The sequence below is a fragment of the Streptomyces sp. NBC_01381 genome (assembly GCF_026340305.1).
Lineage (GTDB): Bacteria > Actinomycetota > Actinomycetes > Streptomycetales > Streptomycetaceae > Streptomyces.
Window position 1 is genome coordinate 2,963,661 of record NZ_JAPEPI010000001.1, and the last position, 55,617, is coordinate 3,019,277.

The 55,617-nt window shown below is 71.4% G+C and carries 56 protein-coding genes and 2 riboswitches (2 of these 58 running past the window's edge); of the genes, 30 read left to right on the plus strand and 26 right to left on the minus strand.

Annotated elements, in window-relative coordinates:
• Together trpD and OG453_RS13950 are read left to right on the plus strand one after the other, a co-directional pair.
• Positions 1–1,060: the 3' portion of an anthranilate phosphoribosyltransferase gene (trpD, locus tag OG453_RS13945; protein ID WP_266867863.1), read on the plus strand. The gene continues 5 nt to the left of window position 1, outside the view; only the last 1,060 of its 1,065 coding nucleotides appear in the window; the start codon falls outside the window, past its left edge; its stop codon occupies positions 1,058–1,060.
• Positions 1,061–1,146: 86 nt separating this feature from the next.
• Positions 1,147–1,263: riboswitch (SAM riboswitch) on the plus strand.
• A gap of 176 nt (positions 1,264–1,439) precedes the next feature.
• Complete coding sequence (locus tag OG453_RS13950; protein ID WP_266867865.1) at positions 1,440–2,810, plus strand: aminotransferase class V-fold PLP-dependent enzyme; 1,371 nt, start codon at positions 1,440–1,442, stop codon at positions 2,808–2,810.
• On the opposite strand, the gene OG453_RS13955 is transcribed toward OG453_RS13950, so the two are convergent.
• The 7 genes from OG453_RS13955 to OG453_RS13985 all read right to left on the minus strand — a co-directional run bounded on the left by OG453_RS13955 (position 2,762) and on the right by OG453_RS13985 (position 9,099).
• Positions 2,762–3,967: a glycerate kinase gene (locus tag OG453_RS13955; RefSeq protein WP_266867867.1), complete on the minus strand. Its 1,206-nt coding sequence runs from the start codon at positions 3,965–3,967 to the stop codon at positions 2,762–2,764. The two genes, OG453_RS13950 and OG453_RS13955, sit on opposite strands and share 49 nt — an antisense overlap.
• Before the next feature lie 113 nt (positions 3,968–4,080).
• Complete coding sequence (locus OG453_RS13960) at positions 4,081–5,493, minus strand: SLC13 family permease (protein WP_266867869.1); 1,413 nt, start codon at positions 5,491–5,493, stop codon at positions 4,081–4,083.
• 97 nt (positions 5,494–5,590) lie between these two features.
• Positions 5,591–6,253 carry a response regulator transcription factor gene (locus tag OG453_RS13965; RefSeq protein WP_266867871.1) on the minus strand — a complete coding sequence of 221 codons (663 nt, stop codon included), beginning with the start codon at positions 6,251–6,253 and terminating at the stop codon, positions 5,591–5,593.
• Positions 6,250–7,629: an ATP-binding protein gene (locus OG453_RS13970; RefSeq protein WP_266869853.1), complete on the minus strand. Its 1,380-nt coding sequence runs from the start codon at positions 7,627–7,629 to the stop codon at positions 6,250–6,252. Before OG453_RS13970 ends, OG453_RS13965 begins: the two co-directional genes overlap by 4 nt.
• Before the next feature lie 58 nt (positions 7,630–7,687).
• Positions 7,688–8,008 (minus strand): small secreted hydrophilic protein, encoded by a 321-nt coding sequence (locus tag OG453_RS13975; protein ID WP_266867873.1) that lies wholly within the window; start codon positions 8,006–8,008, stop codon positions 7,688–7,690.
• A gap of 81 nt (positions 8,009–8,089) precedes the next feature.
• Positions 8,090–8,371, minus strand: coding sequence for an Lrp/AsnC family transcriptional regulator (locus OG453_RS13980; protein ID WP_266867875.1), 282 nt, complete (start codon positions 8,369–8,371; stop codon positions 8,090–8,092).
• On the minus strand, positions 8,368–9,099 hold the full coding sequence (locus OG453_RS13985) for a rhomboid family intramembrane serine protease (RefSeq protein WP_266867877.1): 732 nt from the start codon (positions 9,097–9,099) through the stop codon (positions 8,368–8,370). Before OG453_RS13985 ends, OG453_RS13980 begins: the two co-directional genes overlap by 4 nt.
• A 138-nt stretch (positions 9,100–9,237) precedes the next feature.
• Between OG453_RS13985 and OG453_RS13990 the strand changes: the two genes are divergently transcribed.
• From OG453_RS13990 to OG453_RS14010, 5 genes are all read left to right on the plus strand, one after another.
• Entirely contained in the window at positions 9,238–9,477 is a 240-nt protein-coding gene (locus OG453_RS13990) for a hypothetical protein (protein WP_135328915.1), read from the plus strand.
• Between the two features lie 34 nt (positions 9,478–9,511).
• On the plus strand, positions 9,512–10,861 hold the full coding sequence (locus tag OG453_RS13995) for an NYN domain-containing protein (RefSeq protein ID WP_266867879.1): 1,350 nt from the start codon (positions 9,512–9,514) through the stop codon (positions 10,859–10,861).
• 294 nt (positions 10,862–11,155) lie between these two features.
• Complete coding sequence (locus tag OG453_RS14000; protein WP_266867881.1) at positions 11,156–12,187, plus strand: C40 family peptidase; 1,032 nt, start codon at positions 11,156–11,158, stop codon at positions 12,185–12,187.
• Positions 12,188–12,412: 225 nt separating this feature from the next.
• A complete protein-coding gene (locus OG453_RS14005) occupies positions 12,413–13,450 on the plus strand; it encodes an NlpC/P60 family protein (protein WP_266867883.1) in 1,038 nt (345 codons plus the stop codon).
• Between the two features lie 38 nt (positions 13,451–13,488).
• Positions 13,489–14,676 (plus strand): hypothetical protein, encoded by a 1,188-nt coding sequence (locus tag OG453_RS14010; protein WP_266867885.1) that lies wholly within the window; start codon positions 13,489–13,491, stop codon positions 14,674–14,676.
• On the opposite strand, the gene OG453_RS14015 is transcribed toward OG453_RS14010, so the two are convergent.
• Positions 14,633–15,865: a glycosyltransferase family 87 protein gene (locus OG453_RS14015; protein ID WP_266867887.1), complete on the minus strand. Its 1,233-nt coding sequence runs from the start codon at positions 15,863–15,865 to the stop codon at positions 14,633–14,635. The genes OG453_RS14010 and OG453_RS14015 overlap by 44 nt on opposite strands.
• A gap of 127 nt (positions 15,866–15,992) precedes the next feature.
• On the opposite strand from OG453_RS14015, the gene OG453_RS14020 reads away from it, so the two are divergent.
• Positions 15,993–17,135 (plus strand): glycosyltransferase family 4 protein, encoded by a 1,143-nt coding sequence (locus OG453_RS14020; protein WP_266867889.1) that lies wholly within the window; start codon positions 15,993–15,995, stop codon positions 17,133–17,135.
• Between the two features lie 162 nt (positions 17,136–17,297).
• On the opposite strand, the gene OG453_RS14025 is transcribed toward OG453_RS14020, so the two are convergent.
• The gene (locus tag OG453_RS14025) at positions 17,298–19,094 is read right to left on the minus strand and encodes a long-chain fatty acid--CoA ligase (protein WP_266867891.1); all 1,797 of its coding nucleotides are present in this window, start codon (positions 19,092–19,094) and stop codon (positions 17,298–17,300) included.
• Between the two features lie 300 nt (positions 19,095–19,394).
• Between OG453_RS14025 and OG453_RS14030 the strand changes: the two genes are divergently transcribed.
• The 6 genes from OG453_RS14030 to OG453_RS14055 all read left to right on the plus strand — a co-directional run bounded on the left by OG453_RS14030 (position 19,395) and on the right by OG453_RS14055 (position 24,427).
• Positions 19,395–20,165, plus strand: coding sequence for a metallophosphoesterase (locus OG453_RS14030; RefSeq protein ID WP_266867893.1), 771 nt, complete (start codon positions 19,395–19,397; stop codon positions 20,163–20,165).
• A 92-nt stretch (positions 20,166–20,257) separates the two neighbouring features.
• Positions 20,258–20,695: an SRPBCC family protein gene (locus OG453_RS14035; protein WP_266867895.1), complete on the plus strand. Its 438-nt coding sequence runs from the start codon at positions 20,258–20,260 to the stop codon at positions 20,693–20,695.
• A 53-nt stretch (positions 20,696–20,748) separates the two neighbouring features.
• Positions 20,749–21,891, plus strand: coding sequence for an ArsA family ATPase (locus OG453_RS14040; protein WP_266867897.1), 1,143 nt, complete (start codon positions 20,749–20,751; stop codon positions 21,889–21,891).
• A 109-nt stretch (positions 21,892–22,000) separates the two neighbouring features.
• Entirely contained in the window at positions 22,001–22,471 is a 471-nt protein-coding gene (locus OG453_RS14045) for a DUF5304 domain-containing protein (protein ID WP_266867899.1), read from the plus strand.
• A gap of 54 nt (positions 22,472–22,525) precedes the next feature.
• A complete protein-coding gene (locus OG453_RS14050) occupies positions 22,526–23,467 on the plus strand; it encodes an ROK family glucokinase (protein WP_266867900.1) in 942 nt (313 codons plus the stop codon).
• 198 nt (positions 23,468–23,665) lie between these two features.
• Positions 23,666–24,427, plus strand: coding sequence for an endonuclease/exonuclease/phosphatase family protein (locus OG453_RS14055; RefSeq protein ID WP_266867901.1), 762 nt, complete (start codon positions 23,666–23,668; stop codon positions 24,425–24,427).
• Positions 24,428–24,434: 7 nt separating this feature from the next.
• Here the strand turns inward: OG453_RS14055 and OG453_RS14060 are convergent, their stop codons facing one another.
• Complete coding sequence (locus OG453_RS14060; RefSeq protein WP_266867902.1) at positions 24,435–25,055, minus strand: hypothetical protein; 621 nt, start codon at positions 25,053–25,055, stop codon at positions 24,435–24,437.
• Positions 25,048–25,827, minus strand: a complete 780-nt coding sequence (locus tag OG453_RS14065) for a carboxylesterase (RefSeq protein WP_266867903.1) — start codon at positions 25,825–25,827, stop codon at positions 25,048–25,050. The genes OG453_RS14060 and OG453_RS14065 overlap by 8 nt, the downstream gene beginning before the upstream one ends.
• Positions 25,828–25,987: 160 nt before the next feature.
• Here OG453_RS14065 and OG453_RS14070 point away from each other — a divergent pair, with 160 nt between their 5' ends.
• The 5 genes from OG453_RS14070 to OG453_RS14090 all read left to right on the plus strand — a co-directional run bounded on the left by OG453_RS14070 (position 25,988) and on the right by OG453_RS14090 (position 31,018).
• Positions 25,988–26,734 carry a 1-acyl-sn-glycerol-3-phosphate acyltransferase gene (locus OG453_RS14070; protein ID WP_266869854.1) on the plus strand — a complete coding sequence of 249 codons (747 nt, stop codon included), beginning with the start codon at positions 25,988–25,990 and terminating at the stop codon, positions 26,732–26,734.
• Between the two features lie 51 nt (positions 26,735–26,785).
• Positions 26,786–28,033 carry a MacS family sensor histidine kinase gene (locus OG453_RS14075; protein WP_266867904.1) on the plus strand — a complete coding sequence of 416 codons (1,248 nt, stop codon included), beginning with the start codon at positions 26,786–26,788 and terminating at the stop codon, positions 28,031–28,033.
• Positions 28,030–28,728 (plus strand): response regulator transcription factor, encoded by a 699-nt coding sequence (locus OG453_RS14080; RefSeq protein WP_266867905.1) that lies wholly within the window; start codon positions 28,030–28,032, stop codon positions 28,726–28,728. Before OG453_RS14075 ends, OG453_RS14080 begins: the two co-directional genes overlap by 4 nt.
• A gap of 132 nt (positions 28,729–28,860) precedes the next feature.
• Positions 28,861–29,898, plus strand: a complete 1,038-nt coding sequence (locus OG453_RS14085) for a 6-phosphofructokinase (RefSeq protein ID WP_266867906.1) — start codon at positions 28,861–28,863, stop codon at positions 29,896–29,898.
• A 112-nt stretch (positions 29,899–30,010) separates the two neighbouring features.
• On the plus strand, positions 30,011–31,018 hold the full coding sequence (locus tag OG453_RS14090) for a 2-hydroxyacid dehydrogenase (protein WP_266867907.1): 1,008 nt from the start codon (positions 30,011–30,013) through the stop codon (positions 31,016–31,018).
• Here OG453_RS14090 and OG453_RS14095 read toward each other — a convergent pair.
• From OG453_RS14095 to OG453_RS14100, 3 genes are all read right to left on the minus strand, one after another.
• Positions 31,015–32,865 (minus strand): anthranilate synthase family protein, encoded by a 1,851-nt coding sequence (locus tag OG453_RS14095; protein ID WP_266867908.1) that lies wholly within the window; start codon positions 32,863–32,865, stop codon positions 31,015–31,017. The genes OG453_RS14090 and OG453_RS14095 overlap by 4 nt on opposite strands.
• A gap of 112 nt (positions 32,866–32,977) precedes the next feature.
• Positions 32,978–33,034: a trp operon leader peptide gene (locus OG453_RS45360; RefSeq protein ID WP_353962302.1), complete on the minus strand. Its 57-nt coding sequence runs from the start codon at positions 33,032–33,034 to the stop codon at positions 32,978–32,980.
• Positions 33,035–33,044: 10 nt separating this feature from the next.
• Positions 33,045–33,632: a TetR/AcrR family transcriptional regulator gene (locus tag OG453_RS14100; protein WP_266867909.1), complete on the minus strand. Its 588-nt coding sequence runs from the start codon at positions 33,630–33,632 to the stop codon at positions 33,045–33,047.
• Between the two features lie 51 nt (positions 33,633–33,683).
• On the opposite strand from OG453_RS14100, the gene OG453_RS14105 reads away from it, so the two are divergent.
• From OG453_RS14105 to OG453_RS14115, 3 genes are all read left to right on the plus strand, one after another.
• A complete protein-coding gene (locus tag OG453_RS14105) occupies positions 33,684–34,613 on the plus strand; it encodes a DUF2867 domain-containing protein (protein WP_266867910.1) in 930 nt (309 codons plus the stop codon).
• Between the two features lie 35 nt (positions 34,614–34,648).
• Positions 34,649–36,001 carry a class II 3-deoxy-7-phosphoheptulonate synthase gene (locus OG453_RS14110; protein ID WP_266867911.1) on the plus strand — a complete coding sequence of 451 codons (1,353 nt, stop codon included), beginning with the start codon at positions 34,649–34,651 and terminating at the stop codon, positions 35,999–36,001.
• Positions 36,002–36,186: 185 nt separating this feature from the next.
• A complete protein-coding gene (locus OG453_RS14115; RefSeq protein ID WP_266867912.1) occupies positions 36,187–36,426 on the plus strand; it encodes a bacterioferritin-associated ferredoxin in 240 nt (79 codons plus the stop codon).
• 14 nt (positions 36,427–36,440) lie between these two features.
• On the opposite strand, the gene bfr is transcribed toward OG453_RS14115, so the two are convergent.
• The gene (gene bfr, locus OG453_RS14120) at positions 36,441–36,920 is read right to left on the minus strand and encodes a bacterioferritin (protein WP_266867913.1); all 480 of its coding nucleotides are present in this window, start codon (positions 36,918–36,920) and stop codon (positions 36,441–36,443) included.
• 167 nt (positions 36,921–37,087) lie between these two features.
• On the opposite strand from bfr, the gene OG453_RS14125 reads away from it, so the two are divergent.
• Complete coding sequence (locus tag OG453_RS14125; RefSeq protein ID WP_266867914.1) at positions 37,088–37,720, plus strand: sulfite oxidase-like oxidoreductase; 633 nt, start codon at positions 37,088–37,090, stop codon at positions 37,718–37,720.
• A gap of 27 nt (positions 37,721–37,747) precedes the next feature.
• Here OG453_RS14125 and OG453_RS14130 read toward each other — a convergent pair whose 3' ends face one another.
• The 6 genes from OG453_RS14130 to thiO form a co-directional block, all read right to left on the minus strand.
• The gene (locus OG453_RS14130; protein ID WP_266867915.1) at positions 37,748–38,212 is read right to left on the minus strand and encodes a DUF4396 domain-containing protein; all 465 of its coding nucleotides are present in this window, start codon (positions 38,210–38,212) and stop codon (positions 37,748–37,750) included.
• Between the two features lie 9 nt (positions 38,213–38,221).
• Positions 38,222–39,106, minus strand: coding sequence for a deoxyribonuclease IV (locus OG453_RS14135; protein WP_266867917.1), 885 nt, complete (start codon positions 39,104–39,106; stop codon positions 38,222–38,224).
• 146 nt (positions 39,107–39,252) lie between these two features.
• A complete protein-coding gene (gene pknB, locus OG453_RS14140) occupies positions 39,253–41,205 on the minus strand; it encodes a Stk1 family PASTA domain-containing Ser/Thr kinase (protein ID WP_266867919.1) in 1,953 nt (650 codons plus the stop codon).
• Between the two features lie 90 nt (positions 41,206–41,295).
• The gene (locus tag OG453_RS14145) at positions 41,296–42,090 is read right to left on the minus strand and encodes a thiazole synthase (RefSeq protein WP_266867921.1); all 795 of its coding nucleotides are present in this window, start codon (positions 42,088–42,090) and stop codon (positions 41,296–41,298) included.
• Between the two features lie 6 nt (positions 42,091–42,096).
• Complete coding sequence (gene thiS / locus OG453_RS14150; RefSeq protein ID WP_266867923.1) at positions 42,097–42,306, minus strand: sulfur carrier protein ThiS; 210 nt, start codon at positions 42,304–42,306, stop codon at positions 42,097–42,099.
• Positions 42,303–43,508: a glycine oxidase ThiO gene (gene thiO, locus OG453_RS14155; protein WP_266867924.1), complete on the minus strand. Its 1,206-nt coding sequence runs from the start codon at positions 43,506–43,508 to the stop codon at positions 42,303–42,305. Before thiO ends, thiS begins: the two co-directional genes overlap by 4 nt.
• Positions 43,506–43,619: riboswitch (TPP riboswitch) on the minus strand. It overlaps the preceding gene by 3 nt.
• A gap of 131 nt (positions 43,620–43,750) precedes the next feature.
• On the opposite strand from thiO, the gene OG453_RS14160 reads away from it, so the two are divergent.
• The 5 genes from OG453_RS14160 (at position 43,751) to OG453_RS14180 (ending at position 48,038) form a co-directional block, all read left to right on the plus strand.
• On the plus strand, positions 43,751–44,971 hold the full coding sequence (locus tag OG453_RS14160) for an NAD(P)/FAD-dependent oxidoreductase (RefSeq protein ID WP_266867926.1): 1,221 nt from the start codon (positions 43,751–43,753) through the stop codon (positions 44,969–44,971).
• Positions 44,972–45,022: 51 nt separating this feature from the next.
• Complete coding sequence (locus OG453_RS14165) at positions 45,023–45,388, plus strand: Rv2175c family DNA-binding protein (protein ID WP_266867927.1); 366 nt, start codon at positions 45,023–45,025, stop codon at positions 45,386–45,388.
• An 87-nt stretch (positions 45,389–45,475) separates the two neighbouring features.
• Positions 45,476–46,126 carry a thiamine phosphate synthase gene (thiE, locus tag OG453_RS14170; RefSeq protein WP_266867929.1) on the plus strand — a complete coding sequence of 217 codons (651 nt, stop codon included), beginning with the start codon at positions 45,476–45,478 and terminating at the stop codon, positions 46,124–46,126.
• An 88-nt stretch (positions 46,127–46,214) separates the two neighbouring features.
• Positions 46,215–47,135, plus strand: a complete 921-nt coding sequence (gene metF, locus OG453_RS14175; protein WP_135328946.1) for a methylenetetrahydrofolate reductase [NAD(P)H] — start codon at positions 46,215–46,217, stop codon at positions 47,133–47,135.
• A 45-nt stretch (positions 47,136–47,180) separates the two neighbouring features.
• Positions 47,181–48,038 (plus strand): hypothetical protein, encoded by an 858-nt coding sequence (locus OG453_RS14180; RefSeq protein WP_266867931.1) that lies wholly within the window; start codon positions 47,181–47,183, stop codon positions 48,036–48,038.
• Between the two features lie 9 nt (positions 48,039–48,047).
• On the opposite strand, the gene OG453_RS14185 is transcribed toward OG453_RS14180, so the two are convergent.
• The 5 genes from OG453_RS14185 to OG453_RS14205 all read right to left on the minus strand — a co-directional run bounded on the left by OG453_RS14185 (position 48,048) and on the right by OG453_RS14205 (position 54,139).
• Positions 48,048–49,574, minus strand: coding sequence for an NAD(P)/FAD-dependent oxidoreductase (locus OG453_RS14185; protein ID WP_266867933.1), 1,527 nt, complete (start codon positions 49,572–49,574; stop codon positions 48,048–48,050).
• Between the two features lie 45 nt (positions 49,575–49,619).
• Complete coding sequence (locus OG453_RS14190; RefSeq protein ID WP_266867935.1) at positions 49,620–50,234, minus strand: DUF4126 domain-containing protein; 615 nt, start codon at positions 50,232–50,234, stop codon at positions 49,620–49,622.
• A gap of 389 nt (positions 50,235–50,623) precedes the next feature.
• A complete protein-coding gene (locus OG453_RS14195; RefSeq protein ID WP_266867937.1) occupies positions 50,624–51,241 on the minus strand; it encodes a TetR/AcrR family transcriptional regulator in 618 nt (205 codons plus the stop codon).
• 29 nt (positions 51,242–51,270) lie between these two features.
• On the minus strand, positions 51,271–53,355 hold the full coding sequence (locus tag OG453_RS14200) for a YhgE/Pip domain-containing protein (protein ID WP_266867939.1): 2,085 nt from the start codon (positions 53,353–53,355) through the stop codon (positions 51,271–51,273).
• Entirely contained in the window at positions 53,342–54,139 is a 798-nt protein-coding gene (locus OG453_RS14205) for an ATP-binding cassette domain-containing protein (RefSeq protein ID WP_266867941.1), read from the minus strand. The genes OG453_RS14200 and OG453_RS14205 overlap by 14 nt, the downstream gene beginning before the upstream one ends.
• Positions 54,140–54,300: 161 nt before the next feature.
• Here OG453_RS14205 and OG453_RS14210 point away from each other — a divergent pair, with 161 nt between their 5' ends.
• Positions 54,301–54,828, plus strand: a complete 528-nt coding sequence (locus OG453_RS14210) for an SAV_6107 family HEPN domain-containing protein (RefSeq protein WP_266867942.1) — start codon at positions 54,301–54,303, stop codon at positions 54,826–54,828.
• Positions 54,829–54,959: 131 nt separating this feature from the next.
• Positions 54,960–55,617 carry the 5' portion of a methyltransferase gene (locus OG453_RS14215; RefSeq protein WP_266867943.1) on the plus strand. The gene runs 113 nt beyond the window's last position, so only the first 658 of its 771 coding nucleotides appear in the window; it begins with the start codon at positions 54,960–54,962; its stop codon lies beyond the right edge, outside the window.

Genomic DNA, 55,617 nt, shown 5'->3' on the forward strand with positions numbered 1-55,617 from the left:
CGCTGTGACCCCCGCAGGAGGCAATACCGCGGCGGGCCGTTCCTGGCCCGACGTACTGAACGGTCTGCTCGACGGGCGCGACCAGAGCGCCGACGACACCGCCTGGGCCATGGACCGCATCATGCGCGGCGAGGCCACCGACGCGCAGATCGCCGGCTTCGTGGTGGCGCTGCGCGCCAAGGGCGAGACGGTCGAGGAGATCTCCGGTCTCGTACGCGCCATGTATGAGCACGCCAATGTGATCAAGGTGCCCGGCGAGACCGTCGACATCGTCGGCACCGGTGGCGACGGCGCCAAGACCGTCAACATCTCCACGATGTCCGCGATCGTCATCGCCGGCGCGGGCGCGAAGGTCGTCAAGCACGGCAACCGCGCCGCGTCGTCGGCCAGCGGCGCCTCCGACGTGCTCGAGAAGCTCGGCGTGAACCTGGAGCTCACGCCGCAGCGGGTCGTCGAGGTCGTGGAGGAGGCGGGCATCACCTTCTGCTTCGCGGTGAAGTTCCACCCGGCGCTGCGGTACGCGGGCGCCGCGCGCGGCCAGCTGGGCATCCGGACCGTGTTCAACCTGCTCGGTCCGCTCACCAACCCGGCCAGGGTGCGGGCCCAGGCGGTCGGCGTCGCCGACCCGCGGATGGCGCCCGTGGTGGCCGGTGTCTTCGCCGAGCGCGGGCATTCCTCGCTCGTCTTCCGCGGCGACGACGGGCTCGACGAGCTGACGACGACGTCGACCTCCCGGGTCTGGGTGGTGCGTGACGGAGCCGTGCGCGAGGAGGCCTTCGACCCGCGCGACGTCGGGATCGACCTGGTGCCCATCGAGGCGCTGCGGGGTGCCGACGCCTCGTACAACGCGGAGGTCGCGCGGCGGCTGCTCGACGGGGAGACCGGGCCCGTGCGGGACGCGGTGCTGCTCAACTCGGCGGCGGCGCTCGTGGCCCTCTCGCCGGGCGAGGGGAGCCTCGTGGAGGAGATCCGGGCCGGCATGGTCAGGGCGGCCGAGTCCATCGACTCCGGGGCCGCGAAGAAGGCCCTGGAGCGCTGGGTGGCGGCCAGCAACCGCTGACGCGGGCCCCGAATGTGACCCAAGGCGCAGTCCGGATTCTGGACTGCGCCTTGCGCGTCGAAGATCATGTGGCAAGATGCTCAACAGGTCATGAGTGACAGCGATTAGGCCCCGGCTTGCTGTCCGGCAACCCTCCGTCCGTGGCGGGGTGCCCCGGGTGAAGACCAGGCCGTACGCAGCAAGGCGTATGGCAAGCGCGGACCCCTCGCGATCACCAGGGGTCCTGGTCCTCGAGGGAGCAGTCTCGTGAGCAAGCGAATGCGATAGGGCTTTCCGGCCCCTTTTCCGCACCCCCCTTTTCTTTTCATCACTGCACCGCCCTGCGTGTCGCACGGGCGTCGCTGCAGTGAACTCGCCTGCCTTCCCACGGGAGTTCGCCATGTCTGTTTCCGCCGTCGCCGCCGACTCGTCCGTCTGTGCCCCCCTCGCCGTCCTCGGCCGGGACGTCACCGTGCCGCTCGTCACCGGTGGCGAGGTGACCTACGCCGCGCTCGACTACGCGGCGAGCGCGCCCGCGCTGCAGCGGGTGTGGGACGACGTGGCCGCGTACGCGCCGTACTACGGCAGCGTGCACCGCGGGGCCGGGTATCTGTCGCAGCTCTCCACCGACCTGTTCGAGAACAGCCGGGTCACCGTCGCCGAGTTCCTCGACTGCCGTGAGGGCGACCAGGTCGTCTTCACGCGGTCGACCACCGACTCGCTCAACCTGCTCGCCGCCGCGCTGCCCGCCGACTGCCAGGTCTTCGTCTTCGAGACCGAGCACCACGCCTCGCTGCTGCCCTGGCGCGACGCCCGCGTGACGTACCTGAACGCGCCGCGCACCGCCGACCAGGCCGTCGCCACCCTGGAGCGCGCTCTCGCCGACCGCGACCCCTACGGGCCCGCCCTGGTCTGCGTGACCGGCGCGTCGAATGTCACCGGTGAGCTGTGGCCGGTGAAGGAGCTGGCCGCCGCCGCCCACGCGCACGGCGCCCGCATCGTCCTGGACGCCGCGCAGCTCGCACCCCATCACCCCGTCTCCGTACGTGAGTTGGACGTCGACTGGGTCGCGTTCTCCGGTCACAAGCTGTACGCGCCCTTCGGCTCGGGCGTCCTCGCGGGCCGCTCCGACTGGCTTCAGGAGGCCGAGCCCTACCTCGCCGGCGGCGGCGCATCGCGGAAGGTCGCGCGGCGCACGGACGGCGGCGTGGACGTCGAGTGGCACGACACCGCCGCCCGGCACGAGGCCGGTTCGCCGAACGTCATCGGCGTGTACTCGATCGCCGCCGCCTGCAAGGCGCTGACCGAGGCGGGCTTCGACGAGCTCGTCGCCCGCGAGAACCACCTCATCGCCAAGGTCCGCGAGGGCCTCGCCGAGGTGCCCGCGGTGAAGGTGCTCTCGCTCTTCGGCGACGACGCCCCGCGCGTCGGCGTCATCTCGTTCGTCGTCGAGGGCTGGAACAGCTCGCACTTCGCCGCGGCGCTCTCCGCCGAGTACGGCATCGGCGTACGCGACGGTCTCTTCTGCGCCCACCCGCTGGTGCGCACCCTGCTCGGCAGCGACCCGCAGACCCAGGGCGAGTGCGGTGCCCCCGAGGCCGCGCCCGGCGAGAAGTCGCTGAACGCGATCCGGGTGAGCTTCGGCGCCGGAACCCCGGACGAGCACGTCGAGCGTTTCGTGCGCGCCGTCAAGGAGCTGGTGGCGGACGGCGCGCGGTGGAACTACCGCACCGAGGACGGGCGTTGCGTGCCGGACACCACCGGGGCCTGAGTCTTTGAGGACGGCAGCCGGGTGCCGATCTGGATCATCCGCAGGGCTCGCTCGGTCGCGTCGGTGAGGAACTCGCCGCCCCGGCCGAGCGCCTCCGTGAGCGAGACCGGGGCGGGCAGGATCGCGCTGTAGGCGTCCACGCCCGCCGCCCGCACATGGTGCGCGCCCTGGCCGATGGTGCCCGCGAGGACGAGCACCGGACGGCCCGACCGCTTGGCGCGCCTTGCCACCTCGGCGGGGATCTTGCCGCGCGGCGTCTGGTGGTCGAGGGCGCCCTCGGCGGTGACGACGAGGTCGGCGCGGGCAAGCCGGGCGTCCAGGTCCAGGTGGTCGAGCAGGACGTCGAAGCGGGGGAGCAGCCGGGCGCCCAGCGCGGCGAGGCCGGCGCCGAGACCGCCGGATGCGCCCGTGCCGGGGCCGAGGGCGAGGTCCGCCGTGGCGTGCAGGTCGCGGGTGAGGATGTGCGCCCAGTGCTCAAGGGCGGCCGCGAGCACCTCGACCTGGGCGGGTGTGGCGCCCTTCTGGGGGCCGAAGACGCGGGCGACGCCGCGCTCGCCGGTCAGGACGTTGAAGGGGTTGCAGGCGACCCGGATCTCGGTGCCCTTCAGACGGGGGTCGAGGCCCGACGGGTCGATGCGGCTCAGGCGGGTCAACTCACGGCCGCCGTGCGGGAGTTCCCAGCCGTCCGCGTCCAGGAGCCGGGCGCCGAGCGCCTGCAGGGCGCCCGCGCCGCCGTCCGACGTTCCGGAGTCGCCGCAGCCCACCAGGATGCGGCGGGCCCCCGCGTCCAGGGCGGCGCCGATCAGCTCGCCGACGCCGTACGTCGTCGTGGCGCCCGGGTCGCGCAGATCGCGCGGGACCAGCGAGAGCCCGGCCACCGCCGCCATCTCGACGACCGCCGTGCCGTCGGGCAGTAGCGCGAAGTGCGTGCCGATCCGCTGGCCGACGGGCCCGGTGGCGGGCAGTGCGACCAGGCGGCCGCCGCCGGTGGCGGCCAGGGCGCGCGCGGTGCCCTCACCGCCGTCCACCAGGGGGATCAGATCGGTCACCGCGTGCGGGACGACACGGCGTACCCCTTCGGCGATGGCCTCGGCCGCGGAGTGCGCGGACAGGGACTCCTTGAAGCCGCTGGGGGCGATGGCGAAACGGGTCAGCATGAGGGTCTCCATGGCAGAGGGAACTGATGGGCGCGGGGCTGCGACATTGGCGGCTCCGCCGCGCGGGCTCGACCAGCCCCCACCGGCCCGCAGATGACGTTCCAGCACAGCGCTCAGCGAACGGGCACGCCGAGCAGCGGCCACAGCGCGATGGCGAAGAGCAGCACGAGCGCGGCCGTCAGCGGTGCCAGGACCGCGGAGAGGCGGAGCAGGTCGCGCGGGGTGTAGGTGGGGGTGCCGGGGATGTCGGCGAAGAGCGTGACGGGCTTCGCGGACGCGGGCAGCGTGTGGCAGAAGCCCGCCGCCGCGGTGGAGGCCAGGGCGGCCGCGACGGGGTTGACGCCCGCGCCGACGGCCGCCGCGACGACCAGCGGGACCAGGACCGAAGAACGCGCCGAGCGGGACTGCAGGACGAGGTGCGCGGTCGTGCTGACCCCGACGACCACGGTCAGGAACAGCCAGGGCGGCACATCCAGCGGAACGCCGCCCACCAGCCACTTCGCCGCCCCCGAGTCGGCGAGCGCGACGCCCATCGCCATCGTCGCCGCCATGAAGAGCAGCAGCGACCAGGGCACCGTCTTCAGGGCGTCCTTCAGACGTACGGTGCCGAGTGCGGGGGAGGATGCGACGACCGCGCCGATCAACGCGACCACGGCGGGCGGCACTTGGTGCAGCGGCTCGCTGCACCAGAGCGTGACGACCGTGGCGAGCAGCAGGGCGCAGCGGGTCTCGGCGGGCTCCCAGGGTCCGGTGACCGGCTGCTCGCTGTGCTCCTGGAGCTGCTCGACGGTGATGTGCACGGGACCCTTGCGGTCCGCGCGCCGCGTCGTCGTCAACAGGACGGCCTCCGCCGCCAGATGGGACGAGGCCATGGCGAGCGGCAGGCCGAGCAGCAGCCACTGCGTGAAGCCGATCCGCTCCCCGGTCGCCTCCCACAGGACCGACACCGTGATCAGATGTGCTCCCGCGCCGATCAGGGTCGCGACAGCGGAGAGCAGGATCACGGTCGGAAAGAGCAGGGCGAGCATCACGACCAGGCGCTTCCGGTCGGCGAGGACCTTGGCGAGGGCGAGGAAGACGGGCAGCGCGAGCGCTGCGCGGCCCGACGTGGCCGGCACCGCGAAGGCCGTCACGACGAGCGCCGCCGTCGTCAGATGCGTCAACTGCCGTACGCTGCGCGCCCCGCTGACCAGAAAGGCCGCCGCCCGTCCCGCCAGACCGCTGCGGGCCACGGCCGCCGCGAGCACGAAGGCACAGATCAGCAGCCAGACGGTCTCGTCGCCGAGGGTGCCGAAGAGCGTGTCGCTGCTGATCACCCCGGTCGCGGTGAGCGCGAGGCCGGCGCCGAGCGCGATGTACGTGTCGTCGATCGGCGTGCCGATCCACGCACAGGTCGCCAGGGCGAACACGGCGAGAGTGAGGCGGGCGTCGCCGCTCAGGCCGGGGAAGTTGCCGGGAACCACGAGCAGCGCGCACAGACTCAGCGCGACGCACAGCGTGATGGCTTGGCGGGGATTCAGGGTCACACAGGAAGCCTCGGGCCCCGCCGTGAGCCCTCAATGAGCCTGAGATGAAAGGAACTTCACGGGGTGATTTGGGCGCTCACCCCGGCAGGCCGGGCGCTCACCCCGGCAGCCGGTACCCCATCCCGCGCACCGTCTCCACCCGCTCGGCGCCCAGCTTCTTGCGCAGCGCTCGTACGTACACGTCCACGATGTTGGACCCGGGGTCGAAGTCGTAGCCCCACACATGGGAGAGGATCTGCTCCCGCGAGAGCACCTGCCCCGGATGGCGCAGGAACAGTTCGAGCAGCACGAACTCACGTGCCGTCAGGTCCACCGTCCGCTCGCCCGAACGCGCCCTGCGGGTGCGCAGATCCAGCGTCAGATCCCCGCCGCGCAGCACCGTCACCTCCGGGGCGCCCGCCGCCGTGCGCAGCCTCAGGCGCACCCGCGCGAGCAGCTCCTCGAAACGGAACGGCTTGGTCATCCAGTCGTCGGCGCCGCCCTCGAGGCCCGCCACCGTGTCCCGGACCGAGTCGCGGGCGGTCAGCACGATCACCGGGGTCGTCACCCGGGCCTCGCGCAGCTGCCGCAGGACCGTGAAGCCGTCCTTGCCGGGCAGCCCGATGTCCAGGACGACCAGGTCGAAGCCGCCGGTCAGGGCGTAGTCGTAGGCCGCTTCGCCGTCGCCGACGACGCTGGTGGTGAAGCCGTTGGCCCGCAGGCCCTTCTCGACGAAGGAGGCGATGCGCTCCTCGTCCTCGACGATGAGAATCCGGTTCATGGCAGTCCTGGTTCCTGTTCTCGCAGTACGAGTACGAAGGTGGCGCCGCCGGAGCCCGACGCCGTGGGCCGCAGCTCGACCCGGCCGCCGTGCCCTTCGGCGATCGCGCGCACGATGGCGAGGCCGAGCCCGGCGCCGGTGGCGCGGGCGCCGCGGCGTGCGGTGCCGCGCCGGAACCGCTCGAAGATCACCGCCGCGTCCTGCGCCTGGACGCCGGGCCCGCTGTCGGCGACGTACAGCTCGATCCGGCCCGCCGTGCTGCGTGAGCCGATGCCGATGCGCTGGCCGGGGACGGTGTGCTGGACGGCGTTCTGGGCGAGCTGCACCATCGCCTGGGTGATGCGCTGCGGGTCGAGACCGGTCTCGCCGTCGGCCACTTCGGCCAGCCGCCAGTCGCGGTCGCCGAGCGCCCGCGCCTTGACGAAGACGTCCGCGGTCAGCTCGGCGAGCTGCACCGGCTCGGGGGTGACGAAGTCGGGGCGCTCGGCCTTGGCGAGGAGGAGGAGGTCCTCGACGATGCGGCTCATCCGGTCGAGCTCCTCCATCACGATCCGGACGGTCTCCTCGCGCTCGCCCGGATCGTCGCCCATCAGCTCCAGATGGCCGCGCACGATGGTGATGGGCGTGCGCAGCTCGTGCCCGGCGTCGTCGACGAACTCGCGCTGCGCGGCGAACGCGCGCTCCAGTCGGTCGAGCATGCCGTTGAACGTCTCGGCGAGCGCCGCGATGTCGTCCCTGCCCTGCACCGGGATGCGCCGGGTCAGATCCTGTTCGGTGAGCTGCGCGGCGGTCGTACGCACCAGACGTACGGGCTTGAGGATGCGGCCCGCGACCGCCCAGCCGATGCCGGTGGTCATCAGGAGCGCGACCCCGGAGATGGCGAGCAGCATCGTGAACACGTCGCCCGCCTTGGCCTGTTCGCCCGCCGGGTGGAAGGCGACGACGAACGCCGCCGCCGGATGGCCCGCGCTCGCCGCGATCTCCACCTTCGCCCAGCGGACCTCGCCGCCCTCGCGGTGCAGCGTGCCGGTCGCGTCGGGGGACTCGAAGACCGTTCGCAGGGCGGCGGTGTCCTCGGCGAGCGGATGGTCGATCCGTGGCTCGCGCGACTGCTCCTTCTTCGCGGGTGCCTTGCCGGGGCGGCCGACCAGGCCGAGGAGCTCCTCGTCGGGGTCGGCGTACTGCCGGGACAGGAAGAGCCGCAGGAGGGGGTCGGGAGCGCTGAACTTCTCGCCCGTGTGCGGATCGACTCCTTCGCGGGCGAGGTTGGTGAACTCCGCGGTCTCCTGGGCGAGCAGCCGGTCGATGCGGTGGTCCACGTCGCGCAGCAGGACGGAGCGGGTGGTGGCCGCGACCGCGGTGAGCGCGACGGTCATCACCACGAGCAGCCAGAGCAGGATGCGGACACGGGCGGATATCCAGCGGTGCGGGCGCTCAGCCGTCGTCACCGGGACCGTCGTCGTCGTTGTCGCCCCGGCCGCTGCCTTCGTTGCCGTCGTCGTCGTTGTCATCGCCCGGGGAATTCTCGCTGACCGGCGGTGGGGACACGGTCTCGTCGCTCGGCGTCGGCCGGGGGGTGGCGGGCTTCGAGGGCGGAGATGACGGCTTCGAGGACGGCGAGCCGCTCTCCAGCTCCACCTTGGGCGGGGCCTTGGGAGGCTCGGGGCTGTCGGTCAGGACGTAGCTGGTCGTGGCGATGCCGAGGGGGATCGCCACGACGGCGGCCAGGGCGGCCATGCGGTGGGAGAAGACCATGACAGCGAGGGTGCGGGGCGCAGTGCGCCAGCAGCATGAGCCGCAGATGAAGAAACCCTCATCCGACGGCCGTGCGGATGCCTAGGAGTCGAGGCCGATCGCGAACGCCGCCTCCAGGTCGTGCTGCGAGTACGTACGGAACGCGACATGCGTGTCCGTCGCCTCCACGCCCGGGATCTTGCTGATCTTGCCGGGGATGACATCGGCCAGGTCGTCGTGGCGGCCGACGCGCACCATGGCGATCAGGTCGTAGGTGCCGGTCACGGAGAAGACCTCGCTGACACAGTCGAGGGCGGAGATCGACTCGGCGATCTCGGGGATCCGGTCCACGCTGGTCTTGATGAGCACGATCGCGGTGATCACGGCTGACTGTCTCCCTCGGTAGCCGGTGCTGGCCTCTTCACTCTATCCGTCCGGCCATACCGCACCCACGCGTAGAGAAAGCCCAGCGAGAAGCCCACCAGGTGGGCCAGATAGGCGACTCCGGGACCCTGACCGCCCTGCAGTGCGGCGAGCCACTGCAGCGTCACCCAGAACGGCAGCACCACCCAGGCGGGAAAGCGCAGCGGAAGGAAGAAGAGGAACGGGAAGAGGCTGGTGACCCGTGCCTTGGGGAAGAGTCGCAGGAAGGCGCCGAGCACCGCCGAGATCGCCCCCGACGCGCCCACCAGGGTCTGGTCGGAGCCGGCGTGCGCGGCCGCGTAGGCGAGCAGGGCGAGATAGCCGCAGCCGACGTAGAAGAGCGCGAACTGGAGGTGCCCCATCCGTTCCTCGACCATCGCCCCGAAGACGTACAGGAAGAGCATGTTGCCGAGCAGATGCAGCCAGCTGCCGTGCACGAACAGCGCGGTGAGGGGGCCGAGCGCGGCCCGCGGCACCCCGCTGATCAGCTCCGATGGGACCACCCCCCACCGCGCGAAGTAGTCCTGCTGCGCGGCGAGCAGCTGGTCGCCGATGCCGTAGACGGGGTTGAGCCCGGACACGGGGGAGATCACGAAGACCAGACAGCAGGCGACGATCAGGCTGTACGTCACCGGGGCCGACTGGCCCCTGATCAGCCGGACCGCCGTCGCACCCCATGTGTTGATCATGAACAGAGCATGACGTAAGGGGCGCTACCCGTACAGACCGCCTCGCCGCTGTGGAGGCCGCCGCATGGAGACCCTTACAGGCCTTAGGGTTACGGGCACCACGCACCATGGAATCCCGAAGGAAAGCGAACAGCCACGATGACGGTTCCTCTGCCGACCGACACCACCCGGTGGCGCTGCACGCTCTGCGGCAACCTCACGCGGTTCGACGTGACCCGCTCTTCGAAGGTCGTCGAATATGTGCACCTCGACCTGGCCGGTGAGTCGAACGTCGAGGAACGTGAGGTGGTCAGTGAGACCATCGAGTCGGTCCGCTGCCGCTGGTGCAACGCGGTGGACAAGGTGGAACTCGTGGACAGGCCGGGTGCCGGCTCCTGAGGGAGCGGGCCCCGCACAGCTAGTGGGGTGAGCGATGGTGGAGAGCGCGAGCGGGGAGCCGGACGACGGCGCCGCTGAGGTGCTCGACCGCCCGCTGCCCGACGGAGTGCGCCGACGGGTCGTCCAGATCGTCTCGGACGGCTTCGGTGGTCTCACGGTGAGCGAACTGCCCGCACAGCTGCGGCAGTACGCCCGTTTCACGCCGACCCGGCGCACCAAGTTCGCCGGCAACGCGATGGCGGCCGCCCTGGAGGGCGACCCGCTCTTCCGGCAGCGCATCGGCGAACGTCTCAGAGAGGTGCAGCCCGAGCTCACCGGTGCCCTGGACGCGGGCTCCCCGCCCCCGGCCGCGGACCCGCTCGACGTGGCGGCCGCGGCCTATGTGTTGCGCCCCACGGGCTGGGTGAAGCTGGTGACCGCCGCGGGCGAGGAGGCCCAGCGGGCGGACGCCGAGCGCGTCGACGACGAGACCCGGGCCGAGCTGGAGCGGCTGCGCGAGGAGCTCGCGGCGGCCCGCGGCCAGACGAAGGCCGAGACGGAGCGGCTGCGCACGGAGCTGGAGTCGGCGAAGAAGGAAGCCGAATCGATGCATCGCAAGCTGCGCGGCGCACTCAGCGACGTCAAGCGCGGGGAGGCGGCCCTGCGCAAGGCGGCGGCCGAAGCCGACGCCGTGCGTGCCGAGGGTCAGGCGCAGGTGTCCGCCGCGGAGAGCGAGACCCGGCGGCTCAAGGCCAGGCTCAGCGAGACCGAGGCGGCGCTCGAAGCCAGCCGCAGGGCGGCGCGCGAGGGCCGCAGCGTCGAGGACATGCGGGTGCGGCTGCTCCTGGACACGGTCCTCGAGGCCACCCAGGGGCTGCGCCGCGAACTCGCCCTGCCGCCCGTGTCGGTGCGGCCCGCCGAGACCGTGGACGCCGTCGAGCCGGGGCGGATGACGCCGAAGGACATCGCGGCCCGCGCGCTCTCCGAGAACGATCCGGCCATCCTCGACCAACTGCTCGCGCTGCCGCAGGCGCACCTGGTCGTGGACGGCTACAACGTCACCAAGACCGGCTATCCCACGATGCCCCTGGAGAAGCAGCGCCTTCGGCTGCTCGGCTCGCTCTCGCAGCTCGCCGCCCAGACCGGCGCCGAGGTCACCTGCGTCTTCGACGGGGCCGAACTCGCCGCGCCCGTCCTGCTCGCGCCGCCGCGCGGGGTGCGCGTCCTTTTCTCCAAGCCGGGCGTCACGGCGGACGAACTGATCCGCCAGCTGGTGCGCGCCGAGCCTCCCGGGCGCCCCGTGGTCGTCGTCTCCACCGACCGCGAAGTGGCCGACGGGATCGCGAAGGCGGGGGCGCGGCCCGTCGCTTCCGTCGTGCTCCTGAAGCGGCTTTCGCGCGGCTGACGTACGCCCGACTCTGTGCGGCTAAGGGTGCCTGAGTAACTCCTGTTCCCTATGCCCGAATTGGGGCGACGCTTACGCAACGTAGCGTCAAGTGCCCGTCACTGCCTGTGCGTCAACGGTAAAGAATGCGCCCGACCGGCGACTTTTTGCTGATCAGGATTTGAACTGATCACAAGAACATCACTAGGGTCTCGCCTCGAACCTCCGCTCGGTGGATCGCTCATCCGGGGCGACAGCGGTGGTACCCGCCCACCGGGTTTCGGTAGGCGGCTGGAGGAAGAAGGAGCCGCCTTCGTGGCGTCCCACCGTCGACCCAAGCAGCCGAGCCGCGCCCGTGTGACCGTGCTCACCGCAACCGCCGCCGCTGCCGTGGCACTCACCTCGCAGGCCGCCAACGCCTCGCCGAGCGAGAAGCCGAGCAAGGACGAGGTCAAGTCCAAGGTCGACAAGCTCTACGAGGACGCGGGCCGGGCCACCGACCGGTACAACGGCGCCAAGGAGAAGCAGGAGAAGCTCGAGAAGGAGATCGGCGAGCTTCAGGACAAAGTCGCGCGCGGCCAGGAGGACCTCAACGACCTGCGCAGCGGCCTCGGTTCGATGGCCAGCGCGCAGTACCGCTCCGGCGGCATCGACCCCTCCGTCCAGCTCTTCCTCTCGGCCGACCCGGACGACTACCTCGACAAGGCGTCCACCATGGACCAGTTGAGCAGTCAGCAGGTCGAGGCGCTCAAGAAGGTCCAGGACAAGCAGCGGACCCTCGCGCAGGAGCGCAAGGAGGCGTCCGACAAGCTCAGCGACCTCGCGGAGACGCGCAAGGAACTGGGCAAGAAGAAGAAGGAAGTCCAGAGCAAGCTCGGCGCCGCCCAGAAGCTGCTCAACACGCTGACCGCCAAGGAGAAGGCCGAGCTCGCCGCCAAGGAGCAGCGCGCGAGCCGCACCGCCGACGACCGCGTGGACCTCGGCAAGGAGGCCCCCGCCTCGCAGCGCGGCCAGGCCGCCCTGAGCGCCGCCGCCACCCAGCTCGGCAAGCCGTACGTCTCCGGCGGCAGCGGCCCCAACTCCTACGACTGCTCCGGCCTCACGCAGTGGGGTTACAACCAGGCCGGTGTGCAGATCACCCGCACCACCTACACCCAGCAGAACGACGGCACGAAGATCGGCCGCTCCGAGCTGAAGCCGGGCGACCTGGTGTTCTTCAACAGCCTCGCGCACGTCGGCTTCTACGCGGGCAACGGCCAGGTCCTTCACGCCCCGAAGCCGGGCGCCGTGGTGCGCTACGAGTCGATGTCCACCATCGGCTCCTTCCAGTTCGGCGTCCGCATCTGATTTCCGCTCGGCGGTCCGCATCTGAAACGACCGGCGTGCCGTCCGAACGGGCGAATTCCGCCAACTCCTGCTGACCCCACGCCCCGTCGGTGACCTGCGTCTCCGGCGGGGCGTCACGTTGTGTGCACGGCCAGGTCTTTGGCCGTGACGTGATCCCACGGCTACTGTCGCGCGCACTCCCCCGACGGATCGGGGGGTTCGCCAGCGGAGGGAGAGCGGCTTCCCGTGGGGTCCCATCGTCGTCCCGCACAGTCCGGCCTTGACCGGAGCGCGCGCGTGACCGTCTTCTCGGCAGCGGCGGCCACTGCGGCCACCGCCGCCGCCGCACTCGGCGCCGCACCGGCGGGCGCAGCGCCGCAGGACACTCCGTCCGACACCAAGGCCAAGGTGGACCGCCTCTACGAACAGGCCGAGCAGGCCACCGAGTCGTACAACAAGGCCGATGAGCGCGCGGACACGCTGCGCGAGCAGGTCCGTCTCGCCAAGGACAGCGTCGCCCGTGGGCAGGAGCGCATCAACATGATGCGCCGCGCCCTCGGCGCGCTCGCCGGGGCCCAGTACCGCTCCGGCGGCATCGACCCCTCGCTCGCCCTGATGCTCTCCTCCGACCCCGAGGGCTATCTCGACAAGGCGGCGGCGCTCGACCGCATCGGCGCCCGGCAGGCCGACGAACTGACCGATCTGCAGAAGGCCCAGCGCGCCCTCTCCCAGGAGCGCACGGAGGCCACCCGCAAGCTCGTCGACCTCGAGGAGAGCCGCAAGGCGGTGGCCCGCCACAAGCGCACCGTCGAGCACAAGCTCGCCAAGGCGCGGCGGCTGCTCAACTCGCTGTCCTCCGACGAGCGCGACGCGTACGACAAGGCGTCGCGCTCGGGACGCGGCGGACTGCCCGATCTCGGCGGCGCGGTGCCCGCATCGTCGCGGGCCGCCGCCGCGATCGCCGCGGTGAGCTCGGCGGTCGGCAAGCCGTACGTGTGGGGCGCCAACGGCCCCTCCGGCTTCGACTGTTCGGGCCTCACCCAGTGGGCGTACGCACAGGCGGGCGTCGGCCTGCCGCGCACCTCGCAGGCGCAGCGCTACGCCGGGCGCCAGGTGCCGCTCGGGCAGGCACAGCCCGGCGACCTCGTCACCTACCGCGACGACGCGAGCCACATCGGGATGTACATGGGCAACGGCCAGGTCGTGCACGCGCCCTACCCCGGAGCGCCCGTGCGCTACGACCCGGTGGGCATGATGCCGGTGTCGTCGGTGACGCGGATCTGACCGGCGGCGGGCCGCCCGCTGCCCGTACGATCTGAATCATGGCTGGTCGCGGGCGTGGGTCGGGAGTCCTTGCACTCTGCGTCGCGCTGCTCGTCGGATGCGGCGGTCCTTCGGCGCCCGACGCGGCGCCCGGCGACGTGCGCAGGCTCCTGGACCGGCGCGCGGAAGCGGTGCTCGACCGGGACGCCGCCGCGTACCGCGCGACGGGCCGGCCCGCCGAGGCCTACGGCAACCTCCGTGATCTCCCGCTCGCGTCGTGGGGGTACCGCCTGACCGCCTTCGACCGGGACGGCGCGCGGGCCACGGCGACCGCCGAGCTCCGGTACCGGATCAAGGGCTACGACAGGGAGCCGCTGAGCACGACGCGCACGCTCTCGCTCCGGGAGCGCGACGGACAGTGGTACGTCGCCGCCGAGCGCCCCGCGAAGAAGGCCACCGAGCAGCTCTGGGACCAGGGGCCCGTCACGTCCGTGCGGGGCGACCACAGCCTCGTCCTGGGCGTCGGGCGCGGGGACCGGGCCACCGCGGAGCTGCGCGCGTACGCGGATCTCGCCGACCGCGCGGTGCCGTCGGTGCGGGACGCCTGGCGCGGGAAGTGGCCCGGGCAGGTCGTCGTCCTCGTGCCCAAGTCCCTGGACGGCATGGCGGGGCTGCTGGGGGCGCCCGCCTCCGGCTATCAGGGGATCGCGGCGGTGACCACGGGGGAGGCCGGCGGCTCCGGGCAGGCGCCCGCCGACCGGATCATCGTCAACCCGGAGGCGTACGGCGTGCTCGGTGCCTTCGGCAAGCAGGTCGTCATCACCCACGAGACGACCCACGTCGCGACCCGCGCGCACACCTCGCGGGCCACCCCGCTCTGGCTCTCCGAGGGCTTCGCCGACTGGGTGGGCTACCGCGGCACGGGCCGGACCGCGGCACAGGCCGCGCCCGAACTGCGGCGCGCCGTCCAGGAGGAGCGGCTGCCCGCGGCGCTGCCCGAGGACGGCGACTTCGGCTTCAGCGGGGACTCGGGGAAGCTGGCGCAGGCGTACGAAGGGGCGTGGCTGGCCTGCCGGATGATCGCCGACCAGTGGGGCGAGGAACGTCTTACGGCGTTCTACGAAGCGGTCGGCGACCACAAGAAGAGGCCCGGCGCGGTGGAGGACGCCCTGCGGGATGTCCTCGACCTCAGCCCGGAGGAGTTCACGGCGCGCTGGCGTACGTATCTGCGCGCTGAGTTCGGCTGACCCCGGCGGGCTCCGGACCGTGTCCCCGGGGCTCGGACACCGTCCGCCGCCACAGGTTCCGGCAGGCGAGCAGCGCCGCCGCGACGAGCAGACCATTGCGTACGAAGAGCAGCGCGATGCCCAGCGGATCACTGGCCACCACGTGCGAGAACCAGACGGGGAACTCCAGGAACGTGACGAACGTGGCCGCCAGGACGAGCCGGGCGGGCAGCACCATCCGGCTCGTACGGAACGCCAGGCACACGGCGGCGATCCCCACCAGCCAGACCATGTACTGCGGGCTGATCACCCGGCTCGTCACGGTGAACAGGAGCACGGCGACGAAGGCCGCGTCCGCGACCGTGCCCGCCGACCAGGCGCGCGCCCGCAGCCGCCACACGAGCAGCCAGCAGCAGGCCGCCACGGACAGCGCCTGCGCCACCGTGCTCACCAGCGGGACGTACGGGCCGATGAACTCCACCGAGCCGTAGTTCAGCTGGACCTGGCCGCTCCAGCCGAAGTGCCGCGCGACATGGAAGACGAGGGCGCCGAGCGACTCGACCTCGGTGCCCCGGTCGCGCTGGAAGGTCAGGAAGGCGAGCGCGCCCGGCATCGTCACCAGGAAGGCGAGGGCAAGACCGAGTGCCGTGCCGGCCGCGGCGCCCCAGGAGCGCCGGGTGGCACGCCCGCGCGGCGTACCGACGAGCAGCAGCACCGGCCACACCTTGAGCAGCGCGCCGAAGCCCGCGAGCGCGCCCATCGTGCGCGGATGCCGGGCCCCCGCGAGCAGCGCGGCGACCGCGACGGCCGTGACCATCAGGTCGTAACGGGCGTACACGGTGGGCCCGAGCAGCGCCACGCCCACGACCCACACCCAGGCCCCCCGGAGCGACTTGCCGGGCCGCCGCCCCGCGTACAGGAGCAGTCCGACGACCAGCGCGTCGGCGAGGAACGCGAGGACGAAGAAGGCGGTCCCGTAGCCGAGGAAGGGCAGCAGGGCGGGGGAGAGGACCGCGAGGGCGGCGGCGGGCGGGTACTGCCAGGTGACGTCGTCGAGCGGGAAGGTGCCGGTGCGCAGGACCTCGTACCAGCCTTGGTAGATGACCCAGACGTCGCTGGTCACATCGGGTCCGGGGGCGGTGAGGACCTGGAGGACGCAGAGCAGCAGGACGGTCCGGGTCAGGCCCCAGACGGCCAGGATCCGCACCACGCGCCACCACGCCCCTTTTCAGCCGGTTCATTGGGATTCGGGAGCCATGATGGCGGACGGAGCCGTGGATGGGCCAAGAGGCGGGGCCGTTCGGCGCTCTGTCCGGCTTTCGGTACTGTCGGCGACGATGCACAAGACCCTGATCGTCACGAACGACTTCCCGCCCAGGCCCGGTGGCATCCAGGCGTTCCTGCACAACATGGCCCTTCGCCTGGACCCCGAGCAGCTCGTCGTCTACGCCTCGACCTGGAAGCGCGGCCGCGAGGGCGCGGAGGCGACGGCCGCCTTCGACGCCGAGCAGCCCTTCAAGGTCGTACGCGACCCCACGACGATGCTGCTCCCGACTCCGCGCGTCACCCGGCGCGCGGTCTCGCTGCTGCGCGAACACGGCTGTACGTCGGTGTGGTTCGGGGCGGCGGCGCCGCTGGGGCTCATGGCGCCCGCCCTGCGCAAGGCGGGGGCGACGCGGCTCGTGGCGACGACGCACGGCCATGAGGCGGGCTGGGCCCAGCTGCCCGCATCCCGCCAACTCCTGCGCCGTATCGGCGAGTCGACGGACACGATCACCTATCTCGGCGAGTACACGCGCTCCCGGATCGCCGCCGCGCTGACGCCCGCCGCGGCGGGGCGGATGGTCCAACTGCCGCCCGGCGTCGACGAGAAGACGTTCCACCCGGGGTCGGGCGGTGACGCCGTACGCGCCCGCCTCGGCCTGACCGACCGGCCGGTGGTGGTGTGCGTCTCGCGCCTTGTGCCGCGCAAGGGGCAGGACACGCTGATCCTCGCCATGCCGCGGATACTGGCTCGGGAGCCTGAAGCGGTTCTCTTGGTGGTCGGAGGCGGCCCTTACGAGAAGGAGCTGCACAAGCTTGCCGCCGAGACGGGCGTCTCGGAGTCGGTCCGCTTCACCGGCGCGGTGCCGTGGGAGGAACTCCCCGCGCATTACGGCGCGGGAGACGTCTTCGCCATGCCGTGCAGGACCCGGCGCGGGGGCCTCGACGTGGAGGGCCTCGGCATCGTCTACCTGGAGGCTTCGGCGACGGGCCTGCCGGTCGTCGCAGGGGATTCTGGCGGGGCGCCGGACGCGGTGCTTGACGGGGAGACAGGGTGGGTCGTCCGGGGTGGCGTCCCCGAGGACGCGGCCGACCGGATCGTCACCCTGCTGGGCGATGCGGAGCTGCGGGCGCGGATGGGGGAGCGGGGCCGGGAGTGGGTCGAGGAGAGGTGGCGCTGGGACCTGCTGGCAGAGCGGCTTCGGGAGCTGCTGTAGCGCCTAATGGGGTGCCGCCGGGGGTTCGTTGGCGGCTTTCCGTCGTCATGGGCTTGTCGCGCAGTTCCCCGCGCCCCTTAAGGGGCGCGGGGAACTGCGCGAGCAACCAGTCGCGACCGGTAGTCGCGCAACAACACAAGCCACCCGCGGCGGCAAGGCGCGTCACCCCCGGTAAAGGGCTTCAACCTCGTCGGCGTAATCCTTCGCCACAACGCTCCGCTTCAGCTTCAGGGACGGAGTCAGATGCCCCGACTCCTCCGTGAACTGCGTGGCAAGAACGCGGAACTTGCGTACGGACTCCGCCTTGGAGACCGCCGCGTTGCCGTCGTCCACGGCACTCTGGATCGCCGCGAGCAGATCCGCGTCGTCACGCAGCGACGCCGCCGTGGAGCCCGCCGGCTTCCCGTGCTCGGAGGCCCAGCGGCCGAGGAACTCGTCGTCGATCGTGACGAGCGCGCCCACGAAGGGGCGGCCGTCGCCCACGACCATGCACTCGGCGACCAGGGCATGCGCGCGGATCCGGTCCTCGATCACCGCGGGAGCGACGTTCTTGCCGCCCGCCGTCACGATGATCTCCTTCTTGCGGCCGGTGATCCGGAGGTAGCCGTCCTCGTCGAGCGTGCCGATGTCGCCGGTGTGGAACCAGCCGTCGGCGAGCGCCTCTTCGGTCGCGCCCTCGTTGTTCCAGTACCCCGTGAACAGGTGCTCGCCGTGCAGCAGCACCTCGCCGTCGTCGGCGATCCGGACGACCGAACCGGGCAGCGGCTGGCCGACCGTGCCGATCTTCGTGCGGTCCCACGGGTTGAAGGCGGTGGCCGCGCACGACTCCGTCAGGCCGTAGCCCTCGAGGACGGTGAAGCCGATGCCGCGGAAGAAGTGGCCAAGGCGCTCACCCAGCGGCGCGCCGCCCGAGATCGCGTACTCGCCGCGGCCGCCGAGCACGGCCCGCAGCTTGCTGTAGACCAGCTTGTCGAACGTCTTGTACTTGATCTTCAGTCCGAGCGAGGGACCGCTCGGGGTGTCGAGCGCGCGGCTGTACGCGATCGCCGTGTCCGCGGCCTTGTCGAAGATCTTGCCCTTGCCGTCGGCCTGCGCCTTGGCGCGCGCCGAGTTGTAGACCTTCTCGAAGACGCGCGGGACACCCAGGATCATCGTCGGCCGGAACGACGCCAGCTCGTCCGTGAGGTTCTTGACGTCGGGCGCGTGGCCCAGCTTGATCGGCGCCATCAGCGCGCCGATCTGGACGAGGCGCCCGAAGACGTGCGCGACGGGAAGGAAGAGGAGCACCGAGCACTCGCCGGTGCGGAACAGCGGCTTCAGGCGCTCCACCACGTTGCCGCACTCCGCGAAGAAGCTGCGGTGCGTGAGGACGCAGCCCTTGGGGCGGCCCGTGGTGCCCGAGGTGTAGACGATGGTCGCCGGGTCGTCGGCGCCCGCGACCGCGCTGCGCTCGTCGACGGTCTCGTCCGGGACGTCGGCGCCCGTGCGGTTCAGCTCCTCGACGCCACCACGGTCGATCTGCCATACGTTGACCAGATCGGGGAGCCGGTCGCGGACGGAGTCGACGGCCGCGCTGTGCGCGTCGAGCTCGACGACGATGGCCACGGCGCCGGAGTCGCCCAGGATCCACTGGATCTGCTCGGCCGAACTCGTCTCGTACACCGGCACGGTGACCGCGCCCGCGCTCCAGATCGCGAAGTCGACGAGCGTCCACTCGTACCGGGTGCGGGACATCAGACCGACGCGGTCGCCGGGCCGCACGCCGGCGGCGATGAGCCCCTTCGCGGCGGCGCGCACCTCGGCGAGGAAGTTCTTGGCGGTGACGTCCTGCCAGGTGCCGTCCACCTTGCGGCCGATGACGGCGACATCCGGGTGCTGCACGGCATTTCTGCGGACGATGTCGGTCAGATTGCCGTCCGCGGGGACCTCGTACAGGGCCGGAAGGCTGAACTCGCGCAAGACTGCTGCTCCTACATAGGGCGCCGGCGCCACGACGTTGTGCGATGCGACGGTGCGGTCCAAGATCGGGCAGGTGCTCCCGGGGGGAAGTTGAACTGGAGCACTACTGGACTGCCCGGACGTTACCCATGGGTATGGCTTGTCCGGTAGGGGGTCCGGGCCAGATGTTCGGTGCGTCACACGTCCTTGTGGTCTGAACCGCACAGTACGCCACGCGATTCCCGACTCGGAAGTAACCGCAGGTCCGCCCACTCCTGAGGCCTCTACCCACCTTTGCCCACTCGTTCTAGGGTGATCGGCATGCCAGGTTTCCGGATCAACGTGGTCAGTGACGTGCACGGCAACACAAAGGATCTCGCCCGCGCGGGCGAGGGCGCCGACGCGCTCATCTGTCTCGGTGACCTGGTGCTCTTCCTCGACTACGCCGACCACTCGCGCGGCATCTTCCCCGACCTCTTCGGAGAGCGGAACGCCGACCGCCTCGTCGAGTTGCGCACCGAGCGCCGCTTCGACGAGGCCAGGGAGTTCGGCAAGCGGCTGTGGGCGGGCGTGGACAGGGGGCCGGCCATCGAGCGCGCGGTGCGCAAGCAGTACGCCGAACTCTTCGCCGCCTTCCCCACACCTACGTACGCCACTTACGGCAACGTCGACATACCGGCCCTGTGGTCCGAGTACGCGGCGCCCGGCACCACCGTCCTCGACGGCCAGCGCGCCGAGATCGGCGGGCGGGTCTTCGGCTTCGTCGGCGGCGGTCTGCGCACGCCCATGCGGACGCCCTACGAGATCAGCGACGAGGAGTATGCGGCCAAGATCGAGGCCGTCGGCGAGGTCGACGTGCTCTGCACGCACATCCCGCCGGAGGTCCCCGAGCTCGTGTACGACACCGTCGCGCGCCGCTTCGAGCGGGGCAGCCGGGCGCTGCTCGCGGCCATTCACAAGACCCGCCCGAGATACGCACTTTTCGGCCACGTCCATCAGCCGCTGACCCGGCGCATGCGCGTCGGGGCGACCGAGTGTGTGAACGTGGGGCACTTCGCGGGCTCGGGCAGGCCGTGGTCGCTGGAGTGGTGACAGCGGTCCACCCGGTGCGCGATAGCCTTCACACGTCACACACGCATACACACCACCCCCCGTACCGGACCGCATCTGGAGGAGCCACAGAGATGGCGGAACACACCAGCTCGAGCATCACGATCGAGGCGGCACCGGCCGAGGTCATGGGGGTGATCGCCGACTTCGCGCGCTACCCGGACTGGACGGGTGAGGTGAAGGAGGCGGAGGTGCTCGACACCGACGACCAGGGCCGCGCCAAGCAGGTCCGCCTCGTCATGGACGCGGGCGCGATCAAGGACGACCAGACCCTCGGGTACACGTGGACCGGCGAGAACGAGGTCAGCTGGACCCTCGTCAAGTCGCAGATGCTGCGCTCGCTCGACGGGTCGTACCTCCTGAAGCCGTCGGGGACCGGCACGGAGGTCACGTACAAGCTGATCGTCGACGTCAAGATCCCCATGCTCGGGATGATCAAGCGCAAGGCGGAGAAGGTCATCATCGACCGGGCGCTGGCGGGCCTGAAGAAGCGGGTGGAGGCGGGGGCTTAAGCGCCCGGCGCCCCTTCGGGGCGCCGTCGGCCACGGGCGTAACGTTCACCCTTATGCGCACCCTCCTCGTCACCGGCCCCGGCGGCTCCGGCCGTACCACCGTCGCCACGGCCACCGCGTGGTCCGCCGCACGCGAGGGCGCCCGTACCCTCCTGATCACCGCCGACCGAGTCGACGCCCCTGGTCAGGAGCCCGGCCTCACCGTCCGGCGACTGGCCCCGGGCGACGAGTTCCGTGACGACCTCCTCGCCCTGCAGAAGAAGGCGGCCTCCGCCCTCGACCTGCTCGGCGCCGGACGCCTCGAAGGCGAGGAGCTCACGCCGCTGCCCGGCAGCGACGAGCTGGCGCTGCTGCGGGCCCTGCGCGACGCGGGGCGGGACGCGTACGACACCGTGGTGGTGGACCTGCCCCCGCTGCCCCGCGCCCTCACGCTGCTCGCACTCCCCGAGCAGCTCCGCCGCTACCTCCGCAGGCTGCTGCCCCCCGAGCGGCAGGCCGCCCGCGCCCTGCGCCCGATGCTCGGCCGCATCGCCGGTGTCCCGATGCCCGCCGACTGGCTGTATGAGACGTCGGCTCGCTGGGACGCCGAACTCGCCGCCGCGCAGGCCGTGATCGGGGACCCGGGCACGACCGTGCGCCTCGTCGTGGAGCCGGGCCCCGCGGGCGCAGACGCGGTGCGCGCCGCCGCCACCGGGCTCGCCCTGCAGGGCCTGCGCGCCGACGCCCTCCTCGCCAATCGTGTTCTGCCCGACGACACCGCCGACACCTGGTTCGCCGGGCTCATCGCCCAGCAGCGCAAGACCCTGGCGGAGTGGTCGGGGACGTACGGCGAAGAGCTCCGCACACTGCCGCACCTGGGCCACGATCCGCGCGGCGCCGACGACCTGGCCGCCCTCGGCGTGCCCGCGCCCGGCGCCGCCCCGGAGTCCCCGGAAGGCGGCGAGTGGCCCGTCACCGACGCCCTCGCCGACGACGGCGTCCTGGTCTGGCACATCCCGCTGCCCGGAGCCGTGCGCGAGGAGCTCGGTCTTATCCGGCGGGGCGACGAACTGGTCGTCACGGCGGGCCCGTTCCGGCGCATCGTCACCCTGCCGTCCGCGCTGCGCCGCTGTACCGTCGCGGGCGCCGGGCTGCGCGAGGGCGAGCTGCGGGTGCGGTTCACGCCCGACCCGGATCTGTGGCCGCGTACACGGTGAACGGCCTACCGCCGTTCGGGTAACGTCGGGAGTACGAATCCATAGGTCCCCGGTCCATGGGTCCCGGCCCATGGGGCCACCGGCCGCCCTCCGCAGGAGTCTGTCCGTCATGAGCGATGCCACCGAGCGCGAAGTGCCCGAGCCCGAAGCGGCCGACACCGACGCCGACGCCTGGGAGAAGGCCTGCGCCGAGGATCTCGCGGCGGAGAAGGCCCGCCGCCGGGAGCAGTACGGGACACCGCCGGGATCGGCGGGCGAGGAGCTGCGCAAGCTCGTCGACGCCGTCTCGGAGAAGCTGTCCGGACTCCAGACGCCGCTGCTCGGCGCGGTCGCGCAGGGCGCCGTCGAGCAGACCGTGCGGCAGGTCGTCCAGCAGGCGAAGGCCGCCGTCGAACCGGTCATCGAGCGCAACCCCGATGTCTTCGACCACCTCGCCGCCGCGGGCAATGAACTGCTCGCCGCCTACCGCTCCGCGGTGGAGAGCCAGGAGGGCCGCTGGACCCGCGGGAGCGACGCGGCGCGGGGTCCGGAGCGGCGCGATGACGGCCCGGGGCCCGGCGAACACATCGACCTGGACTGAACACCCCTCGGGTACGGTTGGCCGTAGCGGGGCTCGACCGAAACTGAGGGACACATGGGACTCACCATCGGCGTCGATATCGGCGGCACGAAGATCGCGGCCGGAGTGGTCGACGAAGAGGGCACCATTCTCGACACCCACAAGGTGCCCACGCCGCCGACCGCCGACGGCATCGTGGACGCGATCTGTGCCGCCGTGTCGGGAGCCGGCAAGGGGAACGACGTGGAGGCCGTCGGCATCGGTGCCGCCGGATACGTCGACGACAAGCGCGCCACCGTTCTCTTCGCGCCGAACATCAACTGGCGCCATGAGCCGCTGAAGGACAAGGTCGAGCAGCGGGTCGGACTGCCGGTCGTCGTCGAGAACGACGCGAACGCGGCGGCCTGGGGCGAGTACAAGTTCGGCGCGGGCCAGGGCCACGAGGACGTCATCGTCATCACGCTGGGCACGGGCCTCGGCGGCGGCATCATCATCGGCAACAAGCTGCGCCGCGGACGCTTCGGCGTCGCCGCGGAGTTCGGGCACATCCGGACCGTGCCGGACGGACTGCTGTGCGGCTGCGGGAGCCAGGGGTGCTGGGAGCAGTACGCGTCCGGGCGTGCGCTTCTGCGGTACGGAAAGCAGCGGGCCAACGCGACGCCGGAGGCCGCGGAGATTCTCCTCGGGCTCGGCGACGGCACGGTGGACGGCATCGAGGGCAAGCACATCAGTGAGGCGGCCCGGCAGGGGGATCCTGTCGCCGTCGACTCCTACCGTGAGCTGGCCCGCTGGGTCGGCGCGGGCCTGGCCGATCTGGCCTCGCTCTTCGACCCCTCCGCGTTCATCGTGGGCGGCGGGCTCTCCGACGAGGGCGAGCTGGTCCTCGACCCGATCCGGAAGTCCTTCCGGCGGTGGCTGATCGGCGGGGAGTGGCGTCCGCATGCGCAGGTGCTTGCGGCTCAGCTGGGCAACAAGGCGGGGCTTGTCGGTGCCGCGGATCTTGCTCGGCAGGGGTAGTCGCTGCTCGGCGGTTTGACTTGGCGCCCGTCGTCCCCCTGCGGGGGCGGCGGGCGCTTTGCTGTGTCGGTGCCCGGCGGCTGTGGCGTTGTGCCCACCCTTCCCCAAGCTCTCGGCTCCGCTCGAGCAGGGGAGACCCCATTCGCCGTGCGGAACGCCTGCCCACAACGGGGAGGACACAGCGCTATCTTGATCCGCATGGCGATCACTCCGCTGCCCAACTCCCGGACCGGTGAAGACGGTTCAGTCGTCGTTCGGGTGCTCAGTTACAACATTCGGTCCATGCGGGACGACACCGACGCGCTGGCCCGCGTCATCGCCGCGTGCGAGCCCGATCTCGTACTCGTCCAGGAGGCGCCCCGGTTCTTCCGGTGGCGCAAGAAGCTGGCGCGGCTTGCGCGCGCGGCCGATCTGGTGATCCTCTCGGGTGGCGCCACCGCCTCCGGGCCCGCGCTGCTCTGCTCGCTGCGGGCGACCGTGGAGCGGACCGAGGACGTGCTGCTGCCGCTCACCCCTGGCCTGCACCGGCGCGGCTTCGCGACCGCCGTCGTGCGGTTCGGGGGCGCCAGGATCGGCGTGCTGAGCTGCCATCTGAGCCTGCAGAGCGACGAGCGGTACGCGCAGGGCGGGATGCTGCTCGACCGGCTCGCCGGGATGGGCGTGGAGCACGCCGTCGCGGGCGGTGATCTGAACGACCGCCCCAAGGGCCGTACGTTCCGCAGGCTCGCCTCTCAGCTGCGGGACTGCTGGGCGACGGCGCCCTGGGGCGGCGAGAACACCTCGACGCCGGGCGACCCCCATCAGCGTATCGACGCGATCTTCGCGACAGCCGGGGTCGAAGTGCTCGGCTGCGGCGTGCCGTTGGAGCTCGACGGGGTGAGCGAGGCGGATCTGCGGGCGGCCACGGACCATCTGCCCGTGCTCGCCGCCCTCAGAATCCCGGCAGCTCAAGGGGGTTAGAACGGGGTTAGACGACCGCGCCGCGTCCCGGGTCGTCGTCCTCGTCGTCGTCGCCCTTCATCCGTGTCACCAGCGTGGCGAAGCCGCCGAGGAAGCCGCCGATGCTGAGCGTGGCGATCCACCACGTCATGTTCCAGCCGAGGAGCACGGTGAGCAGGAGCAGCACCGGGCCGCCGATCACGGCAAGCCAGGCGAACTTCGCCGTCACATCGGCCTCGGGCAGCGGCGGCGGCTCCGGCGGGACGAAGTGGCCCTCGTCGTCCGCGTCCAGGTCGTCGTCGGAGGCCTCCGGCGCGTCATAGTCACGCGGACCGCCGACTCCGGGCGCGAAGGAGACGGAGCCGCCGAGCGGTGTCTTCGTGCCGGACGCGTCGGTGTCCTCGGAGTCCTTGCCGCGCTTGCCGTCCGTCTGCGGAGGCTCGTTCGTCTCGGGCTCGAGCAGCGCCAGGTCCTCCACGGACTTGAACGGCTTGGCGCCCGGCGGGTCCGCCGGCTCCTGTCCGTACCCCGCGACGATCTCCTGCCAGACCGCGTCCTCGTCCAGCGGCACGCCGCCCTCCGGCTCCGCCTTCTCCTCGGGCTCGCGGTCCTCGTCGTGGTCCGGTTCACGTCGGTCCTGCTCAGCCACCGGTGGCCGTCCCTTCCTTGCCGACACTGGGGGCGAGCCGGCCGATGAACGCGAGGCTCTCCTCGAAAATCCGGTCCGCATCGTGGTCCAACGTCGCGACGTGGTAGCTCTGTTCCAGGAGGATCTCGGTGACGTCCGTGGAGGACACCCGGCTGAGGATCCTGGCCGAGTCGACCGGCGGCACCACATGGTCCTGCGGGCTGTGCAGAAGCAGCAGCGGCTGGGTCACCTGCGGCAGCTCACCGTCGACCCGCTGGAAGAAGCGCCGCAGGGAGTGCGCCGCGTGCAGCGGCACCCGGTCGTAGCCGACCTCGTCCGAGCCCTCCTTGGCGATGTCGCTCGCGATGCCCTTCGTCGTACGCACCAGATGGCGGGCGACCGGCAGGGCGCGCGCGGCGAGGCCGTGCACCTTGTTCCCCGGGTTCACCACGACGATGCCGCGGACCGCGTCGCCGTGCTTCGCGGCGAGCCGCAGCGCGAGCGCGCCGCCCATGGAGAGCCCGAAGACGAAGACCTCCGCACACCGCTCGAGGAGCCCGGCCAGCTCGCGCTCCACCTCCGCGTACCAGTCCTGCCAGCCGGTGATCTGCAGGTCCTCCCAGCGCGTGCCGTGGCCCGGCAGCAGCGGGAGGGAGACGGTCAGGCCCTGTTCCGCGAGGTACTCGGCCCAGGGGCGCAGGGACTGCGGGGATCCGGTGAAGCCGTGACAGAGGAGGACGCCGACCTCGCCGCCCTCGTGGCGGTACGGCTCGGCTCCGGGGAGGACCGGCACTTCGGTCTCCTTCGTGAGATGTGGCTGCGGGGTTACGCGGAGTACTTCACGGTACGCGACCGGACTGACACCGACCAGGGCCGTCGGGCCCTTTGGCCTTACAGCGGGTTAAGGTCTGATCCACACATAACAGGAGGCACTCGGTTTGATCTACGGCGCAATGAAGGTCGCCATCGGAGGGCCGCTGAAGCTCGGCTTCAGGCCCTGGGTGGAAGGCCTTGAGAACGTACCCGCCGAAGGACCGGCCATCCTGGCGAGCAACCATCTCTCCTTCTCGGACTCCTTCTTCCTGCCCGCGGTGCTCGACCGGAAGGTCACCTTCATCGCCAAGGCGGAGTACTTCACGTCACCCGGTGTGAAGGGCAAGCTCACCGCGGCCTTCTTCAAGGGCGTCGGCCAGCTGCCCGTGGACCGCTCCGGCGGGCGCGGCGCGGGCGAGGCGGCCATCAAGAGCGGCATCGAGGTCCTGGAGCGCGGCGAGCTCTTCGGCATCTACCCGGAAGGCACCCGTTCGCCCGACGGGAGGCTCTACCGTGGCAAGCCCGGCGGGCTGGCCCGCGTGGCGCTCGCCACCGGGGCGCCGGTGCTTCCCGTGGCGATGATCGACACCGAGAAGATCCAGCCGCCCGGCAAGGTCCTGCCGAAGCTGATGCGGCCCGGCATCAAGATCGGCGAGCCGCTCGACTTCCGCAGGTACCAGGGCATGGAGCACGACCGCTTCGTCCTGCGGGCGGTGACCGACGAGGTCATGTACGAGATCATGAAGCTGTCCGGCCAGGAGTACGTCGACGAGTACGCGACCGCTGCGAAGCGCCGTCTCGCGGACGAGGCGAAGGCCGAGAAGGAAGCCGAGAAGAAAGCGGCGGCGAAGGCTGCGGCGGCCGAGAAGGAACGGTCCGGCGCCTAGCGGCGTCGGTGCAGCGGGGGAGCCGGCGGGCGCCTCCTGGGGTGGGGGAGCATGACCAAGCGCGTACGCGTCATGAGGATGTCGGTCGAGCAGCCGCTGTGGCGTGCGCTGACCGGCTACCGCGTGCTGACCATGCTCTACGCCATCGGCCTTTTCGTGGCCGCACACGAGAATTTCGACCGCCCGTGGGTGGCCATCGCGTACTACGCGGTGCTCGCCGGGTGGACGCTCGGCACGCTGCCGAAGGTCGCGGGCGCCGCGAGCTGCACCAAGCGGTTCCTGGTCATCGACCTGACCGTCGCGATCACGGGGATCCTGCTCACGCCGGTCGCCGACTCGCACCAGCGGATCGTCCACGACGGCCCGACGCTGCCGTCGATATGGACGGCGGGCGCGGTGCTCGCCTTCGCGATCAAGGGCGGCTGGCGGTGGGCGGCCTTCGCGTCGGCGCTGGTCGGCGTCGCCAACATCGCGCAGCGTGGCAGGCCCACCCAGGACACGCTGCACAACGTCCTGTTGGTCTGCATCGCCTCCATCGCCATCGGTTACGTCGTCGAGGTGGCCCGCGCCTCCGAGCGCACCCTCGCCCGCGCCCTGGAGATCGAGGCCGCGACCCGCGAGCGCGAGCGGCTCGCCCGCGACATCCACGACAGCGTGCTGCAGGTCCTCGCGATGGTGCAGCGGCGCGGCAGCGCGCTCGGCGGCGAGGCCGCGGAGCTCGGCCGGCTCGCGGGGGAGCAGGAGGTCGCGCTGCGCACGCTGGTGGCGGGCGGCCTGGTCCGCACGTCTCATGTGTCGGAGGACGCCTCGCTGGGGGCAGTGGTCCGCGCGGTTGATGAGCCCGACGAGGACGCCGACCCCTGTGACCTGCGCTCGCTGCTCTTCCCGTACGCGGGCGCGAAGGTGACCGTCTCCGAGCCGGGCGCCCCCGTCGGGCTCCCGCCGAAGACGGCACGGGAGCTGGCCGCCGCGGTCGGCGCCGCCCTGGACAACGTCCACCGGCACGCGGGCCCGGACGCCGCCGCCTGGATCCTCGTCGAGGACGAGCCGGACGCGGTGATCGTGACCGTGCGGGACGACGGCCCCGGCATCCCCGACGGCCGCCTCGCCGAGGCCGAGGGCGAGGGGCGGCTCGGCGTCGCCCTGTCGATCCGGGGGCGGCTGCGGGACATCGGGGGCACGGCCGAGCTGATCTCGGTGCCGGGGCAGGGCACGGAAGTGGAAATGAGGGTCCCGCGGAACTCGGGGGAACCGGAGAACGTGGGCAGCACACGGGGGAAGGCAGGACAGGAACGATGAGCGAGCAGCAACAGCAGGACGGCCGGGACGGCAAGGGCGCAGTCAAGGTCATGGTCGTCGACGACCACCCGATGTGGCGGGACGCGGTCGCCCGCGACCTCGCCGAGGCCGGCTTCGACGTGGTCGCCACGGCGGGCGACGGCGAGCAGGCCGTACGCCGCGCGCAGGCCGCCGCACCGGACGTCCTCGTACTCGATCTGAATCTGCCCCTGAAGCCGGGCGTGCAGGTCTGCAAGGAACTCGTCGGCGCCAACCCGGCGCTGCGGGTGCTCGTCCTCTCGGCCAGCGGCGAGCACGCCGATGTCCTTGAGGCGGTCAAGTCGGGGGCCACCGGCTATCTCCTGAAGTCGGCCTCCACCGCCGAGCTGACCGACGCGGTGGCCCGTACGGCCGTCGGTGACGCGGTCTTCACGCCGGGCCTCGCGGGCCTGGTCCTCGGCGAGTACCGCCGCCTCGCGTCCGATCCGGCGCCCGGCACCCCGGACGAGCCGAAGGCCCCGCAGCTCACCGACCGCGAGACCGAGGTCCTTCGCCTGGTCGCCAAGGGGCTGAGCTACAAGCAGATCGCCGAGCGCCTGGTCATCTCGCACCGCACCGTGCAGAACCACGTGCAGAACACCCTGGGCAAGCTCCAGCTGCACAACAGGGTGGAGCTCGTGCGGTACGCGATCGAGCGCGGGCTCGACGACGAGTAGCCCTCATTCGAGTGAACATGCTTGATCAACTCCCCTGCGGAGAAACGGAATTGACCGTCCGCACCGTCCCTCAGTGACCTGGATCACCATTAGCGTGACTCGCATCAGGTCACTGAGGCGAAGGGACTTTCCATGGGGGCCAAGAAAATTGGCGTACTGACCGGAGGCGGCGACTGCCCCGGGCTCAACGCCGTCATCCGGGCCATCGTCCGCAAGGGCGTGCAGGAGTACGGCTATGGCTTCGTCGGCTTCCGGGACGGCTGGCGCGGTCCGCTGGAGGGCGACACCGTCCAGCTCGACATCCCTGCCGTGCGGGGCATCCTGCCCCGTGGCGGCACCATCCTCGGCTCCTCGCGCACCAATCCGCTCAAGGTCGAGAACGGCATCCGCCGGATCAAGGAGAACCTCGCCAAGCACGAGGTCGACTCCCTCATCGCGATCGGCGGCGAGGACACCCTGGGTGTCGCCGCGCGCCTGACCGACGAGTACGGCGTCCCGGTCGTGGGCGTCCCGAAGACCATCGACAACGACCTCTCCGCCACCGACTACACCTTCGGCTTCGACACGGCGGTCGGCATCGCGACCGAGGCGATCGACCGCCTGCACACCACCGCCGAGTCGCACATGCGGGTCCTCGTGGTCGAGGTCATGGGGCGGCACGCGGGCTGGATCGCCCTGCACTCGGGCCTCGCGGGCGGCGCGAACGTCATCCTCATCCCGGAGCAGCGCTTCGACGTCGACCAGGTGTGCGCCTGGGTGACCTCGCGCTTCAAGGCGTCGTACGCCCCGATCGTCGTCGTCGCGGAAGGGGCCATGCCCAAGGACGGCGAGATGGTCCTCAAGGACGGTACGCAGGACTCCTTCGGGCACGTCAGGCTCTCCGGGGTCGGTGAGTGGCTGGCCAAGGAGATCGAGGGGCGGACGGGGAAGGAAGCCCGGACGACCGTGCTCGGTCACGTCCAGCGCGGCGGCACGCCCAGCGCCTTCGACCGCTGGCTCGCCACCCGCTTCGGGCTGCACGCGATCGAGGCCGTACGGGACGGCGACTTCGGCAAGATGGTCGCGCTGCAGGGGACGGACATCGTGCGGGTGCCCATCGCTGACGCGACGTCGAAGCTGAAGACCGTGGACCCGAAGCTGTACTCCGAGGTGGGGGTGTTCTTCGGCTGATGTCTGGTGGGCGGGCGCGCCCTGTGCCGCCGCTTCGCGGCGGATTTTTTCCCGCCCGCCCACCCGTTTCTCCGCAGTGCCGTTCTGGCCGTGGGTACCTACACTCGGCCCCATGGAGATCCTCGCCTTCGGCGTGCAGGCCGACGAGAAGCCGCTGATCGAGAAGGCCTTCGCCGCCCACCACGACGTCCGCTGCCTGGACGTCTTCCTCACCGAGGACACCGCCCCCATCGCCGCCGGCTACGAGATCATCTCCACCAGCGTCAACGCCGACCTCGGCAACCGCGTCCTGCAGACCCTCGCCGCCGGCGGGACGCAGATGATCGCCCAGCGCTCGACCGGGTTCAACAACATCGACCTCCAGGTCGCCGAACGCCTCGGCTTCACCGTCGCCCGCGTCTCGTACTACTCGCCGTACTCCGTAGCCGAGTTCGCCTGGACCCTCGCGATGGCCGTCAACCGCCGCATCGTCCGCGCCAGCAACCGCACCCGCGACTTCGACTTCCGGCTCGACGGCCTGATGGGCCGCGACCTGCGGGGCCGCACGGTCGGCGTGCTCGGCACCGGGAAGATCGGCGAGGCGTTCACCCGGATCGCGCACGGCTTCGGGATGAATCTCCTCGGCTGGGACATCGCCCAGAACCCCGTGTGCGTCGAGCTCGGCATGAAGTACGTCGAGAAGGACCAGCTCTTCGCCGAGGCCGACCTGATCAGCCTGCATGTGCCGCTGCTCCCCGCCACCCGGCACATCGTCGGGGCCGACGCGCTGCGGATGATGAAGGACGACGCGATCCTGGTGAACTCCAGCCGGGGCGGGCTCATCGACACCGAGGCCCTCGTCAGGGAGCTGCGCGAGGGCCGTTTCACGGGTGTCGGGCTCGATGTGTACGAGGCGGAGGCGGGGCTCTTCTTCCTCGACAAGTCCCTCGAAGTGGTCCAGGACGACACCCTGGCCCGCCTGGTGACGTTCCCGAACGTGGTGGTCACCTCGCACCAGGCGTACTACACGCGGGACGCGGTCGGCCAGATCATCGACACCACGGTGAAGAACGTCCTGGACTACCGGGAGGGCCGCCGCGGCGAGAACGTGCTGGTCCCGGCGGCCCCCACAACGGCTTAGACCAGTACGCCGGACAGCAGCTCCCGCACGATCGCCGTGCCGCGCAGCGAGAGCACCGACTCCGGGTGGAACTGGACGCCCGCGAAGCCGGGCCCCCGCAGCGCGTGCACCTCGCCCGTCGCCGCGTCCCTGCTGACCTCGACGCCGTGCGCCGCGAGTTCCAGCGCCGTCTCCTCGTCGCAGTGGGCCACGAAGCTGTTGTAGAAGCCGACCGTCTCCGGCCGCCCGAACAGCTCGATCCGGGTCTGCGCACCCTGGTACGGGACCTCCTTGCGGACGATGTCCAGGCCGAGTTCGGCGGCGAGCAGCTCATGGCCGAGGCAGACGCCGAGGACGCCGTGGCGGTGATCGCGGATCACCTCGGCGGCCAGGGAGCGCAGGAAGGCCATCTTCGGGTCGGTGGGGTCCGATGGGTTGCCGGGCCCGGGACCGAGGACCAGCGGGCCTTCGTGGGCGAGCACCGTCTCCCGCAGGCCCGGCTCGTCGTAGCGCCGGATCGTCACGTCGAGGCCGGAGGAGCGCAGCAGGTGCGCCAGCATCGCCGTGAACGTGTCCTCGCCGTCGATCACCAGGGCGTGCCCGGACAGTTCGGTCAGCTGCTCCTGCATCCGCAGCCAGAACGGTGCGAGCCCGGCCCGCCTGCTGTCCAGTGCCGCCCGCACCCGCGGGTCGTCGGCGAGCGCTGGGCGTACGTCCTCGTGGCGGGGCCGTCCGGGACGTACCCCCAGGGCCGCGAGCACGCCCGCCGCCTTCGCGTGGGTCTCCGCGACCTCGCCCGCCGGGTCCGAGCCGCGCACCAGCGTGGCGCCTACGGGGACGCGGAGGCGGCCCGCGGGGGAGATGTCGGCGGTGCGGATCAGGATGGGGGAGTCGAGGGTCTGGGCGCCGCCCGCGTCACGGCCGATGAGGGCGAGGGCGCCCGCGTAGTAGCCACGGCCCCCGGTCTCGTGCCGCTCGATGACCCGGCAGGCGTTCTGCACCGGCGATCCGGTGACGGTCGCCGCGAACATCGTCTCCTTCAGGACCTCCCGCACGTCCAGCGACGACTTGCCCCGCAACTCGTACTCGGTGTGCGCGAGATGGGCCATCTCCTTCAGGCGCGGGCCCACGACGACACCGCCCATGTCGCCCACCGTGCACATCATCTTGAGCTCCTCGTCGACGACCATCGACAGCTCCTCGGTCTCCTTGCCGTCGGCGAGGAAGGTGAGCAGATCGTCCGCGGTGGGGCCATCGGCCGGGTAGCGGTACGTTCCACTGATCGGGTTCATCACGACCGTCCCGCCGGACATCCGCACATGCACCTCGGGGCTCGCCCCGACCAGCGTGCGGTCCCCGGTGTGCACGACATACGTCCAGTAGGCACCCCGCTCGCCCACGAGCAGCCTGCGGAAGAGGGCAAGGGCGTCCGCCCTGCCGAAGCCGGGGATCTCACCCTCGTACGTACGGCGGATGACGAAGTTCGCGCCCTCGCCCCGCCCGATCTCCTCGCGCAGGACCCGCCCGACGATGTCCGCGTACGCGTCGTCGGCCACGTCGAAGGCGCCGCCCTCGACCCGCACGTCGTGGGCGGGCAGCGCCGACAGAGCCTCGGCGAGCGGGAGTTCGTACGTCTCGTCGGGGGTGAGGACGGCCAGCGGTGTGCCGTCGTCGCGCACGTCGAAGCCGCGCTCCCTGATCTGCCGGAAGGGGATGAGCGCGAGGCCCTCGTCGGGGATGTCGGCGAGCCGGTCGTAGGTGCCGACGGAGCCGAAGAGGACCTCCACCGTGTCGTGGCCGCGGCCGGGGGTGCGGCGGCGCAGGACGGCGAAGGGGCGGTCGTCGGACAGGAGGTCTGTCAGGTGCATCGGTCTGGTTCCTTCTCACTCGGAGAGGAACGGCCCGGTCCGGAATTCCTGGTCCGGAAAACACTGAAGGCCGCCCCTCGGGCGGCCTTCGCGAGTCTGGGTACGCGCAGATTCAGTGGGCCGCCGGATGAGCGGGCCACCACCAGTTACGGGTCTGCTGCGAGTACATGCCAGGCACCCTAGCGCATCATCAGGACGTCAAGGGCCTCGTTGAGATAGGCGCCGAACTCGTCGGCCGCGGGCAGTGCCGACGGCACCGCGTGCCCGAGCTGGGCGTGCCCCAGATAGACCGTGTACGCGAGCAGACCGCGCCGCCGTGCCTCCGCCTCGGGGAAGCCGAGCGCGGCGAAGAGTTCGGCGACGTACGCCACCCGGCGCTCAGTCACGCGGCGCATCACATCAGCGACCTGGGGGTGCGAGGCGGTCGCGAGGAGGGCGACCTCCAGGGGGTCGGAGGTCGCCGACGCGATGGCCTCGGCGAAGAGCAGCCGGACGCGCTGCCGGGGGTCGGGCTCGGCCTCGACCTCCTGGATCGTCCCCTCGGTGTTGATCTCCGCCCAGCGGTTCAGGGCTGCCTCGATGAGCGCGTCACGGTTGGCGAAGTGCCAGTAGAAGCTGCCCTTGGTGGTGCCGAGGCGGACGGCGAGGGGCTCCACGGCGACGGCGGCGATACCGCCCTCGCCGATCGCGGTGAGCGCGGCGTCCGCCCAGTCGTCGGCGGTCAGGCGGGGCTTCGCCGCGGTCTTCTTCTGCTGCCGTTGCACCATGTCCGTACGGTACCGTATGGTCGACCATACGCCAGCGTATGGAGGTGCGTGATGAGTGCGGTACTCAATGAGCACGAGCGCGTGATCAAGGCTCCGGCGGAGGTGGTCGGTGCCCTGCTCGACCGTCTCTCCGCCGATGACGACCCGATCTTCCCGACGCCCGCCTGGGCGGGGATGATCTTCGACCGCCCGCTCGGCGTGGGCGCGACGGGCGGCCACGGCCCGGTCCGCTACAGCGTCAGGGAGTACGAGCCGGGCCACCGCGTCCGCTTCGACTTCACCCCGCCCGACAACGGCTTCCACGAGCTGACGGTCGAGCCGATAGGGGAGCGGCGCTGCCGCGTGCGGCACGTGCTGCGGACCCGGCCGGAGGGCATGAACCGCGTCCTGTGGCCCACCCTCATCAGGCCGCTGCACAACACGATCATCGAAGAGGTCTTCGACAACATCGAGCGTGTCGCGACCGGCGGCTGCGCCCGCCCCGTCCGGTGGTCACCCCTGGTGCGGCTCTACAACCGGCTCGCCTGGGCCCGCCCGGAGACCGTCGGCGCACCGGAGGCGGCCGCCCTGATCCGCTCGGCGATCGACCGGCCCGGCTACGAGGACGCGTACCGCATGCCCCTGCTCCCCGGGCAGCCGCGCGACCCGGAGGCCTGGACCGGCATCCTGCGCGACGCCTTCCCGGTGCTCGCCCGCGAGGGCGACGAACTGCTCCTGGAGGTGGACACGGCCGGCCTGACCGCCCGCGCCTCGATCCTGGTCGACGAGCGGTACGTCACGCTCAGCACCGCCGCCCGCGCCGACACTCTGCGCGGCCGGGTCTACTGGGCGGTGGTGCGGCGCGTCCACCCCTTCATGGCCCGCACGATGCTGCGCCGCACCCACCGCAGGCTTGCCCTCGCGACGCCGAACGCGGGCGAGCGGGAGCTGGCGCGCCGCCGCTCGGCTGTGTCGCCTCCGTCTCACTTGGTGAGCGGGTGAATGGACGGCGGACACGACCCCGTAATGTTGTCGGGGTGACCGTGAACGCTAAGAGCACCCCGACCGGTGGCAACACCTGGCGAGACCTTCCCGCGGCGCAGCAGCCTGAGTACCCCGATGCCGAGGCTCTGCGCGATGTGATCGCGGACCTCGAGTCGTATCCGCCGCTCGTCTTCGCGGGCGAGTGCGATCAGCTGCGCGCCCGCCTTGCGTCTGTGGCCAAGGGCGAGGCGTTCCTGCTCCAGGGTGGCGACTGCGCCGAGGCCTTCGACGCCGTGTCCGCCGACCACATCCGAAACAAGCTGAAGACGCTGCTCCAGATGGGCGCCGTCCTCACCTACGCCGCCTCCGTGCCCGTCGTGAAGGTGGGCCGCATCGCGGGGCAGTACTCGAAGCCCCGCTCCAAGGGCACCGAGACCCGCGACGGCGTGACCCTGCCGACCTACCGGGGCGACTCGGTCAACGGCTTCGACTTCAACGAGAAGGCCCGCATCCCGGACCCCGAGCGCCTGAAGCGGATGTACAACGCATCCGCCTCGACGCTCAACCTGGTGCGCGCCTTCACCACCGGCGGTTACGCCGACCTGCGCCAGGTGCACGCCTGGAACCAGGACTTCGTGAAGTCGTCGCCCTCCGGCCAGCGTTACGAGCAGCTGGCACGCGAGATCGACAACGCCCTCAACTTCATGCGCGCCTGCGGGACCGACCCGGAGGAGTTCAAGACCGTCGAGTTCTTCGCCTCGCACGAGGCGCTGCTCCTCGACTACGAATCGGCCCTGACCCGCGTGGACTCGCGCACGGGCCGGCTGTACGACACCTCGGGCCACATGGTCTGGATCGGCGAGCGCACCCGTCAGCTGGACGGCGCGCACATCGAGTTCGCCTCCAAGGTGCGCAACCCGATCGGCATCAAGCTCGGCCCGACGACGACCACGGAGGAGGCGCTGCAGTACATCGAGCGCCTCGACCCGGACCGCGAGCCCGGCCGCCTCACCTTCATCGTCCGCATGGGCGCCGACAAGGTCCGGGACAAGCTCCCGGAGCTGGTCGAGAAGGTCACCGCGTCCGGCGCGACCGTCGCCTGGGTCACCGACCCGATGCACGGCAACACCTTCGAGGCGGCCTCCGGCCACAAGACCCGCCGCTTCGACGACGTGCTCGACGAGGTCAAGGGCTTCTTCGAGGTCCACAAGGGCCTGGGCACCCACCCGGGCGGCATCCACGTCGAGCTCACCGGTGACGACGTCACCGAGTGCGTGGGCGGCGGCGACGAGATCTTCGTCGACGACCTGCACCAGCGCTACGAGACGGCCTGCGACCCGCGCCTGAACCGCAGCCAGTCCCTGGACCTGGCGTTCCTGGTGGCGGAGATGTACCGGGACCAGTAATTCCCTCGTGTACGCAACGGTGGGGCGCGGATCCATGTGATCCGCGCCCCACCGGCGTATCCGGGGCTTTTGCGAGCAGGGAGCGGCGGGTAAGGTTAGGTTAGCCTCACCGATCAATCGGGACGGGCATAACTTATTGATCTGCCGTCGATCCCGATCGATGACGCACCGGGGAGGTGAACCGCATGTTCGTCTGCAACTGCTTCGGCATCACCGAAGAGCAGGTGAAGAAGCATGCGGACGACGGTGCGTGCACCCCCCGTCAGATAGCGTCGGCCTGCAAGGCGGGCACGGACTGTGGTTCGTGCGTACGACGCATCCAGGCACTGCTCGGCCGGGGCGCTTGCCCCACTCGCGAGCTGGTGAAGGAGGGCACCCCCGCGGTGGCCCTCGCTCCGGAGGCGGAACTTCCGGAAGCCGCCTAGCTTCCCGGAGCCGTCTAGCTCTCCGGCTGCTCGACGAGCTGCGCGATGTAAAGCGGCTCGCCCAGCTTCTCGATCAGCTCGAGCTGGGTGTCGAGATAGTCGATGTGGTGTTCTTCGTCCTCGAGGATCGACTCGAAGATGTTCGCGGACGTGATGTCGCCCTTGCCGCGCATCACCTCGACACCGCGCTTGAGGCGGTCGATCGCCTCCACCTCGATCTGCCGGTCGGCCTGGAACATCTCGGTGATCGTCTGGCCCACCCGGACATGGAAGAGCCGCTGATAGTTGGGCAGGCCGTCGAGGAACAGGATCCGGTCGGTCAGCGTCTCGGCGTGCTTCATCTCGTCGAACGACTCGGCCCGGGTGTACTTGGCGAGCTTCGGCCAGCCGAAGTTCTCCTGCATTTTCGCGTGAAGGAAGTACTGGTTGATCGCCGTCAGTTCGGCGGTCAGCTGCTCATTGAGAAACTCGATGACCTCGGGGTCGCCCTGCATCGCAGAGGCTCCTTCCAAGTGTGTTGACTGGCCAGGTAGCGCGCATCTTTGCACCGGTGTTCGGAGGTCGTCCAGTAAGTGCACGCTTAGTAGGAGTTGCCCGAATCGGCGTTTGGGCGGGGGCTGCCTGGTCACGTCCACTGCCCCGGGTCTGTCAGGATGGAGGCATGGGTCAGCCGGCGGATCACGCATCTCGGAGAGCAGCGGAGCCGGAGCTTCCACCGGGACAGCGCCTGCAGCGCGGCTGGCCGGTCACGCACTATGGCCCGGTGCCGAAGTTCCGCCCGGAGCGCTGGGAGTTCAGGGTCTTCGGGGCCACCGCCGACGGCGAGAAGCACTGCTGGACGCATGAGGAGTTCTCGGCTCTTCCGTACGCCACCGTCGTCGCCGATCTGCACTGCGTCACGAAATTCAGCATGCTCGGCGCCGAATGGGGCGGGGTGCCCGCGCGTGCGCTGCTCGACATCGCGCCGCCCGCGCCCAATGCCACGCATGTGATGGTCTGGGCCGAGTACGGCTTCAGCTCGAATCTGCGGATGGCCGACTTCGCCTCCGACCGCACGATTTTCGCCACGCACAAGGGCGGCGAACTGCTCACCGCTGAGCATGGTTTCCCGCTGCGGCTCGTGGTGCCCCATCTGTACGCCTGGAAAGGCCCCAAGTGGGTCCGCGGCATCGAGTACATGACGGCAGACCGCCGCGGCTTCTGGGAGGAGCGCGGCTATCACAACGTCGGCGATCCCTGGGCCGAGCAGCGGTACTCGTACCAGGAAGAGCCTGGGGACGGCCCCGAGCTCTAGTCCTGCGTACGCCGCTGATTTCGTTGGTCAGTGGTGGTACTGGTGGACCACCGCGTGGCCCTTGCCGCGGCCGATCATCCACTTGTTGACCGGAGTGGTGATCACGAACGCGGCGGCAAGCGCGATGGCGAGGATCCACCAGAACATCGGATCCGAGAGATGGGCGTCCATCGCTCCCGGCCAGAACGCGATCACGGCGTTGTCGATCAGCTCCATCACCGCGATGGACAGGGTGTCCGCGGCGAGCGCGACCCGGAACGCCGTCTTGAAATCGACCCCGGCCTTGAGAACGCCGCGCAGGGTCAGGGCGTAGCCGAAGAAGAAGGCCAGGATGATCGCGAGGATCATCGTCTCCATGTTGCCCCAGCCGAGCGCGGTGCCGATCACCATGCCGAGGACCTCGCCGATGGCACACCCGGTGAGGCAGTGCAGCGTCGCCCGGGCCGCCATGCGCCAGCTGACCTTGCCGATGCCGTGCGCGTGCTGCTGCATGAGAAGCCCTCAGCCGTCCCTGAGCTTCTTCAGCCGCGCCACGTCCGCCGCGTGCCCCTCCTTGCCGCCCGGTGTCTCGATGATCAGCGGTACGCCGTCGGTCGCGGGGTGGGCCATCAGCGCGCGGAACGGGTCCTCGCCGATGTGGCCGGTGCCGATGTTCTCGTGGCGGTCCTTGTGGGCGCCGACCACGTCCTTGGAGTCATTGGCGTGCACCAGCTTCAGCCGGCCATCGCCGACCGTGTCGACCAGGAGGTCGAGGGTCTGGTGCATGCCGCTCGGCCCGGTCAGGTCGTGGCCCGCCGCGAAGATGTGGCAGGTGTCCAGGCAGATCCCCAGCTTCGGGTGGGCGTCGAGTGCCTCGAAGTACGGGCCGAAGTCCCAGGTGCGGGAGCAGAGCGAGAAGCCCTGCCCGGCGGTCGATTCCAGGAGGAGATACGGATCGTCGTCGTGCGTCAGCTCGTCGAGCAGCGGCAGCATCCGGTCGCGCACCTGCTTCAGAGCGACGGAGCGGTCCCGGCCGCCGGTCGCGGAGCCGGTGTGCACGACGACGCCGAGCGCGCCGATCTCGCGGCCGCGGCGCAGCGAGTGGCGCAGGGACTCCACGGACTTCTCGACGGTCGCCTCGGTGTGCGAGCCGAAGTTGATGAGATAGGGCGCGTGGACGTACGCGGGAATCCGCTCGGCGGCACAGGCCGCGCGGAACTCCTCGTCCTGCTTCGGATTGCCGGGCGGCGTGGCCCAGCCGCGCGGATTGGCGACGAAGACCTGGACGGCCTCGGCGCCCATCTCACGGGCGTACGAGAGCCCTACGGAGGCGAGCCCGCCGGCCACGGGGACATGACCGCCGACGGGGTTGCGGGGTGCTGCGCTGGGGGACTTGTTGCTGCTCACAGGGTCCAGGGTGGCATGCGTGCGAGGCCGGTCCTGCGGCGGATCCCGACGGTGGCGCATCCTCGCGGGCCGGCGACAGCGCCCCTTCAGGGGCGCGGGGAACTGCGCGACCAGCCACAAACGACCCGCAGACGGGGCAGCGGCTGCTAACGGATCTCGATGGTGATGGTCGACCCCTTGGGGGCCTCCTCGCCGCCCTCCACGGACTGATCATTCACGGTGTCCCCGAAGAGGCCGAGCAGACCCTTGTCGTCCTCGACCTGGAAGCCCGCGTCCTCCAGCTCCTGCGTGGCCTCGTCGACCTTCATGCCCTCGACGTCCGGGACCTCGACCATCTGCGGGCCCTTGGAGATCTGCAGCGTGACCGTGTCACCCGCGGCGAGCCGCTTCTGGCCCTCCTTGGGGGACTGCGCGGCGACATCGCCCTTGTCCTCCTCGGAGTGGACCCGCGCCGTGGCGATCTTCACCTTGAGCCCGGCGTCCTCCAGCTCGGCGGTCGCGTCGGCCTCGGACTCGCCCGTCACGTCGGGGACGTCGATCGGGGAGCCCTTGCTGACGACGATGGCGATGGCGGAGCCCGCCTTGCGCTTGGTGCCCGTGCCCGGGTCCGTGCTGATCACGGAGCCCTTGCGGACGTCCTTGCTGAAGGCCCTTGTCGTCATGCCGGGCGCGAGCCCCGCGTCCTTGAGTTCCTTCTTCGCCGCGGCCAGCGGGGTGTCCTTGAGCTCAGGGACCTTGACGATCTCCGGGCCCAGCGAGACGGTCAGCGTCACGCCGTCGTTGCCCCGGATGCGCTCGCCCGCCTTGGGGTCGGTGGCCATGACCGTGCCCCGCTTGTCGGTGTCGCTGTACGCGCGCTTGACGTCCTTCACCTCGAGCCCGGCCTCGTCGAGCCGCTGCTTGGCCGCCGCCTCGGTCTTCGCCAGGAGCGGCGGGACGTTCGTGAACTGGCCGGAGTTGATGTACCAGACGCCCGCGCCGAGGCCGAGCGCCAGGAGCACGGCGGCGACGATCGCCAGGACCCCGCGGCGGGGGTTGGACCGCCCGCGTCCGCGGCCGGGGGCCTGCGGCGGGGCCGGCGGCGGTGTCGCCAGGATGCTGGTGCGGTTGAGCGGGTCCTGCTGCTGGTCATCGCCGTCCGCGGGGAGCGACAGCTGCACGGACCGCGCCGCGCGCGGAATCACGCTCGTACGGTCGTCGGCGTTGTCGTGCTCCGTGGTGCGCGCCTGCGGCGGCACCGCGTCCAGCTGCTCGAGGGAGAGCGCGGCCCGCGCCTCCCTGGCCTGCCCGAGGAGCGCCACCGCGTCGTGCGGACGGACGTCCGGGGTGCGGGCGGTGGCGGAGGCGACCAGTTCGTCGAGCTCCACGGGGAGCCCCGGGACGGCCGCCGACGGGGGCGGCACGTCCTCGTGGAGGTGCTGGTAGAGCACCTGGGCCGGAGATTCACCGGAGTGCGGCTTGGCGCCGGTCAGCATTTCGTAGAGCACGACACCGCACGCGTACACGTCGACACGGGTGTCGGCCGTGCCGTGCTCTATCTGCTCGGGCGCGAGATAGGAGACCGTCCCGAGGACCGTGCCGGTCGTGTTCGTGACGGTGTCCACCGCGCGCACGAGGCCGAAGTCGGCGACCTTGACCCGGCCGTCATCCCCTATGAGGACGTTCTCCGGCTTCATGTCGCGGTGCACGAACCCGGCGCGGTGCGCGGCGCCGAGCGCGGCGAGCACCGGCTCCAGGATGTCGAGCGCGGCCCGCGGCTGCAGGGCGCCGCGCTCGCGCAGGACGTCGCGCAGGGTGCACCCGGCGATGTACTCCATCGCCAGATAGACGTACGCACCGTCGGCGCCCTGGTCGTAGACCCCCACCACGTTCGGGTGCGAGAGCCGGGCGACCGACTTCGCCTCGCGGATGAAGCGGTCGACGAACGAGACGTCGGCGGCGAGCGTCGGGTGCATCACCTTGAGCGCGAGCACGCGGTCGAGGCGGGTGTCCACGGCCCGGTAGACCGTGGCCATCCCGCCTACCGCGATCCGTCCGTCCACGCGATAACGGCCGTCGAGCACCTGCCCGACGAGCGGGTCCTGAAGGGTCGTGTCCACGGAGGGAGTCTACGAGCCACCGCTGACACCGATGCCCGCGCGGGCGGCCCTGGGGCCCGACTGCAGCCGACCTGTAACAGGCGCAGCCGCTCAGAACGCCGGCCGCTCCGGATCCAGCCTGGCCAGGCCCTCCGCAGGAGAAGACGCCTCGGCGAAATGCCGCCGCGGAATCCGCCCCGCCCGGAAGGCCAGGCGCCCCGCGTCGACGCCGTGCCGCATGGCCTCCGCCATGAGCACCGGCTCCTGCGCCCGCGTCACGGCCGAGGCGAGCATCACACCCGCGCACCCCAGCTCCATCGCGAGCGCCGCGTCGGACGCCGTGCCCGCCCCCGCGTCCAGAATCACCGGCACGCGCGCGTGCTCGACGATCAGCTGGAAGTTGTGCGGGTTGCGGATCCCGAGCCCGGAGCCGATGGGCGACCCGAGCGGCATGATCGCCGCACAGCCCACGTCCTCCAGCTTCCGGGCGAGGACCGGGTCGTCGTTCGTGTAGGGAAGGACCGTGAAGCCGTCGTCGACCAGGGTCTCGGCGGCGTCGATGAGCTCGATCGGATCGGGGAGCAGGGTGCGCTCGTCCGCGATGACCTCCAGCTTCACCAGATCCGTGCCGAGCGCCTCGCGGGCGAGCCGGGCGGTCAGGACGGCCTCGCCCGCGGTGAAGCAGCCCGCCGTGTTCGGCAGGACCCGGATGCCGAGCCGGCCGAGCACGGAGAGCACCGAGCCCTGTACGCCCGGATCGAGGCGGCGCATCGCGACTGTGGTCAGCTCCGTTCCGGAGGCGACGAGGGACCGCTCGAGCACGTCGAGGCTGGGCGCACCGCCCGTACCCATGATCAGTCGTGAGGAGAGCGTGAGCCCGCCGATGACGAAAGGGTCGTCTGCCATGTCGGTTCAGCCTCCTTGGACGGCGGTGAGCACTTCGACGCGGTCGCCGTCGGCGAGCGCCGTGGTGGACCACCGCGCGCGCGGGACGACGGTTTCGTTGAGCGCCGCGGCGACGCCGGACGGGGCCGCGGTGAGCGTGGCGACCAGGGACTCGAGCGTGGTGCCCGCGGCCACCTCGCGGACTTCTCCGTTGACTGAGACGGCTGAGTGGGTCATGCGGGCTGCTCCATGAGGGACTGTGCCGAGGGGGCCGGTGCCGAGGGGGCCGTCGCGAACCGGCTGGGAGTGAACGCCCGTGCCTCGTCGGGCAGTTCACCGGTGACCAGGGCGTGCGCCATGACGTCGCCGGTGACGGGCGTCAGGAGTACGCCGTTGCGGTAGTGGCCGGTGGCCAGCTGGAGGCCGGGCAGGGCGGTGGGGCCGAGCATCGGCGCGTTGTCGGGGGAGCCGGGGCGCAGTCCCGCGCGGGTCTCGGTCAGCGGCAGTTCCGTGATGCCCGGTACGAGCTCGTGGGCGTCCCGAAGCAGCTCGTACACGCCGCCCGCGGTGACCGTCGTGTCCCAGCCGAGCTCCTCGCTGGTCGCGCCGACCACCAGCTCGCCGTTCTCGCGCGGCACCAGATAGACCTGGCTGCCCCGGACCACGGCGCGCACCGTACGGCTCAGGAACGGCGCGTAGCGCTCCGGCACCGTAAGCCGCAGCACTTGCCCCTTGACCGGGCGAACGGGCGGCAGAACCCCCTCAGGGACCCCTGTGAGGCGTCCGCTGAGGCTGCCCGCGGCCAGCACGGTCCGGCTGGCCTCCAGGGCGGCGCCGTCCGCGAGGACGACACCGGTGGCCCGGTCGCGTACGACCGTCAGGCGCTCAGCCCACGCCCGGTGGAAGACCACGCCGGCCCGCTCGCACGCCACCAGGAGCGCCGCTGCGAGCCTGCGCGGGTCGACCTGGTGGTCGCCGTCCACGCGGAGCCCGCCGCGCACACCGGGCGCGAGCATCGGTTCGAGGCGGCGGCACTCGCGCCCGCTCAGCCACTCCGATGCGAGCCCCGACTGGCGCTGAAGGGTGTGCAGTTCGCGCAGATGGGCGCGGTCGTCGGAGTCCAGCGCGACGGCGAGCGTGCCGCACGCGCGGTAGCCGAGATCGCGACCGCTCGCCTCCGTCAGTTCTTGCGCGAATTCCGGATAACGCTTCGCGGAGGCCAGATTCAGGCCGAGCAGCGTCTGCTCGCCGTAGTGCAGCTCGGTGACCGCGGCCAGCATGCCCGCGGCGACCTGCGCCGCGCCGCCGCCGGGCTCGGGGTCCACGACCGCCACGGACAGGCCGCGCTGCGCCGCCCGCCAGGCCGTGACCAGGCCGATGATGCCGCCCCCGACGACGAGGACGTCCGTCGTCGCATGGGGTGGTGTATGTGGATGCATGGGTGTCCAGCCCCTCCCTTCGCCGGCATGACCCGGATCAGGTTCGTACGGTCGGAGGCCGTCCCAGCCTCCCTCTCAGCCCGGTGCGTCCGGGCTCCCGCGAGTGCTCTGCACCGGCCACCCTAGCCCGTAGTGTCCGGTGGCAGTAGGGGGAGCTGTCCGGGTATGGGCGGTGACGGTGTGTCAGAGATCTCCTCGTCGCGCCCTGAAGTCGGCGTCCTGTGCCGCCCTACAGTGATCGGGTGAGCGAGCAGCAGAGGCAGGCAGAGCGCCAGGTCGTCATCGTCGGCGCGGGGATGGCCGGGGTGCAGACCGCCGTGGCCCTGCGCGATCAGGGGTTCACCGGTGCGGTCACCCTCATCGGGGCGGAACCCCATCAGCCGTACGACAGGCCGCCGCTGTCCAAGGCCGTGCTGCTCGGCAAGGCGGAGGGCTCCGCCTTCGACGTCGACTTCGAGGCGCTGGGCATCGAACTGAGCCTGGGCCACGAGGTCACGGGCGTGCGCCCCGCGGACCACGAACTGGACACCGAGCGGGGCCCGGTCCCGTACGACGTCCTCGTCATCGCCACCGGCGCCGAGCCGATCCTGCTGCCGGGCGCATCCGGAGTCCCCGGCGTGCATCTGCTGCGCACCCTGGACGACGCCGAACGGCTGCGCCCGGTGCTCGCCGAGCAGCACGACATCGTGGTCGTCGGGGCGGGCTGGATCGGCGCCGAGTTCGCCACCGCCGCGCGCGAGGCGGGCTGCGCGGTCACCGTGGTCGAGGCCGCCGAGCGGCCGCTCGCGGGGGCGCTGCCCGCCGAGGTCGCGGCGCCGATGACCGCCTGGTACGCGGACTCCGGGGCCGAACTGCGCACCCACGCGCGCGTGGAGCGCGTCGAGCCCGGCACCGTCTTCCTCGACGACGGCACCCGGCTGCCCGCCGGCGCGGTCGTCGTCGGCATCGGCGCCCGGCCCGCCACGCAGTGGCTCGCGGACTCCGGGATCGCCCTCGGCGCCCACCGGGAGGTCGTCGCCGACGATCACCTGAGGACCTCGGAACCGGACGTGTACGCGGTCGGGGACTGCTCCTCCTTCCCTTCGGGAAGGTACGGCGAGCGTCTCCTCGTCCACCACTGGGACAACGCCCTCCAGGGCCCGCGCACGGTCGCGGCCAACATCATCGGCGAGACCCCTTCGGCGTACGACCCGGTCCCGTACTTCTGGTCCGAGCAGTTCGGCCGCTTCGTCCAGTACGCGGGACACCACGGCTCCGCCGACGCACTGGTGTGGCGCGGCGACCCGGCGGGCGCGGCCTGGACGGTGTGCTGGCTGCGCGCGGGCGCCCTGGTGGCCGTCCTCGCGGTGGGGCGCCCCCGGGACCTCGCCCAGGGCCGCAAGCTGATCGAGAGCGGCGCACGGCTCGATCCGGCCAAGGCGGCGGATCCGTCGGTGCCGCTCAAGATGGCGGTCCTGGAGTAGCCGCGCCGGCCGTGCCGCCCTCTGTCAGTCGCCGGGGATACGCTTTGTCCTGTGACCGAGATTGACGCAAAGACTGATGCTCTCGTCCCCGCATGGCTCCACCTCCCCGACATCGCCGAAATGCTCGACGTCGAGGTGACGCGCGTGCGCCAGCTGGTCAAGGAGGGCCAGCTGATCGCCGTGCGCCGTGGTGAGAACCGCGCGCTCCAGGTGCCTGCCGCCTTCATCGACGAGGACAAGATCGTCAAGGGCCTGACCGGCACCTTGACGCTCCTGAGGGACGACGGCTTCTCCGACGAAGAGATGCTGGAGTGGCTCTTCACCGCCGACCCGACCCTGCCGGGCACGCCCGCGCAGGCGCTGAGCGAGAATCGCGGCACGGAGGTGAAGCGCCGCGCCCAGGCGCTCGCCGTCTGACCTGATCCGAACCGTGCGGTGTACGGGCCGCAGCGCGCTCCACGCGGCCCGTACGCCACCGCCACCGACACCCGGGGGGAACACTCCATGGCCATCACGCCTGCCCGCGAGCAGCTCGCCGACGCCCGCCTCTACCTGTGCGTGGACGCCCGCAAGCGCCAGGGAGACCTCCCGGAGTTCCTCGACGCGGTCCTCGGCGCCGGCGTCGACATCGTGCAGCTGCGCGACAAGGGCCTGGAGGCGGCCGAGGAGCTCGAGCACCTCCAGTTCTTCGCCGACGCCGCACGCCGGCACGGCAAGCTCCTCGCCGTGAACGACCGCGCGGACGTCGCGCACGCCATCGGCGCCGATGTGCTGCACCTGGGCCAGGGCGACCTGCCCGTGCCCGCGGCCCGCCGCATCCTGGGCGACGACGTCCTCATCGGCCGCTCCACGCACGCCGAGTCCGAGGCCGCAGCGGCGGCCGTCCAGGACGGCGTGGACTACTTCTGCACGGGCCCCTGCTGGCCGACCCCCACCAAGCCGGGACGGCACGCCCCCGGTCTCGACCTGGTCCGGTACACGGCGTCGCTGGGCACGGACCGCCCGTGGTTCGCGATCGGCGGCATCGACGCGGGCAATCTGGACGAGGTGCTCGAAGCGGGCGCCCGCCGCGTCGTCGTCGTCCGGGCCATCACCGAGGCCGACGATCCGGCCGCAGCGGCGGCGGACTTCGCAAAGCGGCTGCGTACGGCCTGATCGGCGTTCTTCGGCCATCCTCCGGGGAAGCTGTCCGTAAGGTGGACGGGGATTAGCCGGTGCGGCACCCCGTCGCTAACCTGCCGGTATGGCCCTAGGCACTGCTTCCACCAGGACAGATCGCGCACGAACCGTGCGCGACATGCTCGCGACCGGCAAGACCACGTACTCGTTCGAGTTCTCGGCGCCGAAGACCCCGAAGGGCGAGCGGAACCTGTGGAACGCGCTGCGCCGGGTCGAGGCGGTGGCCCCCAGCTTCGTCTCCGTGACGTACGGAGCGGGCGGCTCGACGCGTGCGGGCACGGTCAAGGAGACGGAGCAGATCGTCGCCGACTCGACGCTCACGCCTGTCGCCCACCTGACCGCGGTCGACCACTCCGTGGCCGAGCTGCGCAACATCATCGGGCAGTACGCGGACGCCGGGATCAGGAACATGCTCGCGGTCCGCGGCGACCCGCCCGGCGACCCGCTCGCCGACTGGGTCAAGCACCCCGAAGGCCTCACATACGCCGCCGAACTGGTCCAGTTGATCAAGGAGTCGGGTGACTTCTGCGTGGGCGTCGCGGCCTTCCCCGCGATGCATCCGCGGTCGGAGGACTGGGACACGGACGTCCGGCACTTCGTCGACAAGTGCCGCGCGGGCGCCGACTACGCGATCACACAGATGTTCTTCTATCCGGAGGAGTATCTGCGCCTTCGCGACCGGGTCGAGGCCGCGGGCTGTTCGACGCCGATCATCCCGGAGATCATGCCGGTGACGAACGTGCGCATGCTGGAGCGGCTGCCCCAGCTCAGCAACGCTTCTTTCCCGCCGGCGCTCAAAGAGCGCATCCTCACAGCCAAAGACGATCCGGCGGCTGTACGCTCCATTGGCATCGAGTTCGCGACGGAGTTCTGCGCGCGGTTGCTGGCCGAGGGTGTGCCGGGGCTGCACTTCATCACGCTCAACAACTCCACGGCGACGCTGGAAATCTACGAGAATCTGGGCCTGCATCACCACCAGGCCTGAAACGGCCGTACCCACGGGGCGGCGGCCGTGGGGAGAGGGGCGTACATGGGCTGGACGGTCCTCTACATCGCGTTCGGATGCGTCGCGCTGTGGCTGCTGGGCGAGGTGCTGCTGCAGTACAAGGCGCGGCTGCGCTGGCGGCTGCTCGCCTTCGGCGGCTTCCTCGGGGTGGTCGTCGGCGTCCTGATGCCGTCGGTGGTCGTCATCGGGGCCGGCGCGATCGCCTTCGCGACGGGGCAGACGTACGTGACGCTGTCGTTCCGCCGCGGCTTCTCGACCGGCTGGGCGCTCGGCGGCCAGCCCGGCATGAGCAAGCGCCGCAAGACCTCGCCACGGGCCGCCGCCCAGGACCCGACGCTCCAGGTCTCCGACCTCGCGTACGAGCAGCCCGAGCCGCCCGCGCACGCGCCCGGCGAGGGGGTCTACGCACCGGAGCCCATGCCGGACGACACCGGGCAGTACGGCGTGTACAGCGACGCCGCGTACGCACAGGAGCAGCCCGCCCAGGACAGCAGCTACGGCTACGACACGTACGCCACGGCGGGCTACGACCCGCAGCAGCCCTACGCCTACGGGGAGACCGGACAGCAGCAGTACGCCGCGTACTCCGACCCGTACATCGGGACGCAGACCTACGGCGGCCAGCAGAGCTACGACACCTACGGCGACCAGCAGCCGTACCCGCCCTATCCCGCCGCCGATCCGTACGGCAATGGCAACGGCGGCGGTGGCTACAGCGAGACGCCGCCCGGCGGGGTCTGGGTGCCCCAGCAGCGCGGCGTCGACGACCCTTACGGGGCGTACGGGGGCGAGCTGCCGCCCGAGCAGCCGTATCCGAACCAGGGCGACCATGCCCAGGGGCACGGGTACGACGCGGGCTACAACGAGCAGTACCGCTACTGACCCCGGGGCTCACTGCGAGCCGCGGAACTCCGGTCCCTCCACGATCAGCCCGGCGACCAGCGTGCCCGACATGCCGGCGTGCGGAAGCCCGCCGCCCGGGTGCGACCAGCCGCCGACCGCGAAGAGCCCCGGCACGCGCGTGCTGTTGGCCGGGTGAAGCAGCCGGCCTTCGCCCGCCGCGAGGGACGGGGGCGGGACCGCGCCGCCTTCGGCGCCGGTGGCCTCCGCGATGTCGGCCGGGGTGCGGACCTCGTGCCACAGCAGCCTCTCCCGCAGCCCTGGCACGGCCGTCTCGGCGCGGGTCAGCAGCCGGTCCACGTCCGCCTCGGTGATCTCCGTGTGCGCGGGGACGGTGACCGTGAGGGTGACCGCCTCGTGCCCGGCGTCGGGCGTGAGCGACGGGTCGTCGGGGCGCAGCACCGTGACGGTCGGCGTGGCGGGCAGCCCCGGGCGGTCCCCGAAGAGCCGGTCGAGCTCGTCCTGCCGGTCGGGGGTGTGCAGCACGGTCCGGTGCGGCGTCCCCGCGGGCCGCGCTCCGCGCAGCGCGAGGAGCACCGTGAGGCGGCTGGGCAGTCCGGACCTGGCCGGCACCTCACCCTCCGCTCGTATGTTCACACCGGATGCCCCGGACATGCCGGATACACCGGACAGCAGGCCGTCCAGTACGCCGGGCGCGACACCGGCGACCACGAAGTCCGCCCCGTGCGCCGTCCCGTCCGCGAGCTCCACGCCCGCCGCGCGGCCGTCCTTCTCGACGATCCGGGTCACCGCGGAGTCGAACGCGAACTCGACCCTGCGGGCCAGGCACCGCTCGTACACGGCTTGGGCGAGGGCGCGCATCCCGCCGCGCACGGACCACGCGCCGAAGGTGTGCTCCAGGTAGGGCAGGACGGCCGCGCTCGCCGGGGCCGTCCGCGGATCGAGGCCGTACGCGAGGGCGTACTGCTCGAGCAGCGCGCGCAGCCGGGCGTCCCCGCCCAGTTCGAGCTCGGCGACCTCGGTGAGGGTGGCCGCGCGGCGCTCGCGGCGCAGGAGGCGCTTGTGCGGCAGCGAGGGGTAGGGCTCGCGGTCGGCCAGCACCTGCCAGTTCGGCCAGAGCGGCTCTTCCAGGAGGGGGCGGCGGGTGCGGTCCCAGGCCTCACGGGCGCGGTTCATGAACGCCGACCAACGGACGCCCGCGCCGCCGCCGAGCGCCGTGTCGAGGGCCTCGCCGACGCCCGCGCGGGACGCGTTCGGCAGATCGGCCGTGGTGCCGTCCGCGAAGATGTGCCGGACCGCGGGCTCCACCTGGGACAGCTCGACGACCTTCTCCAGCGGCTCCTTGCCCGTCTTCACGAACAAGTCGCGGTAGACGGCGGGGAGATGGAGCAGGCCCGGGCCCGTGTCGAAAGCGAAGCCGTCCCGCTCCACGCGGCCGAGCGCGCCGCCGTACGTCCCCGACCGCTCGTGCACCACCACCCGGTGGCCCGCGACGGCCAGCCGGGCGGCCGCCGCCATCGCGCCCATCCCGGCGCCGATCACCACAATCCGTGCCATGCGAAAAACCCTATCGGCCACCACTGACAGTCACGCCGGGAGCCCTCAGTCCGGCGGCCGGCCCAGTCGCGCCGCGATCCGCTTCTCCTCGCGCCGCTGGGCCCTGCGCCGCAGGAACCGCCGGATCCGCGAGATCAGGAAGACCAGTATCAGCAGCCCGAGGAGCAGCAGCACCGCCGCGATGATCGCCGCGGCCTCCGGGTAGAACATCGCGAAGCTGATGATCCCGCCGACCCCGAGATCCTCCGCCGTGCTCACGATGATGTTGCTGAACGGCTCGGGGGAGCTGTTGATCGCCATCCGCGTCCCGGCCTTGACGCAGTGACTGGCCAGCGCCGTCGACCCGCCCACCGCCCCGGCAGCCAGATCCGGCAGCGAGCCGCTCTGCCCCGCGAGCAGTGCCCCGACCACGGCGCCGGACACCGGCCGGATCACGGTGTGCACGGAGTCCCATATCGAGTCGACGTACGGGATCTTGTCGGCGACGGCCTCGCAGGCGAACAGCACCCCGGCGACGACGAGCACATCGGTTCGCTGCAGTGACTCGGGCACCTCGTCGGTGACCCCGGTCGCGCCGAAGACACCGAGCAGCAGGACCACGGCGTACGCGTTGATCCCGCTCGCCCAGCCACTGGTGAACACCAGGGGGAGTACGGACACGGACGCGATCGTAACCAGTGGCGTTCCCCCGGGCGTGGGGTTGAGCACCCAGGCCTGAGTATCCGTACCTAGTGAGGGAGATGAGTATGTACGCGGATGGGTCCCGACCTGCGATGACGGAAGAGTGAGGGGCACGGAGAAGGGCGCGGCGCCGGTACCGCCGACACGGGGCGGCGGAACCGCGCAGCGCCCTTGGCCGCTCCTCCCACCCCACCGAAGGTGGGAGCGAGACACGGGGGTGACTCGGGGGACCGGGGGACTCGGGGATGACCGCCCGGGGCCGAACGGGGGTTTCGGGGGAACGAGAAGCGCCGGTGCGGCGCCGCCTGGAGATCAGGTGGCACCGGACCGGCGCTCTTCTGTGTGCTGCCCGGCCTTCTGTGTGCCGCTCAGCGGCCTCCGCTCACCCGGCCCTGCAGCAGCCGTGAGAGCGCCGAGTGCACGTCGTCGAGCGAGCGTTCCGGCTGGAAGGCCTGCCAGTCGAGCGCCGCGACGAGGACCATCCCGACGAGCGCGGCGGCCGTCAGGGGGATGTCGATCTCCTCGCTGAGCTCGCCGTTCTCGACGCCTCCGCGCAGCACGTCCTCGACCACGGCGACCGCCTGCTGCCTGACCACCATCAGCGTGGACTGCCAGGCCCGGTTGGTGCGCCACAGCTCGGCGACGTACAGCTGGGTGAAGGCCGGATAGCGGTCGATGAAGACCAGGCCGGCCCGGATCATCGCGTCCAGGGCGTCGACCTTGCTGCCGCCGCTCGCGTCGGCCTTCTCGGCCGCCTCCTTCAGGGAGGCGGTGAGCAGGCCGACGCCGTGTCGAAGGAGCTCTTCGAAGAGGACCGATTTGCTCGCGAAGTTGTAGTAGACCGTGCCCTTCGCCACCCCGGCCCGCTCGGCGATCTCGTCGACCGTCGTGGCCGAGAAGCCCTGCTCGGCGATGAGCGTGACGGCCGCCTCGTAGAGCTTCTGCCGGGTGGCCTCGCGCCGGGTGCTGGTTGCGCTGCTGTCCATGGGCCCGATTCTCACAGGTCTTGCGGTGCTCACAGGCTCAGCTCCGGGTGCAGTCGGTCCAGCGTCCACACCTGCTTGCGGCGCGCGGAGAGCGCGGTGAGCGCGAGGGCGCCCAGGGTGAAGGCCGTGAGCACCGCGCACGCCTGCCAGACGGGGCCGAGTCCGCCGCCCGTGATGAGCCTCCGTAGAGCGTCGACGACGTAACTCATCGGCAGGAAGGGGTGGATCGCGCCGAAGAAGGACGGGCTGGTCTGGACGGGGTACGTGCCGCCCGCCGAGGTCAGCTGCAGCATCAGGACCGCCAGGACGAGGATCCGCCCGGCCGCTCCGAAGCGCGCGTTGAGCCACTGCACGATCGCCGCGAAGCAGCACGTCACCAGGCAGAGGAAGCCCACGGTCCCGGCCGCCCGCGCCATCTGCAGGCCGAGGCCCCAGTGCAGGACCGACATCAGGGCGGCCGTCTGCAGCACGCCCAGGGCGGCGACCGGCAGCCAGCCCGCGAACGCGATCCGCCAGGCGGACGCGCCCGCGGCGAGCGCGCGCCGGTTCAGCGGCTGGATCAGCATGTACGCCACCATCGCGCCGACCCACAGGGAGAGCGGGATGAAGTACGGGGCGAAACCGGTGCCGTAGTTGGGCGCCTTGTGCATCGACTGGGAGGCGAGCTGCACGGGGTCGGCCATCACGTCGGTGCGCTGGTCGCGGTCCTTCTTGTCGTAGTCGGGGATCTGCTCGACGCCGTCGTGCAGTCCGCTCGCCAGCTTCCCGGAGCCGTCGGCCAGCTTGAACAGGCCGCCCTCCAGGTCGTTCGCGCCCGTCTTGAGCTTGCCGACGCCCTCGTCGAGGTCGACGGAGCCGGTCTTGGCGGTGCCGAGGCCCGTGTGCAGCTTCTTGGCGCCCTTGGCGACCTTCCCCGCGCCCTTGTTGAGGTCGTTGATCTGGGTGACCGCGGTCTCCAGGTCCTCGTCGAGGTGCGGTGCGCGGTCGGCCAGTGCCTGCGACTTCTTCTGCAGCGTGGCGAGGTGCTTGTCGAGCGCCTTGACGTCGCTGTTCTGGTCCTTGATCAAGGTGTTCATGTCGTCCGCGATGGTCGACACGTTCTCCGCGGACTTCTTGGCCTCCTTGAGCTTCGGGCAGGAGGGGGCGGGAAGAGGGGCTTCCTCGCACTGCTCCGTGTAGAGGTCGCCGATGACCTTGGAGCCGTCAGCCGCCCCCTTGGCCGCCCCGGGCGCGAGCTTGACCCAGGTGTCCAGGTTGTGGCGCATCGCCTTGGAGGAGTCGGCGACGAGCTGCGCCGTGTCCCCGATGGTCTTGCCGTTGTCCTTCAGGAAGGGCCGCACCTGGTCCGCGGTGCCGTTGACCTTGTCGGCCAGCTTCTGGGTGCCGTCCGAGACCTTCTTCGAGCCGTCCTTCAGCTCGCCCGCGCCCTTGTGGAGCTTCTTGATGCCGCCGGCCAGATCGCCGCTGCCGTCCTTGGCGTCCTTCAGGCCCTTCGCGAGGTCCTTCGAACCCTTCTTCGCCTTGCCGATGCCGCCGTCGAGCTTGTCGGCGCCCTTGGCGGCCTTCTCGGTCGCCCCGTGGATGTCCGAGAACGAGATGAAGATCTTGTCGAGGAAGGAGCGGGATGTCTTCGTGGAGGCCGCCGTACGCACCTCGGAGAAGACCGTCCGCGAGATCTGCCCGACGATGTAGTTGTTGGCGTCGTTCGTCCTGACCTGCAGGGCACCCGTCTCCGGGGAGTCGCCCGAACTCGACGCGATGCGCTTGCTGAAGTCCGACGGCATCGTCAGGGACAGGTAGTACGTCCCGTCCTCGACGCCGTCGCGCGCCTCGGCGGCGCTCACCTCGTGCCAGTCGAACGTCTTGCTGTCCCGCAGCCCGTCGACGATGCCGTCGCCCGCCGCGAGCTTCTTGCCCCCGGCGGTGGCCCCCTTGTCGTCGTTGACGAGCGCGACGGGTATCCGGTCGAGACGGCCGTACGGGTCCCAGAAGGAACACAGGTACAGGGCGCCGTACAGCAGGGGCAGCAGCAGGAGGGCGACGAGCGCCGCTCGGGGCAGCTTCCCCCTGCCGAAGCGCCGGAGCTCGAGCGAGGCCAGCTTAGGCGCGCGCATCGGCCGCCTCCTTGTCGTCGGTCTCGGTGCCTTCGGATGCGGCCTCGGCTTCGGGCTCGGCGTCGGCGTCGGCGGGACGCTCGGTGGACACGACGACCGCGTCATCGGGTGCCTCGCTGCACACCGCGACGACCGTGGTGCCGCGCTCGGCGATCGACCTCAACAGGGCCCAGGCCGCCACCCGTTCGGCGTCCGAGAGCTTGAGGTCGATGTCGTCGACGCCGAGCAGCCGCGGCCGCCCGATCAGCGCGAGGGCCATGGAGAGCCGCAGCGCCTCCAGGCGTTCCAGATCGCGTACGGAGGTGCGCCGGCCCTTGGGCAGCGACTCCATGTCGAGTCCCGCCGCGGTCAGGGCCGTGTCGATCCGCAGCCGTGCCTCGGTCGCCCGCTCGGCCCGCGGCTTCAGCAGATCCCGCAGCGATCCGCCGAACCGCCGCTGCAGCAGCGCCCGTTCGTGCAGATGCTCGGCGACGGTCAGTGCCGGGTCGAGATCCGTGACGCCGGGCACGGGTCCGAGCGCGCTGATCCGGCGCACCGCCGCGAGCTGCTTGGGCAGCCGGAAGCCGCCCACTGAGGCATCGCCCTCGGTCGGGCGCATACGTCCGGTGAGTGCGAGGAGGAGACAGGTGTGGCCCGACCCCGATGGCCCCTCGACCGCGATCAGTGCCCCCGGCTCCGCGTCGACATCGACCCCGCGGAACGCCCAGCCCCGCGGCCCCTTCAGGCCGAAGCCCTTGGCTGTGACAGCGGCTCCCCGCCGACCGTCGTCCGTCGGACCGTCCACGGTCCCCCCTCGCACCCTCTTTTGAACTGACTGGTCAGTGCAAAAACTAGCGCGAAGCCGCGATCGAGGCAAAGTCGCAGGTCAGAGTCGATTGTCAGTGGCGTACTTCACGATGGGCACATACGGCCACTGCGCCGTCACGCGACGACAGGAGGTTCGTCATGGCCAGCACTTCCGCAGCAGCCGCACGTCGGCACCGCCCCGTCGGCCCTGCCCCCTCACTGACCGGCCCCGCGAGCGACGTCCACCCCGTCCTGCGCCGGGCCACGGCCCCGCCCGCCGCACTCGAACTGCTCGCCCAGGCCCGCGCCGGACTCGACGAGGCGGCGCACCTGGAGACCTCGAACGAGCGCTATGCCACCGCCCACCTCGCCGCCCTGCGCACCGCGGCCGCCGTCCTCGCCGCCCGTGGCCGCCCCGAGACGACACCGCGCCGCAGGCAGCGGATCCGCAGCGCCTGGGAAGTGCTCCCGGAGATAGCGCCCGAACTGACGGAGTGGAGCGCCCTGTTCGCATCGGGCGCCGCGCGCAGGGCCCGCGCCGAGGCGGGCATACAGGGCGCGGCGACCACCCGCGACGCCGACGACCTGATGCGTGACACCGCGATGTTCCTGCGCCTGGTCGAGCGGATGCTGGTGCTGCAGCCCGTGCTGCCCCAGCCCAGGCAGGAGCCGCCGGACGCCGGGTGACGGGGCAGTCGGCCGAAGGCAATAGGGTGGGAACGCCCGCACCCTCCTCCGCCGCTCATCGGCCGAGAGGAGGGAACCCCCCCTAGCTCCGCCGCGGACCACGCGGTGGACGCGCCGAGGAGTCAACTGCCGTGTCGGACCCGATGCGCCCCCGCGCTTCTCTCCGTACCGCCGTGGTCTGGGATGTCCTCAAGGACGCTCTCGACCGCCGGGTCAAGGCCACGGGCCGCGAGTCGCTCGATGTGCTCGACACCGGGGGCGGCAGTGGCAACTTCGCCGTGCCCGTCGCCCGCCTCGGCCACACCGTCACCGTCGTCGACCCCAGCCCGAACGCGCTCTTCGCCCTCGAGCGCCGGGCCGCCGAGGCCGGCGTCGCCGACCGCGTGCGCGGCGTCCAGGGCGACGTACACGGCCTGTTCGACGTCGTGGAGCGCAGCGGGTACGACGCCGTGCTGTGCCACGGCGTCCTGGAGTACGTGGACGACCCCGCCGAGGGCGTACGCAACGCCGTCGGCGCCCTGCGCCCCTCCGGCACCCTCAGCCTGCTCGCCGCGGGCCTCGGCGGGGCCGTGCTCGCCAGGGCGCTCGCCGGGCACTTCACCGAGGCCAGGCAGGCACTCGGCGACCCCGCGGGCCGCTGGGGCGACGGCGACCCCGTGCCCCGGCGGTTCACCGCCGAGCAGCTCACCGGGCTGGTCGAGGCGGCAGGTGTGCGGGTCGGCGCGGTGCATGGCGTGCGGGTCTTCGCCGACCTCGTCCCCGGCGTCCTGGTGGACACCGAGCCCGGCG

Coding starts and splice junctions, on each gene's coding strand:
- OG453_RS13950 (WP_266867865.1), top strand. CDS start 1,440: ATGTCTGTTTCCGCCGTCGCCGCCGACTCGTCCGTCTGTGCCCCCCTC.
- OG453_RS13955 (WP_266867867.1), bottom strand. CDS start 3,967: ATGCTGACCCGTTTCGCCATCGCCCCCAGCGGCTTCAAGGAGTCCCTG.
- OG453_RS13965 (WP_266867871.1), bottom strand. CDS start 6,253: ATGAACCGGATTCTCATCGTCGAGGACGAGGAGCGCATCGCCTCCTTC.
- OG453_RS13970 (WP_266869853.1), bottom strand. CDS start 7,629: ATGACCGTCGCGCTCACCGCGGTCGCGGCCACCACCCGCTCCGTCCTG.
- OG453_RS13975 (WP_266867873.1), bottom strand. CDS start 8,008: ATGGTCTTCTCCCACCGCATGGCCGCCCTGGCCGCCGTCGTGGCGATC.
- OG453_RS13985 (WP_266867877.1), bottom strand. CDS start 9,099: ATGATCAACACATGGGGTGCGACGGCGGTCCGGCTGATCAGGGGCCAG.
- OG453_RS13990 (WP_135328915.1), top strand. CDS start 9,238: ATGACGGTTCCTCTGCCGACCGACACCACCCGGTGGCGCTGCACGCTC.
- OG453_RS13995 (WP_266867879.1), top strand. CDS start 9,512: ATGGTGGAGAGCGCGAGCGGGGAGCCGGACGACGGCGCCGCTGAGGTG.
- OG453_RS14010 (WP_266867885.1), top strand. CDS start 13,489: ATGGCTGGTCGCGGGCGTGGGTCGGGAGTCCTTGCACTCTGCGTCGCG.
- OG453_RS14020 (WP_266867889.1), top strand. CDS start 15,993: ATGCACAAGACCCTGATCGTCACGAACGACTTCCCGCCCAGGCCCGGT.
- OG453_RS14030 (WP_266867893.1), top strand. CDS start 19,395: ATGCCAGGTTTCCGGATCAACGTGGTCAGTGACGTGCACGGCAACACA.
- OG453_RS14035 (WP_266867895.1), top strand. CDS start 20,258: ATGGCGGAACACACCAGCTCGAGCATCACGATCGAGGCGGCACCGGCC.
- OG453_RS14040 (WP_266867897.1), top strand. CDS start 20,749: ATGCGCACCCTCCTCGTCACCGGCCCCGGCGGCTCCGGCCGTACCACC.
- OG453_RS14045 (WP_266867899.1), top strand. CDS start 22,001: ATGAGCGATGCCACCGAGCGCGAAGTGCCCGAGCCCGAAGCGGCCGAC.
- OG453_RS14050 (WP_266867900.1), top strand. CDS start 22,526: ATGGGACTCACCATCGGCGTCGATATCGGCGGCACGAAGATCGCGGCC.
- OG453_RS14055 (WP_266867901.1), top strand. CDS start 23,666: ATGGCGATCACTCCGCTGCCCAACTCCCGGACCGGTGAAGACGGTTCA.
- OG453_RS14070 (WP_266869854.1), top strand. CDS start 25,988: ATGAAGGTCGCCATCGGAGGGCCGCTGAAGCTCGGCTTCAGGCCCTGG.
- OG453_RS14075 (WP_266867904.1), top strand. CDS start 26,786: ATGACCAAGCGCGTACGCGTCATGAGGATGTCGGTCGAGCAGCCGCTG.
- OG453_RS14080 (WP_266867905.1), top strand. CDS start 28,030: ATGAGCGAGCAGCAACAGCAGGACGGCCGGGACGGCAAGGGCGCAGTC.
- OG453_RS14085 (WP_266867906.1), top strand. CDS start 28,861: ATGGGGGCCAAGAAAATTGGCGTACTGACCGGAGGCGGCGACTGCCCC.
- OG453_RS14090 (WP_266867907.1), top strand. CDS start 30,011: ATGGAGATCCTCGCCTTCGGCGTGCAGGCCGACGAGAAGCCGCTGATC.
- OG453_RS14095 (WP_266867908.1), bottom strand. CDS start 32,865: ATGCACCTGACAGACCTCCTGTCCGACGACCGCCCCTTCGCCGTCCTG.
- OG453_RS14100 (WP_266867909.1), bottom strand. CDS start 33,632: ATGGTGCAACGGCAGCAGAAGAAGACCGCGGCGAAGCCCCGCCTGACC.
- OG453_RS14105 (WP_266867910.1), top strand. CDS start 33,684: ATGAGTGCGGTACTCAATGAGCACGAGCGCGTGATCAAGGCTCCGGCG.
- OG453_RS14115 (WP_266867912.1), top strand. CDS start 36,187: ATGTTCGTCTGCAACTGCTTCGGCATCACCGAAGAGCAGGTGAAGAAG.
- bfr (WP_266867913.1), bottom strand. CDS start 36,920: ATGCAGGGCGACCCCGAGGTCATCGAGTTTCTCAATGAGCAGCTGACC.
- OG453_RS14125 (WP_266867914.1), top strand. CDS start 37,088: ATGGGTCAGCCGGCGGATCACGCATCTCGGAGAGCAGCGGAGCCGGAG.
- OG453_RS14130 (WP_266867915.1), bottom strand. CDS start 38,212: ATGCAGCAGCACGCGCACGGCATCGGCAAGGTCAGCTGGCGCATGGCG.
- OG453_RS14145 (WP_266867921.1), bottom strand. CDS start 42,090: ATGGCAGACGACCCTTTCGTCATCGGCGGGCTCACGCTCTCCTCACGA.
- thiS (WP_266867923.1), bottom strand. CDS start 42,306: ATGACCCACTCAGCCGTCTCAGTCAACGGAGAAGTCCGCGAGGTGGCC.
- thiO (WP_266867924.1), bottom strand. CDS start 43,508: ATGCATCCACATACACCACCCCATGCGACGACGGACGTCCTCGTCGTC.
- thiE (WP_266867929.1), top strand. CDS start 45,476: ATGGCCATCACGCCTGCCCGCGAGCAGCTCGCCGACGCCCGCCTCTAC.
- metF (WP_135328946.1), top strand. CDS start 46,215: ATGGCCCTAGGCACTGCTTCCACCAGGACAGATCGCGCACGAACCGTG.
- OG453_RS14180 (WP_266867931.1), top strand. CDS start 47,181: ATGGGCTGGACGGTCCTCTACATCGCGTTCGGATGCGTCGCGCTGTGG.
- OG453_RS14185 (WP_266867933.1), bottom strand. CDS start 49,574: ATGGCACGGATTGTGGTGATCGGCGCCGGGATGGGCGCGATGGCGGCG.
- OG453_RS14195 (WP_266867937.1), bottom strand. CDS start 51,241: ATGGACAGCAGCGCAACCAGCACCCGGCGCGAGGCCACCCGGCAGAAG.
- OG453_RS14200 (WP_266867939.1), bottom strand. CDS start 53,355: ATGCGCGCGCCTAAGCTGGCCTCGCTCGAGCTCCGGCGCTTCGGCAGG.
- OG453_RS14210 (WP_266867942.1), top strand. CDS start 54,301: ATGGCCAGCACTTCCGCAGCAGCCGCACGTCGGCACCGCCCCGTCGGC.